The sequence below is a fragment of the Alloalcanivorax xenomutans genome (genome assembly GCF_032810065.1).
GTDB lineage: Bacteria > Pseudomonadota > Gammaproteobacteria > Pseudomonadales > Alcanivoracaceae > Alloalcanivorax > Alloalcanivorax xenomutans.
The window spans coordinates 1,771,641-1,829,311 of the sequence record NZ_CP136538.1 but is presented as its reverse complement, the minus strand read 5'-3'; the positions used below and the strand labels follow the sequence as shown (position 1 = coordinate 1,829,311).

At 60.0% G+C, this 57,671-nt stretch carries 48 protein-coding genes, 1 tRNA gene and 1 pseudogene (1 of these 50 only partly in view); 19 read left to right on the top strand and 31 right to left on the bottom strand.

All coding sequences use genetic code 11. The annotated features are described in order from the left end of the window. Positions 1 to 296 precede the first annotated feature (296 nt). Entirely contained in the window at positions 297 to 1,241 is a 945-nt protein-coding gene (locus tag RYH70_RS08600; protein ID WP_055100723.1) for a LysR family transcriptional regulator, read from the bottom strand. 49 nt (positions 1,242 to 1,290) lie between these two features. On the opposite strand from RYH70_RS08600, the gene RYH70_RS08595 reads away from it, so the two are divergent. Then, on the top strand, positions 1,291 to 2,274 hold the full coding sequence (locus tag RYH70_RS08595; protein ID WP_284455440.1) for an SDR family NAD(P)-dependent oxidoreductase: 984 nt from the start codon (positions 1,291 to 1,293) through the stop codon (positions 2,272 to 2,274). A 636-nt stretch (positions 2,275 to 2,910) separates the two neighbouring features. Here RYH70_RS08595 and RYH70_RS08590 read toward each other — a convergent pair. From RYH70_RS08590 to RYH70_RS08580, 3 genes are all read right to left on the bottom strand, one after another. Continuing rightward, entirely contained in the window at positions 2,911 to 3,360 is a 450-nt protein-coding gene (locus RYH70_RS08590) for a phasin family protein (RefSeq protein WP_063139723.1), read from the bottom strand. Between the two features lie 120 nt (positions 3,361 to 3,480). Further along, positions 3,481 to 3,765 carry a hypothetical protein gene (locus RYH70_RS08585; RefSeq protein ID WP_063139724.1) on the bottom strand — a complete coding sequence of 95 codons (285 nt, stop codon included), beginning with the start codon at positions 3,763 to 3,765 and terminating at the stop codon, positions 3,481 to 3,483. A 2-nt stretch (positions 3,766 to 3,767) separates the two neighbouring features. Next, positions 3,768 to 4,988, bottom strand: a complete 1,221-nt coding sequence (locus RYH70_RS08580; protein ID WP_022994407.1) for a hypothetical protein — start codon at positions 4,986 to 4,988, stop codon at positions 3,768 to 3,770. A gap of 275 nt (positions 4,989 to 5,263) precedes the next feature. Here RYH70_RS08580 and RYH70_RS08575 point away from each other — a divergent pair, with 275 nt between their 5' ends. Continuing rightward, on the top strand, positions 5,264 to 6,022 hold the full coding sequence (locus tag RYH70_RS08575; RefSeq protein ID WP_317010078.1) for a hypothetical protein: 759 nt from the start codon (positions 5,264 to 5,266) through the stop codon (positions 6,020 to 6,022). A 213-nt stretch (positions 6,023 to 6,235) separates the two neighbouring features. Here the strand turns inward: RYH70_RS08575 and RYH70_RS08570 are convergent, their stop codons facing one another. The 3 genes from RYH70_RS08570 to cmoA form a co-directional block, all read right to left on the bottom strand. Then, positions 6,236 to 6,547, bottom strand: coding sequence for a hypothetical protein (locus tag RYH70_RS08570; protein WP_014994134.1), 312 nt, complete (start codon positions 6,545 to 6,547; stop codon positions 6,236 to 6,238). 91 nt (positions 6,548 to 6,638) lie between these two features. Beyond that, positions 6,639 to 7,607: a tRNA 5-methoxyuridine(34)/uridine 5-oxyacetic acid(34) synthase CmoB gene (gene cmoB, locus RYH70_RS08565; protein WP_022994405.1), complete on the bottom strand. Its 969-nt coding sequence runs from the start codon at positions 7,605 to 7,607 to the stop codon at positions 6,639 to 6,641. After that, positions 7,607 to 8,338 carry a carboxy-S-adenosyl-L-methionine synthase CmoA gene (cmoA, locus tag RYH70_RS08560; protein WP_317010077.1) on the bottom strand — a complete coding sequence of 244 codons (732 nt, stop codon included), beginning with the start codon at positions 8,336 to 8,338 and terminating at the stop codon, positions 7,607 to 7,609. The genes cmoB and cmoA overlap by 1 nt, the downstream gene beginning before the upstream one ends. A 164-nt stretch (positions 8,339 to 8,502) precedes the next feature. Here cmoA and RYH70_RS08555 point away from each other — a divergent pair, with 164 nt between their 5' ends. Then, the gene (locus RYH70_RS08555; RefSeq protein ID WP_022994403.1) at positions 8,503 to 9,738 is read left to right on the top strand and encodes an NADH:flavin oxidoreductase/NADH oxidase family protein; all 1,236 of its coding nucleotides are present in this window, start codon (positions 8,503 to 8,505) and stop codon (positions 9,736 to 9,738) included. A 28-nt stretch (positions 9,739 to 9,766) separates the two neighbouring features. On the opposite strand, the gene RYH70_RS08550 is transcribed toward RYH70_RS08555, so the two are convergent. Genes RYH70_RS08550 through RYH70_RS08530 form a run of 5 tightly spaced genes read right to left on the bottom strand, consistent with a single transcriptional unit; the run spans position 9,767 to position 17,012 of the window. Continuing rightward, the gene (locus RYH70_RS08550; protein ID WP_022994402.1) at positions 9,767 to 10,906 is read right to left on the bottom strand and encodes an ABC transporter permease; all 1,140 of its coding nucleotides are present in this window, start codon (positions 10,904 to 10,906) and stop codon (positions 9,767 to 9,769) included. After that, positions 10,903 to 12,027: an ABC transporter permease gene (locus RYH70_RS08545; RefSeq protein WP_317010076.1), complete on the bottom strand. Its 1,125-nt coding sequence runs from the start codon at positions 12,025 to 12,027 to the stop codon at positions 10,903 to 10,905. The genes RYH70_RS08550 and RYH70_RS08545 overlap by 4 nt, the downstream gene beginning before the upstream one ends. A gap of 1 nt (position 12,028) precedes the next feature. After that, entirely contained in the window at positions 12,029 to 13,006 is a 978-nt protein-coding gene (locus RYH70_RS08540) for an HlyD family secretion protein (protein ID WP_035451714.1), read from the bottom strand. Beyond that, complete coding sequence (locus RYH70_RS08535; protein ID WP_051414582.1) at positions 13,003 to 14,433, bottom strand: TolC family protein; 1,431 nt, start codon at positions 14,431 to 14,433, stop codon at positions 13,003 to 13,005. Before RYH70_RS08535 ends, RYH70_RS08540 begins: the two co-directional genes overlap by 4 nt. Before the next feature lie 32 nt (positions 14,434 to 14,465). Continuing rightward, positions 14,466 to 17,012: a hybrid sensor histidine kinase/response regulator gene (locus RYH70_RS08530; protein ID WP_284455437.1), complete on the bottom strand. Its 2,547-nt coding sequence runs from the start codon at positions 17,010 to 17,012 to the stop codon at positions 14,466 to 14,468. Between the two features lie 171 nt (positions 17,013 to 17,183). Between RYH70_RS08530 and RYH70_RS08525 the strand changes: the two genes are divergently transcribed. From RYH70_RS08525 to RYH70_RS08495, 7 genes are all read left to right on the top strand, one after another. Continuing rightward, the gene (locus RYH70_RS08525) at positions 17,184 to 17,780 is read left to right on the top strand and encodes a hypothetical protein (RefSeq protein ID WP_317010075.1); all 597 of its coding nucleotides are present in this window, start codon (positions 17,184 to 17,186) and stop codon (positions 17,778 to 17,780) included. Positions 17,781 to 18,068: 288 nt separating this feature from the next. Further along, the gene (locus RYH70_RS08520) at positions 18,069 to 19,277 is read left to right on the top strand and encodes a collagen-like domain-containing protein (RefSeq protein ID WP_051414593.1); all 1,209 of its coding nucleotides are present in this window, start codon (positions 18,069 to 18,071) and stop codon (positions 19,275 to 19,277) included. Further along, entirely contained in the window at positions 19,274 to 20,053 is a 780-nt protein-coding gene (locus RYH70_RS08515; protein WP_317010074.1) for an NHL repeat-containing protein, read from the top strand. The genes RYH70_RS08520 and RYH70_RS08515 overlap by 4 nt, the downstream gene beginning before the upstream one ends. 7 nt (positions 20,054 to 20,060) lie before the next feature. Further along, entirely contained in the window at positions 20,061 to 20,456 is a 396-nt protein-coding gene (locus tag RYH70_RS08510; RefSeq protein ID WP_317010073.1) for a phage tail protein, read from the top strand. Positions 20,457 to 20,465: 9 nt separating this feature from the next. Then, positions 20,466 to 20,855, top strand: a complete 390-nt coding sequence (locus RYH70_RS08505) for a phage tail protein (protein WP_317010072.1) — start codon at positions 20,466 to 20,468, stop codon at positions 20,853 to 20,855. 8 nt (positions 20,856 to 20,863) lie between these two features. Further along, positions 20,864 to 21,265: a phage tail protein gene (locus tag RYH70_RS08500; RefSeq protein WP_317010071.1), complete on the top strand. Its 402-nt coding sequence runs from the start codon at positions 20,864 to 20,866 to the stop codon at positions 21,263 to 21,265. Continuing rightward, the gene (locus RYH70_RS08495) at positions 21,265 to 21,738 is read left to right on the top strand and encodes a GNAT family N-acetyltransferase (RefSeq protein ID WP_317010070.1); all 474 of its coding nucleotides are present in this window, start codon (positions 21,265 to 21,267) and stop codon (positions 21,736 to 21,738) included. The genes RYH70_RS08500 and RYH70_RS08495 overlap by 1 nt, the downstream gene beginning before the upstream one ends. On the opposite strand, the gene RYH70_RS08490 is transcribed toward RYH70_RS08495, so the two are convergent. From RYH70_RS08490 to RYH70_RS08480, 3 genes are all read right to left on the bottom strand, one after another. Then, positions 21,713 to 22,000 carry a DUF6916 family protein gene (locus RYH70_RS08490; protein WP_317010069.1) on the bottom strand — a complete coding sequence of 96 codons (288 nt, stop codon included), beginning with the start codon at positions 21,998 to 22,000 and terminating at the stop codon, positions 21,713 to 21,715. The genes RYH70_RS08495 and RYH70_RS08490 overlap by 26 nt on opposite strands. A 19-nt stretch (positions 22,001 to 22,019) precedes the next feature. Next, positions 22,020 to 22,274 (bottom strand): hypothetical protein, encoded by a 255-nt coding sequence (locus RYH70_RS08485; RefSeq protein ID WP_317010068.1) that lies wholly within the window; start codon positions 22,272 to 22,274, stop codon positions 22,020 to 22,022. A 98-nt stretch (positions 22,275 to 22,372) separates the two neighbouring features. Continuing rightward, the gene (locus RYH70_RS08480) at positions 22,373 to 23,242 is read right to left on the bottom strand and encodes an AEC family transporter (protein WP_080530808.1); all 870 of its coding nucleotides are present in this window, start codon (positions 23,240 to 23,242) and stop codon (positions 22,373 to 22,375) included. 597 nt (positions 23,243 to 23,839) lie between these two features. Here RYH70_RS08480 and mnmC point away from each other — a divergent pair. Then, on the top strand, positions 23,840 to 25,714 hold the full coding sequence (gene mnmC / locus RYH70_RS08475; RefSeq protein WP_317010067.1) for a bifunctional tRNA (5-methylaminomethyl-2-thiouridine)(34)-methyltransferase MnmD/FAD-dependent 5-carboxymethylaminomethyl-2-thiouridine(34) oxidoreductase MnmC: 1,875 nt from the start codon (positions 23,840 to 23,842) through the stop codon (positions 25,712 to 25,714). A gap of 141 nt (positions 25,715 to 25,855) precedes the next feature. Here the strand turns inward: mnmC and RYH70_RS08470 are convergent, their stop codons facing one another. From RYH70_RS08470 to smc, 5 genes are all read right to left on the bottom strand, one after another. Beyond that, positions 25,856 to 26,068, bottom strand: a complete 213-nt coding sequence (locus RYH70_RS08470; RefSeq protein WP_022994386.1) for a YheU family protein — start codon at positions 26,066 to 26,068, stop codon at positions 25,856 to 25,858. 9 nt (positions 26,069 to 26,077) lie between these two features. Then, positions 26,078 to 26,656, bottom strand: coding sequence for a transglycosylase SLT domain-containing protein (locus RYH70_RS08465; RefSeq protein WP_022994385.1), 579 nt, complete (start codon positions 26,654 to 26,656; stop codon positions 26,078 to 26,080). Between the two features lie 197 nt (positions 26,657 to 26,853). Then, positions 26,854 to 29,169 carry an NAD-dependent DNA ligase LigA gene (gene ligA, locus RYH70_RS08460; RefSeq protein WP_317010066.1) on the bottom strand — a complete coding sequence of 772 codons (2,316 nt, stop codon included), beginning with the start codon at positions 29,167 to 29,169 and terminating at the stop codon, positions 26,854 to 26,856. Between the two features lie 187 nt (positions 29,170 to 29,356). Continuing rightward, positions 29,357 to 30,286 carry a cell division protein ZipA gene (gene zipA / locus RYH70_RS08455; protein WP_317010065.1) on the bottom strand — a complete coding sequence of 310 codons (930 nt, stop codon included), beginning with the start codon at positions 30,284 to 30,286 and terminating at the stop codon, positions 29,357 to 29,359. A 234-nt stretch (positions 30,287 to 30,520) separates the two neighbouring features. Further along, positions 30,521 to 34,033 carry a chromosome segregation protein SMC gene (gene smc / locus RYH70_RS08450; protein WP_317010064.1) on the bottom strand — a complete coding sequence of 1,171 codons (3,513 nt, stop codon included), beginning with the start codon at positions 34,031 to 34,033 and terminating at the stop codon, positions 30,521 to 30,523. Between the two features lie 297 nt (positions 34,034 to 34,330). Between smc and RYH70_RS08445 the strand changes: the two genes are divergently transcribed. Then, positions 34,331 to 34,729: a type II toxin-antitoxin system RelE/ParE family toxin gene (locus RYH70_RS08445; RefSeq protein WP_081744331.1), complete on the top strand. Its 399-nt coding sequence runs from the start codon at positions 34,331 to 34,333 to the stop codon at positions 34,727 to 34,729. Between the two features lie 13 nt (positions 34,730 to 34,742). Beyond that, on the top strand, positions 34,743 to 35,048 hold the full coding sequence (locus RYH70_RS08440; RefSeq protein ID WP_022994381.1) for an addiction module antidote protein: 306 nt from the start codon (positions 34,743 to 34,745) through the stop codon (positions 35,046 to 35,048). A gap of 22 nt (positions 35,049 to 35,070) precedes the next feature. Here RYH70_RS08440 and RYH70_RS08435 read toward each other — a convergent pair whose 3' ends face one another. Together RYH70_RS08435 and RYH70_RS08430 are read right to left on the bottom strand one after the other, a co-directional pair. Next, on the bottom strand, positions 35,071 to 35,688 hold the full coding sequence (locus RYH70_RS08435; protein ID WP_317010063.1) for a hypothetical protein: 618 nt from the start codon (positions 35,686 to 35,688) through the stop codon (positions 35,071 to 35,073). A gap of 111 nt (positions 35,689 to 35,799) precedes the next feature. Further along, positions 35,800 to 36,831 (bottom strand): alpha/beta fold hydrolase, encoded by a 1,032-nt coding sequence (locus RYH70_RS08430; RefSeq protein ID WP_317010062.1) that lies wholly within the window; start codon positions 36,829 to 36,831, stop codon positions 35,800 to 35,802. A 210-nt stretch (positions 36,832 to 37,041) separates the two neighbouring features. Here RYH70_RS08430 and RYH70_RS08425 point away from each other — a divergent pair, with 210 nt between their 5' ends. Further along, positions 37,042 to 37,521 carry a GFA family protein gene (locus RYH70_RS08425; RefSeq protein ID WP_317010061.1) on the top strand — a complete coding sequence of 160 codons (480 nt, stop codon included), beginning with the start codon at positions 37,042 to 37,044 and terminating at the stop codon, positions 37,519 to 37,521. A gap of 167 nt (positions 37,522 to 37,688) precedes the next feature. On the opposite strand, the gene RYH70_RS08420 is transcribed toward RYH70_RS08425, so the two are convergent. Then, a complete protein-coding gene (locus RYH70_RS08420) occupies positions 37,689 to 38,159 on the bottom strand; it encodes an HIRAN domain-containing protein (RefSeq protein ID WP_317010060.1) in 471 nt (156 codons plus the stop codon). 186 nt (positions 38,160 to 38,345) lie between these two features. Between RYH70_RS08420 and RYH70_RS08415 the strand changes: the two are divergent. Then, positions 38,346 to 38,519 (top strand): annotated as a pseudogene (locus RYH70_RS08415) (GFA family protein); the annotation flags it as partial. Positions 38,520 to 38,571: 52 nt separating this feature from the next. Here RYH70_RS08415 and RYH70_RS08410 read toward each other — a convergent pair. The 3 genes from RYH70_RS08410 to RYH70_RS08400 all read right to left on the bottom strand — a co-directional run bounded on the left by RYH70_RS08410 (position 38,572) and on the right by RYH70_RS08400 (position 47,679). Beyond that, on the bottom strand, positions 38,572 to 38,949 hold the full coding sequence (locus RYH70_RS08410; RefSeq protein WP_317010059.1) for a hypothetical protein: 378 nt from the start codon (positions 38,947 to 38,949) through the stop codon (positions 38,572 to 38,574). Positions 38,950 to 39,543: 594 nt separating this feature from the next. Beyond that, positions 39,544 to 46,722: an RHS repeat domain-containing protein gene (locus RYH70_RS08405; protein WP_317010058.1), complete on the bottom strand. Its 7,179-nt coding sequence runs from the start codon at positions 46,720 to 46,722 to the stop codon at positions 39,544 to 39,546. Positions 46,723 to 47,325: 603 nt separating this feature from the next. Further along, positions 47,326 to 47,679, bottom strand: a complete 354-nt coding sequence (locus tag RYH70_RS08400; RefSeq protein WP_284456173.1) for a hypothetical protein — start codon at positions 47,677 to 47,679, stop codon at positions 47,326 to 47,328. 324 nt (positions 47,680 to 48,003) lie between these two features. On the opposite strand from RYH70_RS08400, the gene cysZ reads away from it, so the two are divergent. After that, a complete protein-coding gene (cysZ, locus tag RYH70_RS08395) occupies positions 48,004 to 48,780 on the top strand; it encodes a sulfate transporter CysZ (protein WP_097057923.1) in 777 nt (258 codons plus the stop codon). A 93-nt stretch (positions 48,781 to 48,873) separates the two neighbouring features. On the opposite strand, the gene uvrB is transcribed toward cysZ, so the two are convergent. Then, positions 48,874 to 50,889 carry an excinuclease ABC subunit UvrB gene (gene uvrB, locus RYH70_RS08390; RefSeq protein WP_317010057.1) on the bottom strand — a complete coding sequence of 672 codons (2,016 nt, stop codon included), beginning with the start codon at positions 50,887 to 50,889 and terminating at the stop codon, positions 48,874 to 48,876. A gap of 268 nt (positions 50,890 to 51,157) precedes the next feature. Here uvrB and RYH70_RS08385 point away from each other — a divergent pair, with 268 nt between their 5' ends. Continuing rightward, positions 51,158 to 52,348 (top strand): pyridoxal phosphate-dependent aminotransferase, encoded by a 1,191-nt coding sequence (locus tag RYH70_RS08385; RefSeq protein ID WP_022996172.1) that lies wholly within the window; start codon positions 51,158 to 51,160, stop codon positions 52,346 to 52,348. 68 nt (positions 52,349 to 52,416) lie between these two features. Next, positions 52,417 to 52,492: transfer RNA gene (locus RYH70_RS08380), tRNA-Asn, on the top strand. Between the two features lie 58 nt (positions 52,493 to 52,550). Here the strand turns inward: RYH70_RS08380 and RYH70_RS08375 are convergent. After that, on the bottom strand, positions 52,551 to 53,708 hold the full coding sequence (locus RYH70_RS08375) for a glycosyltransferase family 4 protein (RefSeq protein WP_284456176.1): 1,158 nt from the start codon (positions 53,706 to 53,708) through the stop codon (positions 52,551 to 52,553). 279 nt (positions 53,709 to 53,987) lie between these two features. On the opposite strand from RYH70_RS08375, the gene RYH70_RS08370 reads away from it, so the two are divergent. Then, complete coding sequence (locus tag RYH70_RS08370) at positions 53,988 to 55,178, top strand: exopolysaccharide biosynthesis polyprenyl glycosylphosphotransferase (protein ID WP_284456177.1); 1,191 nt, start codon at positions 53,988 to 53,990, stop codon at positions 55,176 to 55,178. 1 nt (position 55,179) lies between these two features. Here RYH70_RS08370 and RYH70_RS08365 read toward each other — a convergent pair whose 3' ends face one another. The 3 genes in view from RYH70_RS08365 to RYH70_RS08355 are tightly spaced (at most 6 nt apart) and all read right to left on the bottom strand, a layout consistent with a single transcriptional unit that may run on beyond the window. Then, positions 55,180 to 56,301 carry a glycosyltransferase gene (locus tag RYH70_RS08365; RefSeq protein ID WP_284456178.1) on the bottom strand — a complete coding sequence of 374 codons (1,122 nt, stop codon included), beginning with the start codon at positions 56,299 to 56,301 and terminating at the stop codon, positions 55,180 to 55,182. A gap of 6 nt (positions 56,302 to 56,307) precedes the next feature. Next, positions 56,308 to 57,531: an oligosaccharide flippase family protein gene (locus tag RYH70_RS08360; protein ID WP_317010056.1), complete on the bottom strand. Its 1,224-nt coding sequence runs from the start codon at positions 57,529 to 57,531 to the stop codon at positions 56,308 to 56,310. Continuing rightward, positions 57,528 to 57,671: the 3' end of a hypothetical protein gene (locus tag RYH70_RS08355; RefSeq protein ID WP_284456180.1), read on the bottom strand. The gene runs 1,122 nt beyond the window's last position; only the last 144 of its 1,266 coding nucleotides appear in the window; the start codon falls outside the window, past its right edge; the stop codon is at positions 57,528 to 57,530. Before RYH70_RS08355 ends, RYH70_RS08360 begins: the two co-directional genes overlap by 4 nt.

Here is a 57,671-nt window from a genome sequence, read left to right as displayed (position 1 = left end):
ATGAAACAGCCCCGGTACCTCAAGGCATTCTTGCCGGAGGCTCATCAATCCTACAGCTCGCGGCTCATGGGCCACTGTCGCTCCCTATACCGCCGCGTAGCCCGGGAGGTGGGTCGAAGCAGGCGGTTTCAGAGCTCGTGGAGAGTCGGCGGGCAGTGTTCCAGGACCGTGTTTGGCCAGGGAAGGCCAAACCCGAGCCCACATGGATGTGCTTGCAGCGTGTCCTGGAACGCTGCCCGTCGACTCTCCCCACCTGGCAACAGGCAGCTTGATTCGTATCCTTGCCGCCCCACAGATCAGGGCGCCGGCTCGAACCCCACCACCTTGCCGCGCAACGCCAGATCCCAGGACGGCGGCCCGGGCAAGGATTCGGCCAGGAAGTCCACCACCGCCCGCACCTTGCGCGACAGTTGCCGCGCCGACGGGTAAACCGCATGCACCGCCGAGGGCTCGAATTCGTACTCCGGCAAGACCCGCACCAGATCACCGGAGAGCAACGCATCGGCGATCGAGAACGTCACCCCCATGGCGATGCCCAAGCCGGCCTTGGCGGCCTCGGTCAGCACCTCGCCGTTATTACAGACCACGGGCCCCGCCACCGGTACCGACACCGTGCCCTCGGGCCCCTGCAGCCGCCAATGGCGCGGCTTCTCCAGCGCGGTGAAGATCAGGCACTGGTGATCGCTCAGTTCCTTCGGCTCACGGGGCACGCCATGGCGGCGAATATAGGCCGGGCTGGCCACCAGCAACCGTCGGTTGGCGCACAGCCGGCGGGCCACCAGACGGGAATCCTCCAGTGCGCCGATGCGAATGGCCAGGTCCACGCCGCCGTCTATGAGATCGATGAAGCGATCACTCAATTCCAATTCAATCGACAGCTCCGGATAGCGATCACGCAGCGGTTTCAGCAACGGCACGATGTGCTGCCGCCCGAACACCACCGGTGCGTTGACACGAATAACGCCCTTTGGATGCCGGCTGGCGGCGGTGACCTCGCTTTCCGTCTGTTGCAGTTCTTGCAGAACACGCTGGCCGCGCCGGAACAACACGGCACCGGATTCGGTCAGCGACAACCGCCGGGTGGACCGCTGCAACAAGCGCACCGCCAACCGCTCCTCCAGGCGGGATACCACACGGCTGACTCCGGAAGGGGTCATGCCGTGCTCCTGCGCGGCACGGGCAAAACTGCCCAGTTTGACGACACTGACAAAGACACTGATTTCCGTGGTTTCCAGGGACATGAGGACCGCCTTGCCAAGCATGCATTAATGACTCGGAGTCAAAAATACCATGCGACCAGTCCCATTTATCCCCAGGTTGTCGGACGGCAAGGTGGAGGTCACCCTATTCCACCGCGAAGGCATTGAACTCATGACCCCGGATCGTCGCCGTTTTCTCAAGCTGGGAGCCACCGGACTGGCGGCCAGCGCCGCGCCCTCCACCCTCCTGTCCACCACCCTCTCCGCCAGCCCCGCCCAGGCGGAATCGTCCCCCGCGCAGCCGCGCCCGCCAGGCCGCTTCCACGGCAAGGTCGTTGCCATCACCGGCGCCACCTCGGGCATCGGTGCCGCCGCCGCCCGCCTGTTCGCCGCCGAAGGCGCCCGGGTCACCTTCTGCGGCCGGCGCACCGCACTGGGCCGGCAGGTGCAAGAAGAGATCACCCGACAAGGCGGCCAGGCTCTGTATATAGAAGCGGACGTCACCCGGCCGGAGCAGGTGCGCGCCTTTATCGATAAAACACTGGATCACCACGGGCGTCTGGACGTGGGCTACAACAACGCTGGCGAGGTGTTGTTCAAACCGCTGCACCAATTGACGCTGGAGGATTGGGAGCATATTCACCACACCAATCTGCGCGGCGTGTTCCTGGCTATGAAATACCAGATCCCGCCGCTGCTGGAGAGCGGTGCGGGACGCATTGTCATCACCTCCTCCCAGCACGCCTACGCCACCCGCCCGGGCGGCGCCGCGTACGCCAGTAGCAAGGCCGCCCTGGAAGCTCTCGCGCAAAGCGCCACACTCGACTACGCCGATCAGGGCCTGCGCGCCTGCGTGGTGGCCCCGGGCATAACCGATACCCCCATGTTCCGGCGAGCCACCGGCAGCAACCCGGAAGCGGTGGCACGGGCCAACCAGCTGGTTCGCGGGGTGCGCCGCGTTGCATCGGCGGAAGAGGTGGCCAAGGTCGCGGTCTGGCTGGCTTCCGATGACGCGTCCTATGTCACTGGCACCTCATTCCTGGTGGACGGGGGATTGCTGAGCGGCTTCGCCTGAGGTTACCCACAGCTTCTGTGGATAAACCAGTGTATAACCGGTGCGAGAAGACTCACATCCCAGACAGTACGCCGGTACCTGTTCATTGGTGTGATTTTGACCGTACTGACGGAAGGAAAATCCGGGACCTGGAACGGTCATGCCGGTTTTCCACAGTTCCTGTGGATAACCCTGTTGAGAAAGTGAGGAAAACAAGCCATGACGGCTTAATAAGGGGAGATTGCGCAATTTGACGTTTTTTTGACCAATTAAAGAAAATCTTTGTTTTTCAATAAGTTATGGAATCAACTTTAAGCGATTTAGACCTTTTGGGAAGTTTTGTTACCGACTTTCACATCCCACCAGGTGCTGTGCACAGTTTCGGACCGATTTGTCGATGTCAATAGTGAACAGACGCCAATGTCCCGATTTTGCCCTCCTGCGCTGTTCCAGGTCATCCGCGTGGATGAATAGCGTTATTTTTCATAGCTTGATGCGCCCCTGTGGAGCACTTTGAGCGCATCTGTGGATAACTATGTGAATAAGCTGGCAATAGGCGGGGGAAAAGTAAGGGCGCGGCTGTCCCAGAGTCGTGGGGCAGCCGGTTTACACGTCGATTCGCTGCCAAGGCAGCATCCCACAGAAACGGACCACGATTTATTCCGGGTCCCGGGGTTTGGAGTCGGACTCCGGCTCCTCGTCCTCCATCCTTTCCAGGGCATCGGTCAACTCCTGGACCCGGCGTTGCAGCGCCTCCACCTCCCGCTTGTTGGGGATACCCAACCGTGACAACGCCTTACTCAGGCGGTCATCGAAAGCTTTTTCCATGCGGTCCATGGTCTCGCCAGTGTGATGACGAACCCGTTCCTTTATGTCCTCCACCCGCGGGGCTTTCTCGCGGGTGTGCTTTTCCACCTGGCGGCCAGCTTCCACCAGCGCGTCGAAGAAACCACTGCCCTCTTCCTCCGCGCGGGCAAAAGCGCCAAGCCCCGCCAGCCAGATCTGGTGGGTGTACTTACGCAGGTCCCGGGAGGCACCGGTGAGGGTGCGCAAAGGGCCACGTTCGTCTTTTTTATCCTGGTTATTGTCCTTGGATTGATCGGACATGATGCTTCTCCCGAAAGCGGGCGCCGTCCTGGTCATCGCCGGCGCGCTGTGAAAAACGCCCTACAGTATAAGGGAAAGCACTTGGAAAGATGGGGGGAATTGTCCTACAGCCGGCTGGCCTCAGGCTTCCGGGTCGGTGTCGTCTTCCCGGCCGCGACGCCCCACCACCAGGCCACCGACGCCCCGGGCCAGGTCCTTGGCCAGCCCGCTGACACGACGACGCAAGCGGTCTTCCAGGCGATCCGCCGCTAGCTCCAGGCGCTGGTCGATATGGCGCTCCAGAGCCGGCCAGAGACGGAACTTCACCGCCAGCCCCACCACGCTCAGAGTGATCAGGGAGGAGATCAGGGCGCAGCCCACCAACAGCATGGCCAGGGTTGCCGGGGTCAGGCTCAGGGATGCCATGGTCAGGCCACTCCAAACACGAAGATCAATTGCGCCAGCCCGGCCATGGCGCCGAGGAAGCCCCCGACCAGGATCAGGATCCACTCATCCTCCTGGAAGGCCGGACGCAGCAGGTCCTGGAACTCCACGGAACTGAGCGCCTGCATGCGATCACACATCAGCCGCTCGATAATGGAGCTGCGCTCGCGGTTGAAGTTGTCGTCCTCGAACGGCTCCACCGCCAGATCCACGGCTTTGTCCTCCACCGCGCGTTTGAGGTCGGCATAGCCCCCCGGCCCCACCGTCAACTGCGCCGCGGTCCGCACCACACCGCCACTGAGCAGCGGCTTGAGATGACGCTTGATCAACGCCTTGGTGCGGTCACCACGTGGTCCGTTGACCACCTGGTACATAATATTGCGCAGCGTCACCAGCTCTTCGGTGGTGAGCCGGGCAAACGATTCCGCCACATCCTTCTGACGTTTCAGGAACAGCCCCTGGACCCGGAATGGCCCCACCCGCACCGGGTTCAGCGGCCGGAAGATCACGTTCAGGGCCAGCCAGTTGGTGGCGATACCGACAATAAAGCCGAACAACGGCAACACCCAGTTGCCAGGCACGAAAATAAACACCGGCACCTGAATCAGGCCGAACAGAAAACCAAAGTAGAAGCCGGAATTGGTGACGAAACGGAACTCGGGCTCACCCACTTCCTTGAACATCTGCACCATCAGCGCCTTGTCCTCGCGCATGCGGCTGACGATCATGTGCTTCATGTCCACCAGGCTTTCCAGGTTGCGGCTGATGTCCTCGACCACATTATCCATCACCGCCGGAATCGCCCGCCGGGCGCGGCTGTAAACACGGCGGCGCACCACCAGTGGCAGGTTCTCCCAGAGCACGGAATTGCGCTCGGTCATCACCTCATCGACGTATTCCTCCATCCGCGCCTGGATGCTTTTGGTCAGGTGGGCGGCGATTTTCTCCGGTTCCATCTCGCGGAAGAATTCGTCCAGACTGCCGAGCTTCTGCAGGGTTTTCTCCACCACGATGCCGGCCATCTTTTCCACCTTGGATGGAATGATGCCCTGCCAGCCGAAGATCGGACGGATACCGATGAACTCAAGGGGATAGAAGGTCATCTGCACGGCCGCCCAGTTGGTGACCCAACCGACCGCCCCGGCAATAAACGGAATACTGAATAACTTCCAGAAGTCCGGGTGGGAAAAAAAAGAATCCAACATCTGGGTAAAGACTCCCCTGGCATCGGTCACCAACGGCACGGCAGGCGCCAGTCTGGAGTACTCTAACGATCAAGCATCGCGCCGAACAGTTTGTGTAACCGCCGCACCGAGTCAAAACAGCCAATGTGATGTGCTGATTAAAGTGCCTAGTATAGGCACGAGGGTGGCCCCGGATAACCACCATCGCGTAATTTTTGGCAACTCCGCCGGCAAAAGGCCATACTTCGGGATGGTTTTTCCATTCACGCGACCAGGTACACACCACAAGGACAGGCATGCCCGCTTCACCCACCACCACCGGCCTTTCCGGGCTGCTGCTCTACGGCACCCTGGAAACCCTGCTCAATCAGGTGCTCACCGCCCACAGCCGCGGCCGGGATCAGTTGGCGGCGCTGGACGGCACCGTGGTGCGTTTGCGCGGTGACCAGCCGCACTGGGTGTTGTATGTGTTGATTTACGCCGACGGCATCGAGTTGCTCACTGATTACGAAGGCCAGGTGGACATTCGCATCCGCGCCCCTCTTGGCGCCCTGCTCCACTGGCTGCTGGCCCCCAACAGCAGCAGCGAGGAACTGCGCATCACCGGGCCCGAGGATCTGCTGCTGCGGCTGGAGCAGATGATCAGCGAATTCAGCCTGTGGCCGCTGGTCCGGAACTGGCTCGATGATCACGTGCGCCTGCACGATCTGCTCGCCTTGCTGCGCCGGGAGGACCCGGCCTGGCTGGAACGCCTGGCCACCCTGCCCACCCAGGTTGGCGAACTGGCCACTCAATTGGCGGAGCAGCGGCTGCTGCAGGAAGACCTGTTGGATGAGCTCCGGCAGATGCGCCTGGAATTGCGCCGCTCACGCCGGCTGGACCTGGCTTTTCTGCTGGTCGGCCTGGGCCTGATCAGCGCCGCCTTCATGCGCGTCCAAGGCGACTGGCACAGCCTCTGGCAAACCCTTTCACACGACTATCTGTCCCTGACCCTGCTCAGCCTGGGTCTGGCGTTGCTGCTGGGAAGACTGTGGGGAAACAAGAAAAGCAGTTAATAGTGAACAGTGCACAGTGAATAGTTGCGCGAAAGAGGAAGGCGTGACCGGGAAGTAACCAGGCCGCGCCCAAACCCAGGGCAGCTCCGTTGTCTTGAAAGGAAAAGGTAACCAATAGCACCGGATTGCTGATACGCAATCAGCCCTTGCAGAATCGCAATGCCCTTTGCTTTTCGCTGTTAACTATTCCCTGTTAACTGTTCCCTGCTTTTTTCATCGTTCTTTCTTGCCGAAGAACTTCCCCAGCCGTTCGCCGACGATCTCGCTGCCGGAGCGGGCCAGGCTGCGGCTGGTTTCTTCCAGGATTTCCCGGGTGGGCAGGTTGCGCAAGCCATCGGCGAGGCCACGCTTGACCGCCGCTTCCACGCTTTCGCCTATTACTTCGGCGGCCTGACGCGCCTGTTTTTCCATATCCTTTTCCAGGGTCCGGCGCAGCTTCGGCTGAAAATAGAAATGCCCCCACAGAGACACCACGATCAGCGTCAGGGCGGAACTGGACAACGCAACGACAACAACAGACAGCATGGCAACCTCGCACCCCGTGTGAATAGCGCCATGATACTCCTGTGTTCCGCCGCTGGCATGGCTGCCGGGACGGCTCGGCCGAGAGCGGCGGTCAGGGGGCTCGCCGCGCGATCATCACTGCCCGGCGTGGCGCTGGCAGCCCTTCCCGGGTGCGGGACGGGTCCGCCGGATCGAGGAAGTCCGGCAGTGACTGAAAGCGCATCCATTTGGTGGCGCGCTGCTCATTGGTGGTGGTGACGCACTCATCCACACAACGCACCTGATCGAAGCCGCTGCGCCGCAGCCAGGTCGACAACTGGGCGGTGCTGGGCAGGAAGAACACATTGCGCATGGCGGCATAGCGGCCTTCAGGGATCAGTACGGTACGCTCATCGCCTTCCACCACCAGGGTTTCCAGCACCAGTTCACCACCGGGGCGCAGCGCATCGCGCAACTCCAGCAGATGATCCAACGGTGAGCGGCGGTGATACAGCACGCCCATGGAGAACACCGTGTCGAAGGCTTCCAGAGCGGCCGGCAATTCCTCCATCCGCAATGGCGCGAAAGAGAATGGCGCCGCCGGCGCGTAGCGGCGCACCGCCAGATACTGCACCAGGAACAAAATGGTGGGATCGATGCCGAGTACCCAGTCGGCGCCTGCGCCGATCATGCGCCATCCGTGGTAGCCGCTGCCGCAGCCCACGTCCAGCACGCGCCGGCCGCGCAGGTCGCTGAGATGCGGCGCCACTCGCTGCCATTTCCAGTCCGACCGCCATTCGGTGTCGATGTGCTCGCCAAAGAAACAAAAGGGCCCCTTGCGCCAGGGGATCAGCCCGGTAAGTCCCTGGTGCAGGGCCTCCGTATCCCCGGCCGCGCCGGGTTCGCCGATGGTCACCGTATCCCGGGCAAAGTCACAGGGCGCCGGTCCCGGCGGCAACCGCTCCAGAGCCGACAGCCAACGCGGCAGATCCCCGTGGGGGCGTTCGACCAGACGCTCCCGGCTGAGCGCCCGCATCGGCGCCGCCGCTTCGCCAAGGTGCTGCTCCAGGGCCGCGCCCAACGCCGTCAGGTAAGTCTCCATCAACGTACCGCCACCAGCGACATGAAATTGAAGCAGCGGAACCAGACCCGCACCTCGCGGTAACCGGCCCGGCGCAGCCGCTCCTCATGGACAGCCAGGGTTTCCGGTAACAACACTTCCTCGATGGCGCTGCGCTTCTGGCTGATTTCCAGATCCGAATAGCCGTTGTTGCGTTTGAACGCATGATGCCACTCGCTTTGCAGGGCGTTCTCGGCGGCGTCCTCGAAGCGGATTTTCTCCGACAGCACCAGAATACCGCCTTCGCGGGTGGCGTCGGCAAGACGCTGAATCAGCGCGTCGCGTTGTTCCAGGGGAATGAATTGCAGAGTGAAATTGAGCACCGCCACCGAGGTGGGTTCGAAGGCCATCTCCGCCACGTCCGCCTGGCGTAAAAGGACCCGGTCCTGCAAACCCTGGTCCCGCAACAGGTCCCGCGCCTTCTCGATCATCGCCGGGGAATTGTCCACCGCCACCAGGGAGCCTTTGTCCAGCGGCGTCAGGGCCGCCATGGCCAGGGTCGCGGCTCCCAGGGAACAGCCCAGATCATAAAGGCAGGTATCCGGCTGGGCGTAGCGCGCCGCCAGCACCCCGATCATGTCGATGGTGGTGGCGTACCCGGGCACCGAGCGCTTGATCATGTCGGGGAAGACACGCACCACCCGCTCATCGAAGGAAAACCGTTCGATGCGTTCGCGCTGCTGGGCGTAGATGTCGTCTCGTTGCTCGGTCATGGGGCGCTCCCGGTTGTGCTCGGCCCGGCCATTCGGGGAGCGCATTATGACGGATCAATGGGGCCGCTCCAATGGCGGATCGGCCCCGCTTTTGGCCCGAGAGGACGCGGCAAAGCCGGCCTCAATGGGCATCATGGGCCCATCGAATCCACCGGAGTCCCGAGATGACCGTGACCCTTGACCAGCCGCTGTCCCTGCCCTGTGGCGCGACCCTGAAGAACCGCCTGGGCAAGTCGGCGATGAGCGAAACCCTGGGCACCCCGGGCAACCGGGTGACGCCGCGCCTGGTACGGCTGTACCGCGAATGGGCCCGGGGTGGCACCGGCCTGCTGGTCACCGGCAATGTCATGGTGGACCGCCGCGCCATCGGCGAGCCCTGCAACGTGGTGCTGGAAAACAACCGTGACAAACGGCTGCTGGAACGCTGGGCCCTGGCCGGGCGCGAGCAGAATACGCACATCTGGATGCAGCTCAATCATCCCGGCAAACAAGCCCCGAAGGCGCTCAATCGCGGCGCGGTGGCCCCCTCGGCGGTGCCGTTCAGCGATCCCAAACTGGGGCGCTTCTTCCATCTGCCGCGGGCTTTGACGCAGGCCGAAATCGCCGACATCGTGCGCCGCTTCGGTGAATCCGCCGCTCTCGCCCGCGACGCCGGTTTCACTGGCGTGCAGATTCACGGCGCCCACGGTTACCTGGTCAGTCAGTTTCTGTCACCGCTGTCCAATCAGCGTGAAGACGAATACGGCGGCAACGCCGAGAATCGCCGCCGCTTTGTCCTTGAGGTGTACGATGCCATTCGCGCCAGGGTCGGCGACGACTTCCCGGTATCCATCAAACTCAACTCCGCCGATTTCCAGAAAGGCGGCTTTGAAGAAGGCGAATCGCTGCAAGTGGTGGAAGCGCTGGCACAGCGGGGCATGGATCTGATCGAGATTTCCGGCGGCACTTATGAATCGCCGCGCATGGCCGGTCAGGGCGTGAAGGAATCCACCCGCCGGCGCGAGGCCTATTTCCTCGATTACGCCGAACAGGTACGGCAACGGGTGACGGTGCCGCTGATGGTCACCGGCGGTTTCCGCACGCTGGAGGGAATGAACAGCGCCCTGGCCGACGGCGCCACCGACATGGTCGGCCTGGCTCGCCCTCTGGTGGTGGAACCAGACTTGAGCCAGCGCCTGCTGGATGGCCGCGCCCGCGACTGCAGGGTGAAGCCGATCCGCACCGGTGTACGCATGGTGGACGAAGCGGCCATGATGGAGGTGTCCTGGTACACCCTGCAATTGGGGCGTATCGCCCGTGGCAAGGCGCCGCTGCCGGACGCCGGCGGCCTCAGTTCGCTGCTGAAAGTGGCCGGCGTGGTGGGCTGGCGCCGACTGCGAATGGGGCGGCTTAGAGCTTAGGGGTCCATCCCGGCCAACGACAGGCGCCTCAAGCCCGGGCGGCCTGTCGTCGCGCCATCAATACCACCGCGCCGCCATATCCCAATGCCTGCACCACCAATCCGGTCAGTTCCGGGCGTATCGCATCCAGCCCCGCGCCCATTTGATTCAATTTCAGCAGCGCCATGATGCCCGGCTTGGCCGGGGCCAGCCAGGAAAGCCCGCGCACCCAGCCGGGCATGTCCGCCTCCGGCCAGACGAAACCAGCGGTGAACACGATTGGCAATGACGACACCAGCACCACCACCGTGGGCCATTCCGGCCGTTGCAGCAGTTGCCCCATGAACAAGGCACACAGCCCCGTGGTGACAAACAGCAAAGTGGTCACCAACAGCAATGCCCCCTTGCCCGCCAACCGGGGCACCTCATAGAAGTGGAAGAAGAAGCCGAAATAGAGCGCCGCCAGCAGCAGGTAAATCAGCACGAATACCGATAAGCGCAGCGGCAACGCCAGCCCCGGCGCGGTCAATCCAAGCCCGCCGCGCAAACGGTCGCGCACGGTGACGCAGCCAGCGGTGATCAACAGGGTCTGATGCAGAATCAGGACAAACACGGCGGGCACGATGTAGCCGATGTAACCGCTGTCATCATTGAATACCGCCTTGGTCACCAGCCGCATCGGCATCACCTCACCGGGAATCGCCATTGGTGACTCTCCTTGCATCAAGGCGCGCATGGCCTGCGCCTCCACCCCCAGAGTGGTGCCGGCGGTGAGCAGGCCCTGCACCACATTGCCATAGATCAGGAAGTAACTGGCGTCACCGGCATAGGACAACGAAGTGGGCCGCCCCAGATAAAGGTCCCGCTGAAAATGCTCGGGAATCACCAGCAGTCCGTGGGCTTCCCCGCGGGCCAGCAGCATCCGCGCCTGCTCATCACTCCACGGCCGCGCCACGATCCTCACCTGCGGCGTGGCGTCGGCCATGCGGATCAGTTGCCGGGACAGCGCCGAGCGGTCCTGGTCGATCACCGCCACCGCCTGCTCACCGGGCACGTTGCGGTGATACGGCAGCGGGTACAGCAGCGCGTAAAACAATACACCGCCGGCAATCACCAGCAGCACCGAGGTGTCGCCGTACACCAGCCGCCACTCGCGCAGCCAGGCCCGCCACCAAACGGGCCGGTTCATGAAGACACCTCCAGACGCTCCGGCAAGGCCCGGGCGGATAACGGCAATGGCAACAAAAACAGCAGCAGGATCAGCAGCGGTGGCCACAGTACGGACCAGGGGGCGCCGTGATCCGCCACCGCCACCTGCAACTGCAGATAGTGCGTGGAGGGCATCAAATCCCCCCATACCCTGGCCAGCGTCACCATGTCGCCGCGCGGAAAGGTTACCCCCATGAAAGCGAATGCCGGTGCCAGATAGGCGGCGCACAGACTGAGCGCCCGCAGCGGCTCCGCCGACAGCGCCAGAATCATCAGCGCCATGGCCTGTACCGCCAGCAGCATCAACCCCAGACCCAATACCAACCAAAACACATTGCCGGCCGGCCGCCAATCCAGCCCGCCCTGGAACATCACCAGCATCAGCAATCCCTGCAACCAGAGCAGTGCCGTTACCGGCCACAGCAGCGACCATAATGTCCGGCAGCGCTCACCGAAGGCCGTGGGCAACGGCGCCCGCCGCAGGCGCCACACCAGCAGCAGCACCGTGGCCACCACAATCAGGATCTGCCACATGGCCGGCGCGATGGCGGTGACCAGAAAACGGGCATAACTCATGTCCGGGTTGTACAGCGCCTTGATGTGGGGGCGCACTGGCAAGGCGGTCGCCGCCACTTGGGGCGCCGGCTGTCCCCGCCCCAAACGCAGCGCCACGCCGGCACGGACGGCGAAATCCTGACCAGCGGCGGTGAGGGATGAGGACAAAAATTTGCCGGACAATAAAAACTGGCTGTTGTGGAAAGCAGCGACCTTGGGACTGAGGCCGGCGCGCAAATCCGCACCGAATGCCTCGGGGATCACCACCATGGCGAGGATATCACCCCGTTGCAGCGCCGCCTTGGCCGCTCCTGGCGACGAGTAGGCATGGCCCGGGTCCAGGCCGGGACTGGCGGCCAGATGGCGCACCAGGGCACGGGCTTCGGCGCCATGGTCCAGATCGACCACGCCCACCGGTAACCGCCGAGGCTCACCGCCGCCGAAAATAGCCAGGAACAATAATGTCAGCAGCGGCGGCAGCCACAGCACCAGCAGCCGCAACCCCCGCTCCTCGCGCAGCGCGACCACGCCGTCCGGGGCGATCATTTCAGGGCTCCAGGTCCAGCAGAACACTCATGCCCGGTCGCAGGCCGGGTATGGGCTGATCCGGGCGCATCTCCACTTCGAAGGTACGCAGATCGAAATCCTGCCCTTTTCCGGTGGCGCTCCAGGTGGCGTAATCCCCCTGCACCGCCAGATGGCTGACGGTAAAGCCGGCGTCCCGGTCCAGAGCGGGAATCCGCACGGTGAACCGGTTTCCCGGCTGGAACTGTTCGAGCAGATCCTCGCGCACGTTGAACAACGCCCAGGCGTCGCTGGCGTCGGTCAGCATCACCACTGGAAAACCTTGCGGCACCAACTCTCCGGAATGCAGCAGCACGTCGGTCACCTCACCGGCATGAGGCGCGCGCGCCTGGGTATCGTCCAGCAAATCCGCCACTTCCGAACGCAGACTGGCGGTCACATCACCAGTAGCTTCACTGGCGTCACGCGCTTCATCGCGCGGGCCATGTTCGGCCAGCTTCAGCACTTCGCCGGTGGTCACCCGGGTCTTCACCGCCACCTGCCAGGCGGTGTAGGCCTCATCCAGACGTTGGCGCGCCACCAGGCCCTCGTCGGCCAGAGCGCGCACCCGGCGGTAAGTGGTTTCCGCCAGTTGCTCGGCCACCCTGGCTTTTTCATGCTCGCTGCGGGCTGCGGCGATTTTCTCTTCACGGGTGCCGCCCTCAACCGCACTGATCAATGCCCGGGAAATGCGATCGATGGCCTCCACCTGGGCCAATTTGGCACGCAGCTCCGGGCTGTCGATGGTGAATACCGGCTGGTCTTTATCCACCCGGTCACCGCGGCGCACCCTCACCTCGGCGAGACGGCCCGGCACCTTCGAGGACACCATGTATTGACGCGCTTCCACTTGCCCCTGCAACCGTAACGGCGGCACCCGATAGGCTTGCCAGAACAGCACCGCGATAATCACCACCACCGCCGCCAGCACCAACAGGATCAATCCTTTACGTGCGCTCATGATGCGTCCTCTTGTTGCTGATGCTCTTGTTTCCGCTCTTTTTTCTGATAAAGGAAAAACTGCTCCTGCCGGCCGCTCAGCGCCAGTATCTGGGCCAGCGCCACCACATAACGGAATGCCGCCGCGTCCCGGCGGGTGCGGGCGGCGGTAAGCGCGGTCTGGGCATCCACCACATCCAGCGCCCGGCCAAGCCCCTCTTCAAATGCACGCTGACGCAAGTGCAGGGTTTTCTCCGCCAACAGCACATTACTGACCAGATCCTGATAAGTGCGGCGGGCGTTATCCGCCTCCCGGTACTGGGTCTCCAGCAATACCGAAAGTTTACGCTGAGCCCCCTGGTACAACTGCCGGGCCTGCTCCTCGGCGCTGTCAGCGGCGCGAATTTTGCCAGCACGGCCGGAACGATCCAGTAACGGCAGACGCACTCCCAATCCCACCAGCCAGTCCGGCGTCAGATCGCTGGCCAGGGAGTCATCCTCATAAACGCTGTACCCACCGAACAGAAAGACCTCCGGGTGGTAGGCGCCACGGGCGGCCTCACCCAGGGTGCCGGCCTGCTCTTTCTTCAGTGCCAGCACACGCAGGCTGGGATGGTCGGCGAGACCATCAAGCAGTTCTTGTCGTGGTGGCAAAGCAGCATTGGTGAACAATCGGGAGCGAGTCGTCACCGGGCTATCGGCGTGTACCAGGCTGGTCAGCACCATGCGCGCGGTGTCCCTCTTCGCGCGGGCGTCGCGGGCCGCGATGCGGGCCTGATCATAGGCGGACCGCGCCGCCAGCCGTTCCACCTCGGCGATCTGCGCGTGCCGCTGGAGCGCCTCCGCCGCCCGCAGATGATGCGCCAAGGTGCTTTCCGCCTGCTCCTGGGTCAGCACCAGTTTCTCCGCGGTGACCAGCCCGTAGTAGGTCGATACCAGCTCGAGGAAACGGGCCCGGCGCACCTCTTCATAGAGCGCCGCGGCTTCCCGCCGGCCCAGCTGCAACGTGCGGCGGGTAGCACTGATTTTTCCTCCGGTGTACAGCGGCCAGAACGCCACCAGGGAACTGCTGGTGATATCCCGCCGCGTAACCGGAGTCATGAAAGCATCCTGACCACCCAGTAATTGAATCAACAGCTGCCCCGGCAGCGAATCGCCCAGGCTGTCCAAAGGCTTCATTGCCAAGGCATCCAGCTCCACCGGCTTGTCCAGCCGGGTATAGGACCCCACCAGCTCCACCCGCGGCAACAGCAAGGAGCGAGCGGATTCCATCAACGCCTGGGCCTGATCCTGACCGGCCAGCCCCGCCGCCAAAGCATGATCCTCGGCCAGTACCCGTTCCCAGGCCTGGCTGAAAGTCAGTGCCGTGTCGGCAAACCCTGGCCGGCACAACAGCAAGGCGGTCAGCAGCAGGGCCACGGCCCCCGGTCTCCGTGCTTTCTCCGCCATCCTTTGCTCCCTTCTTCGTTATCTTGGCTATGTTATCGGGCGGACGCCCCGCCCAGGTATTGTTGTAATGCCGATTGTAACGCGCTCAGCGTCAGCGGCTTGATCAGTTGGCCGTCCATGCCGGCGTCCCGCAGCCGGTCCGCGTATTCGGGTAGAATATGGGCGCTCAGCGCCAGGATCACCGTTGGCGGCCAGCCTTGTTCCCGTTCCATCTCCCGCATCCGGCGGGCGCTGGTGAAGCCATCCATCACCGGCATGTCCAGGTCCATCAATACCAGCCGGAAGCCGCCGGCGGCGGTGGTGAAGGCCTGCAAGGCCTGGGCGCCGTCGTCGGCCAGATGTGGCGCCGGCACGCCCAAGCGCTGCAGATAGCCCCGTGTCACCATCTGATTGACCGGATTGTCCTCCGCCACCAGTACCCGCAGCCCACGCCCTTCCTCTCCGGACGCACGGGACGACAAGGGCGCCGCCGCGCCATCCCGGTCACACAGCAGCTCCTGCAGCTCACTGACACTGAGCACCGAACGGCGCACCAGGGTAACGTCGTCCCGCATGCTGAGATCATCGCTTTGCCGCATGCCGCACAACACCACCACCTGGAGACCGGCGCCACTGCGCCGGATCGCCTGCAGAGCGCTGTCCAGTTGCGCGCTGTCACGCACGCCGTTGACCAACAACGGTGTGTCCCTATCCACCGGCAATGCCGATAACGAAGCCAGCGAATCCAATATCCGTACCGACTGGAAGCGCGGGTCCCCTTTCAACAGCGCCGCCAGATTTCCGCTGCGATCCCACATCAGCGCCGGCCGCATGGGGATTTCCGCCATTGGCACCGGCGGCGCCGAGACCGGCAAGCGGATGCGAAAGCGGAATCGGGAGCCCTTGCCCATGGCACTGCGGACATGAATCTCGCCCCCCATCAGCCGTACCAGTTCCTGGCTGATGGAAAGCCCCAGGCCGGTGCCGCCGAATTGTCGCGTCACCGAAGCGCTGGCCTGGGAAAAGTGCTGGAATAACCGTTTCTGCTCCTCGCGGCTCATGCCCATGCCACTGTCGCTGACGGCGAATTCCAGCAACACGTGGTCATCACTGTGCTCCAGACAGCGAGCGGTGACCCGGATCCAGCCCTGGCGGGTGAATTTGACCGCGTTGGACAACAGATTGGTGAATACCTGACGCAACCGGGGCGCATCCCCTATCACCTGCGCGGGCATGGCCGGATCCACGTCCACCAGAATCAGATTGCCGTTGTCACTGGCCGGCAGACTGAACATACGCGCGCAATCGCTCAGTTCCGCCGCCGGGTCGAACGGTCCCGGTTCCAGCTCCAGCTTGCCGGCCTCCAGTTTGGCGTAGTCGAGCACATCGTTGATCAGCGTGGTCAAGGTGCGGCCGGCGTTCTCGATCAGGCCGATGTACTCCCGTTGGCGTGGCGACGGATTGGTCTCCCGCAACAGTTCCGCCAATCCGAGCACACCATTGAGCGGCGTGCGGATTTCGTGACTCATGCGCGCCAGAAAACGGCTTTTGGCGCGCAGCTCCGCCCGCCCGCGGATGGCCCTGGTGGTGAAATGCAGAAAGACCCCGCTCAACAGCAGCACCACCAGATACAGCACGGCGATACCGCCCATGGTCCAGAGCGTGTCGTAGCGGGCGTTTTGGTGAGCCTGCAGCACCAGCCGGCGGGCCAGGTCCACGGTGAGCCCGGCGAACTCGTGCACCCGCCGCTGCCGTTCGCCGCCCTGCTCCAGAGCGTCGCGCCAAGGCACGGTGACGCGGGGCGTGGCCACCAATTGCTGATCCACCCACTGCAAATAGGCCATCAATGAATCGCGCAACGGCCGCCACTGCTGCCGTAAGGCGGCATCCTCGGCGCGGGCTGCCAGCGCCTGCACCTGCCCGTCCAGAAGCAGAATCTGTTCTTCCAGTTTGAGGCGGGCGGCCTCAAGGCGAAGCGCATCGGAACCGCTCAGATAGCCACCGCGCAAACTGGTGTACATGGCGATGGAGCGGATCAGGCCAACGTGCAGCGTCAATTCGCGCAAGCCATTGAGCGGCAGCGACAGCGCTTCGCTGGGTTGCGGCCGGGTGCCGGTGGACAGATCGGACATATACAGCACCGCCGCCAGGGTGGCGTACAAGCGCTCATTGATCTGCTCGACGTTATCGAAAGGCCCGGCCACATCCTCCACCGACATGCCGGTGCGCACCGCCGAATCGCGCCATTCCCGGCGCAACACCCCGCCCTGATCCAGCAGTCCCGGCGACGGCAGCGCCACCAGCGTATCCAGGAAAGCGGTGATACGCTGATCGGTTCGCTCGCGGGCGCCGCGATAACGAATGTTCAACTCGGCGGATTCCAGGTGGACCATGCCCACCGCCAGATCCCGGACTTCCTCCAATACCGGCGCCACCGCCAAACCGGCCTCGAAAGCACGAATATCACCGAGCATGCGTTGGTAGTTGTCGTGTACCGCCAGGCGGTGTTGCAGAATCAACAGCGCCAACAACACGAACGGCACCGTGATCAACGCCGCCATCAAAGCAATGGCGGGAAAGGCTGTTCTTTTACTGGCCAACCGCTTCTCCCATCCAGGGCCAACCGGTGCTCTTCCCGAGCCGTTCCATTGTGCCATCCATCATCGACGATGACGACGCATCGCCGCACACTGTGCGCCCGCGGGCAGCCGCGGCGGGAACGACTATGTCATCATAGGCGCTTCATCCATAACGACGGAACCACCGTGCCCGTGAGGATTCTTTTTTTTACTTTCCTGCTGTTCGCCTTGGGATTGAGCGGTTGCCAGAACATTACCCAGACCTCGTCACCTCCTCGTTTGCTGGCTGAGGATCCCGACTGGGACGTGCACCGCTTCCGCACGCCGAAGACCCTGGCCGGCCTGGAAGCCGATGGCGAGATTACCGCGCCACGGCGGCGCCAGTGGCGTTACCGCCTGCCGGCCCCGGCCGGCGAACGCGTCACCGTGACGGTGGTGCCGATGCCGGGAGGCTGGGAACGGATGTCACCGCGACGGGCAGTGTCCGGCCGCTACGGTCAACTGCGGCAACGGCGCCTGGATCACCTTATGCAACGCCCGGATCTGTCGCTCACCGTGGACGAGGAGCGGCTGTTCGATCTGGAAGGCCATGCCACCGCCAGCAGCCGCTGGCACTGGTTGGACAACAACGGTAGCCGTCGTGACCAGGCGCTGCTGCTGATGCACATGGGCGACCATTTTTTGCTGTTCGAGGGCTATTCGCGGGACCAGAACAGCCGCTGGCTGTTGCTATTGCTCAAGCGGGCCCAGGCGGAGTTTCGCGCCGCGCAGACCAAACCCCATGAGTAGCCGGGTTTCTCGCCGCCACGCCAATACCCGTCCCAAATGACCCTCCCTGTTTAGGGTATGCCCTTCCCGCTCCCGCCCTGGCAAAGTGGTAAAGACAAAGAAGTAAAGACAGACACGGCCAAACATTAAATGCACAGGGCGCCTTGGGGGGCGTTTTATGGATGGACGGACCCCGTCTCTATCACTCAGTCCGCTGACGCACGATTTATGTTGTTGGCGCTCGGTGACGAAGTGTAAAATTCGATCAATCATAAAAAAGGCACGGATCGCGCCCTGGGGGAAAATCTGATGTTCCAAGCACTTCGCTTTGGCCTTGCGGCCGTTGTGATATCCTTGTGTCTGCTCGCTCGGAGCGCCACCGCCGATGTCCCTTCCCGGCTGGTGATTCAAGGATACCTCACCGACAACAGCTACCAACTTCCTTTACACGGAACCCACACTTTCACCGCGACTCTGTACGACCTCTCCGGACGCACCACCGATTACCAAAGCAACGGCGGCACCGCCACCGACCCGCTGGGCCTGGGCGCCGTACTGTGGACCGAGACGATGACGGTCACGGTGGATAATGGCCGCTACAGCCTGTTACTTGGTGCCGAGGCCGCCAATCCCCTGCCCTCCGATCTACTCGCCTCGGACCAGGTCGAACTGGGATTGGCCGTCGATCAGGACAGTGAAATGACCCCGCGCCTGAAACTCACCGAAGGCAGCGTTCCCTTCGCCCTGCGGGCCCGGGAGGCGGAACGGGTAAACGGTGATATCAGCCCCCGCTCACTGACCGTCGGCGGCCAGTTGGTGATCAACGAGGCTGGTGAATGGGTCGGACCGGACAGCGGTCTGGTGGGCCCGGAGGGTCCCGAGGGTCCGGAAGGCCCGGCCGGCGCACAAGGTGAAGCGGGCCCTCCGGGGCCCGCCGGTGAAACCGGACCGGCCGGTCCGCCTGGCGAGGCCGGTCCTCAAGGTCCGAAGGGGGATACCGGCCCCGCTGGTCCACAAGGACCGGCCGGCGATACTGGAGCAACCGGCCCGCAAGGCCCTCAAGGCGAGGCAGGCCCGACAGGTCCCCAGGGCCCCAAAGGCGATATCGGTCCGGTCGGCCCACAAGGGATTCAAGGCGTGCCCGGTGCCACGGGACCACAGGGCCCGGCCGGGAATACCGGGCCGCGGGGTCCCCAGGGCAATACCGGGCCACAGGGGCCGGAAGGCCCCGCGGGCCCGATGGGGCCCAGTGGCCCGGCGGGCCCCATCGGGCCTCCCGGCCCCGCCGGATCGCTGAGCACGGATAACGTCCTGCAGGGCAGCTGTGACAATGCCGGCGTCTGCCAGTGCGACTCCGGCGTGGTGATCTCCGGCGGTGTGGTGTGTAGCACCAACAGCTACATCACCGCCAGTTACCCCAGCAGCACTTCCGCCTGGAGCGGAAGCTGTGAAGTGTGGCAGACCGGCGCCGCCGCCACGCCAGCCCGTATTCATATCACCTGCGCGGTGACGGAATGATGGAACTGACGCGCCGACAGCTCCTGGTGGCCGGAGGTGGTGTCGCCGGCGCCCTGATGGCGTCACCGCTGAGCGCCGCCACCGCCGCTACCGGAGTCGAAATGATTCCCGGCGCCCGTGCCCTGGCGCTACCCGACGGCGAACGAGTTCTGGTCCAGGCCTTCGGTCGCGAGGTTCATTGGCAACGCGCCGATGGTCTCCATCACCTGGACCTGGGCAGCCCGTTCGACACCCGCGTGGTCGCGGCCGCCCGGGACCAGCGGATGCTATGGTTGCTGGATCGCCACAAACGCCTGCTGCACGGTGTGAACAAACGCGGAACCGTCCAACGTCAGCTGTCACTGGCGGCGCTGCGGGACCCCGCGGATATGGTGATTCACCAAGGGCAGGCCTTCATCAGTGACGTTTCCGGACACCGTATCGTGCGTCTGGACCTGCATGAAGGTTCGATGAGCGAGCTGCACAGTGATCGCCCGTTGAACGGACCTTCATCCCTGGCTATCGGCCGGTCCGGGCTGAGCGCACTGACGCTGGGGGATCACCGCCTTCATCATTTCACCGCCAATGGTGAAAGCCTGGGAAGTCAGGCCTCTCCAGTGGCCACGCCGGCGGCGCTGAGTAATGTGAATGGAGAGTTGCTGCTGCTGGATCGCTGTCGCAACCAGCTGTGCTGGGCCGGCCATGCCCGCCCCGCCCTGGCTTTACCCAGCGCAGGGCCGGTAAGGCTTGGACACATCAGTTGGCAACCCGGCGGCGATCTGCTCGTCAGCCTGTGAGGACATTATGAGCGAGCCTTATATTGGAGAGATCCGTATGTTCGCCGGGCATTTCGCCCCAACGAACTGGGCGTTTTGCGACGGGCAACTTATGTCGATTGCAGATAATGACGCACTGTTTTCCATTCTCGGCACCACCTACGGCGGAGACGGCCGAACCACCTTCGCCCTGCCTGATCTGAGAGGCCACTCCCCCGCTCATCCAGGCCAAGGTCCGGGCCTCACACCACGGACCTTGGGAGAAAGGACCGACTTCTCCACCGTAACCGTGCTGACAAGCGTGCAGGCGGAGCGGGGGCTGGGGCTTAACCCCCAAGCGCTGTTTCAAGCTCAATCCCGATCGCCCTACCTTGCAGTGAATTTCATCATTGCACTGGTCGGTTTGTTTCCAGCGCGAGACTAGGAGCCCATCATGAGCGAACCTTTTATCGGCGAGATCCGCATGGTGGGTTTCAAGTTCGCGCCCAGAGGCTGGGCCTTCTGCGATGGCCAACTATTGCCCATTAATCAAAATACGGCGTTGTTCTCCATCCTGGGCACGACCTACGGAGGCGATGGCAAAACCAATTTCGCCCTGCCCGATTTGCGTGGACGCCTGCCGGTGCATGCCAGCGATGAGATCCCGCTTGGACAGGCTGGAGGGGCATCATCCGCTTCAGGCAACAGGATGTTGACATCACTGTCCCCTGAGCGCGGCTTGCCCTACACATCATCGATCGTCAACGCAGCCACCGACTCCTCTCCCACGCTGGGGCTGTACTTTACCATTGCTTTGCAAGGCATCTTCCCACCCCGCCCATAGGAGAACTCATGGATCCTTTTATCGGCGAAATTCGCATGTTTGCCGGAAACTTCGCGCCTCGCGGTTACGCTTTCTGTGACGGCCAATTGCTGGCCATCAGTCAGAACACCGCCTTATTCAGTTTGCTCGGCACCACCTTTGGTGGCGACGGACAAACCACGTTCGGCCTGCCGGACTTGCGCGGCCGCTCCCCTGTTCATCCTGGAGACGGCCCCGGCCTGCCTTATGTCGTGCAGGGCCAAAGGAGCGGCAACGACACTGGCTGGCCGGTCCTTGGCGATGTCACCCTGGCACGGGACCTGCCCACAACCAAGTCCTTCGATGATGCCGCTGGCTCGCAGGGTACCGCGCCGCAAACCTTCGTTCATTTCATTATTGCGATACAAGGCCTCTTCCCAAGCCGTAACTGATGATCGACACCCAGCTAAGAACAGTCACGGATGCCGACACTGAAATCCTGTTGGCGATTTACATCAGTACCCGCCGGGAGGAAGTGGTGCAAACCGGCTGGCCGGAGTCCCGGCAACAGGCGTTTCTCGCCATGCAGGCCCGCGCTCAGCACGAGCACTACGCACGTCATTATCCGGAAGCCGAACGCAGCCTGATTCTGGTTAAAGGTGAGGTTGCCGGCCGTCTCTACGTAGGCCACTGGCAACGGGAAATTCGTATCGTCGATATCGCCCTGCTGCCGCCTTTCCGCGGAGCGGGCATCGGCTCACGGTTGTTGCAAGCCTTGCAGGAACGGGCGCGGACAGACGGCAAGCCCCTGAGCATTCATGTGGAAAAAACCAATCCCGCGCTACGGCTGTATCAGCGCCTGGGCTTCAAACAACGGGAAGACAAGGGCGTGTATCTGCTTATGGATTGGCGACCCGGCGATTGAACACCGCCTCGAAGCGCTGCGCACCGTCGGTGGCGCCGAAAGGGCCCAACGGAACCAGAAATACGGCCTCCTCACCCAACGTTGGGTGGCGCAGTGTCCGCATGCCTTGCTCCAGTTCGCAGGGCGCCGCGAACAGCAGCGAAAAGCACTCCCAGCCGTCCGGCGCCACCGGCATGGACACCGACTCCAGAACCAGAGTGTTACCGTCAGGCAAAGTGAATGGCTGCCCCTCACAATCCCGCCACTGTTGCAACGTTATCATCGCGTTCCCCCTGGCAACGTCAGCGAATCACCGAAACTTCCGTGGTGGCCGAGAAATTCTCGCTGCTGGCCTGAACCGACGCGGCGCCATTGGGGGCCTGGACTTCATTACGGTGACGGCCGCTACTCATGACCTGATCCGCCGGCACGATACGCGCGCCAGGCTGGGTATTGGCAACCGGTTGAGTGTTCTGATGGCTGTCGCCTCCGTCCCCGCTGAAACAGCCACTCAACAAAATCGCCCCGCTCAACATGGTCAGCACTTTGATATTCATTATTCTTCCCCCATGAAAATGAAAGCCGGAAACCGGCCTTCCGGCGCCAGTTATACACCGCTGCCCCCCGGCCTGTACACCGGCCCGCGCGGACCGCTCTATCCCATCGCCACCATCAGTAACAGCGGCAGAGTCACGAACGACAAGGCGGTGGAACACATGACCATGGCCGCCACCTGCTCCGGGCCCTGGCGGTACGTCTGCGCCAACAGGTAATTGAACACCGCCACCGGCATGGTGGATTGGATCAACACAACGCCGCGCACCATGCCTTCGGTGCCGGTCACTGCACAGATCAGCCAGGCCAACACGAATCCCGCGCCCAGTCGCAATACGGCAAACGCGGCACCGGGGCCAAGGTCATTGACGCGCAGTTGCGACAGGGACACGCCCAGGGTGATCAACATCATCGGAATCACCAGATCGCCAATCAGGCTGACACTGTTGAACAGCCACTCCGGTAAGCGGATACGAAAAATCACCATGATCAAAGCGATCACCACCGATATCAGAATCGGGTGCATGAACAGCTTGCGCGATATCCCCTGGCCACTGACCACCGCCAGGCCGAAGGAGAATTGCAATACGGACGACAGCATCATCCAGGCCAGCGCCAACGCCAGACCGTGGTCACCAAACGCGAGCAGACACAATGGCAGCCCCATGTTGCCGGTGTTAGGAAACAACATGGCCGGCAGAAACACCCGTGGCGAGCGGCCACTGATACGAATCACCGCCAGCGCGACCAACGCGGTACCGATGAACACCGCCGCGTAAAGCCCGGCCATTTCCATCAGGGCCGTCAGCGACAGTCCGGTTTTACCCAACGTAGCAACGATCAGGCACGGTGTGGCCACGGTGGTCACCAGCGTGCTGACCATGGCAATGTCATAGGGACGTCCGCTACGCCCCCAGAAATAACCGACGCCGGCACAGGCCACCACCGGCGCCATTACTGACCAGATCAAAGCTATCTCCCGAGTTCAGAAATCACGAACAACTAGCTACGAAGCCACTGTGGGAGCTTGCCTGCAAGCGAATGTGCCAACACCGGAGGACCGGCATTCGCCAGCAGGCTGGCTCCCACAGATCCTGCTACGAAGCCGCTGTGGGAAGCTTGCCTGCAAGCGAATATCGCCAAGCATCGAATGAACCCCATTCGCCAGCAGGCTGGCCCCCACAGATCCTGCTACGAAGCCGCTGTGGGAAGCTTGCCTGCAAGCGAATATCGCCAAGCATCGAATGAACCCCATTCGCCAGCAGGCTGGCCCCCACAGATCCTGCTACGAAGCCGCTGTGGGAAGCTTGCCTGCAAGCGAATATCGCCAAGCATCGAATGAACCCCATTCGCCAGCAGGCTGGCCCCCATAGATCCTGCTACGAAGCCGCTGTGGGAGCTTGCCTGCAAGCGAATATCGCCATGCATCGAATGAACCCCATTCGCTTGCAGGCAAGCTCCCACAGCGGCTTCGTGGTTACTCCTGGTTCCGTGCAAACGCCAGCCTCGCATCGTGATAAACTCGCCGGCGCGATCGACAGCCCAATTCTGAGGAGAGCCTCCGCCCATGTCCAACGGCGAATCCAACGGTGACTTCGAACCCCTGCAACCGGCCCGGCTGGATTGGCAGGCGGACACGCCGGTGGCGACGGATTTCGACGATCCGTACTTCTCCCGTCAGGACGGCATGGCGGAAAGCGATTACGTATTCCTGCAAGGCAACCGCTTGCGGGAGCGCTTCCGGACGCTGCGCCCCGGGCAGCATTTCGTTATCGGCGAAACCGGTTTCGGCACCGGCCTGAACATGCTGTTGGTGGCGCGCCTGTTCCTGCGACTGGCGCCGGAAGATACCCTGCTGGATCTGCTGTCGGTGGAAAAGCATCCCCTGCACGCCGAGGATCTGGCCCGCGCCCTGGCCCACTGGCCGGATCTGGCCGATCTGGCGGCGCCCTTGCAGCGGCAGTACCCGCCGCCCTGCCCCGGCTACCATCGCCTGCAACTGCACCCACGGGTGCGCCTCACTCTAATGTACGGCGAGGCCACCGCCCAGTGGCGGCATTGCCACAGTACCGTGGACGCCTGGTTCCTGGACGGCTTCGCGCCGTCCCGCAATCCGCACATGTGGCAGCCGGAGCTGTTCCGGCAATTGGCCCGGCTGAGCCGCCCCGGCGCCACTTTCGCCACCTTCACCGCCGCCGGTGAGGTGCGTCGCGGCTTGCAGGAAGCGGGCTTTCAGGTGCGCCGCATCGACGGCTTCGGCCATAAACGCCACATGGCGGTGGGCGAATTCGGCGACGACAACTGGACCGCCCGGCACTGGCAGCGTGGCCACGCGGTGATCGCCGGGGCCGGTCTGGCCGGCGCCAGCAGCGCCCGGGCACTGGCCGAACGGGGCTGGCGGGTAACGGTGCTGGACCCGGCCGGCATTGCCCAAGGCGCCTCCGGCAATCTGGCCGGCGTGGTCTACTCAACACCCAGTGCTCATCTGACACCGCAGAACCGCTTCTATCAGATGAGTTACGTGCACGCACTGCGCTGGCTGAACCGGTTTGAATTTCCCAATCCGGAACAGGGCCGTCTGAACGGCGTGGTGCAGTATCCGGTGGATCAACGTCAGCAGGACAAACTGAACGGGGCCCTGCAAAGCGGGGTCTGGCCCGATACCCTGCTGCTGCCCCGGGAAGATGGCGGCATGCTGCTCGCCGGCGGCGGCTATCTGCGCCCGGGCGCCTGGTGCGAAACGCTGCTGGATCATCCGGCCATCGAAGTGCGCCGGGACAAAATCACCGGTTATGTGGCCGGCGACCCGGTGCGTGTGTCCGTGCAGGGAGGCGGTGAGTTGGAGGGCGACACGCTGATCCTGGCCACCGCCGCCCAGGCCCGCCGTTTCGACGATCTGCATTGGCTGCCGCTCAAGATCATTCGCGGGCAGGTCAGCTACTGCCGGGCCACCGAAGCCAGCGCCAAGTGGCAACAGGCCCGCTGCCATGGCGGCTACCTGACCCCGGCGGTGGACGGCCTGCATTGTGTCGGCGCCACCTTCGATCTGCACGATGACAACCCCCGGCCCAGTGACCATCACGATCAGGTGAATCTGCTGCAGCTAAAGCAGTACTTACCGGAAGCGTGGCGGGAACTGGGCGGCGAGCACATCGAAGTGGTGGATCGGCGGGTGGCGTTCCGCTGCCAAAGCAACGACTTCCTGCCACTGTGCGGCCCGCAGCCCCGGGTGCTGGGTCCGATTCTGGATGAAGCGCCCGGCGTTTGGCTGAATCTGGCTCACGGCAGCCGGGGTATCACCGGCACGCCCTTGTGCGCGGATCTGCTGGCGGACCGGCTTAGCGGCTTGCCGCTGCCGGTGGATGACACTCTGGCGGAAGCCCTGGCGCCGGTGCGTTTCCTGCACCGCCAGCGGCGCAAGAAGCGGCCCCGGCGGGCGTAGGAACGATTTGCTGGCACGTCTACACGCCAATTCGCGAGCAAGCTCGCTTCCCACAGATAGGGACTACGAAGCCGCTGTGGGAAGCGAGCTTGCTCGCGAATGGCTGTCTCCATATGCCATCGATGTGGCACCAATCTGAATTCAGGACACCATAACCAGGTCCACGGACTCGGTGGCTTCATCGAACATCAGCCGGCACTCGCCCCGCTCCAGCATACGGCGCACCTGCTCCACCTTGGTGGCCAGCGGCACTTCCTGCTCACCGTAATCGGTGCCGTCACGGGTCACGTATTCCTCGATCAGATTGGTGAGGGTCTCGGCACTCACTTCCCGCCAGGGCACTTCAATCGGCATTTCCCCTCCTCAACGCCCGCAACGGGCCATCTGCGCCCGGTACTGATCGGCCATGGCGGCGGCCCGGCGGGCGGATCGTTGCATGTAGGGTTTGTTTTTCCATACGCCGCGAGAATAGCCGCCGTGGCCGGCGTAATAAGCCAAGTACAGGTGGTAGGCGTCGTTCAACGGGATGCCATTACGCACATGGCTCTGGTAGTGGTACCAGCCGACGAAGTGCACCGCGTCGGCGAAGTCGGAGCGCTTGGCCCCCCGGCGACCGGTTTCCTTCTGATACCAGGCCCAGGTGCCGTCCAGCGCCTGCGGATAGCCATAGGCGCTGGAAGGGCGTTTCCAGGGGATGATCCACAACAATTTGGTGCGCGGCGGTTTGATCCGGGCCTGGAAGCCGGATTCCTTGTAGATCGTCGCCATCAGGATCGGTACCGGCACACCGAATTCCTTCTCGGTACGCTTGGCGGCCTTGTACCAGTTATTGAACCACCCCCCTTTCTGATCGAACACGGCGCAAACGTTTTCGGTCTGGGTCGGGGTGGACGCGCAGCCCGCCAGTCCGACCAGCAACAGCGCCAACAACAGGGCTCGCATGGGTAACCTCGGAATTCCGGTTTGCGACATGGTAGCGGTTGGCCTCCGGAAAGGGAAAACGGGAATCGCGTGCGGCCCGCGGACCGGACTACGAAGCCACTGTGGGAGCCTGTCCGGGCGGCGGGCCGCTGCAAGCGAACACCTCACACCAGAGACCGCATTCGCCAACAGGCAGGCTCCCACCGCGGCATCCCGCCTTATACAACGATGCCGTGGCCGGCGAGAAAGTCGGCGAAGGTGTCCTCGTCCATCACGTCCACTCCCAGCTCTTCCGCCTTGGTGAGCTTGGAGCCGGCGGCCTCGCCAGCCACCACGCAATGGGTTTTCTTCGATACGCTGCCGGCCACCTTGGCGCCCAGGCTTTGCAGATGGGCCTTGGCCTGGTCGCGGGTCAGCCGGGACAAGGTACCGGTCAGCACCCAGGTCTGCCCTTCCAGGGCCTGCTCCGCCGCTTCCCGAGGCGCCTTTTCGGACAACTCAGCGGCCAGCGCCTCGGCCTGTTCCAGCCGCTGCCGCCAATCGCCCTGTTCCAGCGCCTTGTGGACCTGCTCCAGCATGGCCGGGCGAACCGGAGCCTCATCGGCATCCGCCTCGGCGAGAGCCGCCACGGTCTTATAATGGCTGCCCAGGGTTTCCAGGGACTTTTCTCCGACGCCATCCAGCGCCATGCCAAGACGCTTGGCCGCCTTGAGGAAGTACCCGAGCGTCAGTTCCCGCACGAAGGCCGCGGAGGGATGGCCATTGGCGCGCGGCTGGACGCCTTCGGCCAGCAGACCGTCGATGACGTCCTCGTTATGTTGCTCGCGGAAGAAGGCGTGAATCGCCTTGGCCACTTCCAGCCCCACATCCGGCACCGCCAGGAACAACAGCAACGGTGCCCGCCGGATCGTCTCCAGGTCACCGAAACAATCGGCCAGCGCCTTGGCGGTTTCCTCGCCGATCTGCAGGATACCGAGAGCGAACAGGAAGCGCTCCAGGCTCACCGTCTTGGAGTGCTCCAGCGCCTCGATCAGGTTGGCGGCGGACTTGTCGCCCATGCGCTCCAACGCCGCCACCGGCTCCGCTTGCAGCCGGTACAGATCGGCCACGGTGGCGATCAAGTTCCGGTCCACCAGCGCGTCCACCAGCTTTTCGCCCAGCCCCTCGATGTCCATGGCCCGGCGCGAAGCGAAGTGCTTGATGGCTTCCCGCTGCTGGGCGCCACAGATCAGGCCGCCGGTGCAGCGCGCCACCACGCCGCCCTCGGCGCGGAAAATATCGCTGCCGCACACCGGGCATTCGGCCGGCAAATGAATTTCCTCGGCGTTGCCGGGGCGCCGCTCGGGCACCGCCCGCACCACCTTGGGAATCACGTCACCGGCCCGATACACCACCACGGTGTCGCCGACACGAATGTCCAGGCGATGGATTTCATCGATATTGTGCAGGGTGGCGTTGCTGACAGTGACCCCGCCCACCTGTACCGGCTCCAGTTTCGCCACCGGCGTCAGCGCCCCGGTGCGGCCCACCTGCCAGTCCACTCCGTTGAGAACAGTGATCTCTTCCTGCGCCGGGAACTTGTGCGCGACAGCCCAGCGCGGCGCGCGGCTGACAAAGCCCAGGTCACGCTGCCAGTCGAGCCGGTCGACTTTGTAGACCACGCCGTCGATGTCGTAATCCAACTGATCCCGGCGTTCCAGAATGTCGTGGTAAAACGCCAGCAAGGCGTCCACGCCATCGCAAAGTTTCACTTCCGGATTCACCCGCAGCCCCCATTGGCGCAACCGCTCGAGGATGGCGGAATGACGATCCGGCCAGTTCTCCCCTTCCAGTTGCGCCAGGGAGTAAGCGTAGAACTCCAGCGGCCGCTGGGCGGTAATGCGGGAATCCAATTGCCGCAGGCTGCCAGCGGCGGCGTTGCGGGGGTTGGCGAAGGTTTTCTGCTCCGCCTCCGCTTGACGCCGGTTCAGCTCGGCGAAGCCACGGTGGGTCATCACCACCTCGCCGCGCACTTCCATCAAGGCCGGCGGCTTGTCACCACGCAGGCGCAACGGGATCGACTTGATGGTGCGCACGTTGGCGGTAATGTCCTCGCCAGTCTCACCGTCGCCACGGGTGGCGCCGCGCACCAGCTCGCCATTCTCATAGACCAGCGACACCGCCAGGCCATCGAGTTTGGGCTCGGCGACATAGTCGATGCTGCCACTCACATCCAGACGCTCGCGGACGCGCTGGTCGAAGTCCCGCAGTTCCTCGTCATTGAAGGCATTGCCCAGGCTCAGCATGGGTACCGCATGGCGCACTTCGTTGAAGCCTTCCAGTGGCACGTCCCCGACCCGCTGGGTCGGCGAGTCCGGGCTGATCAGGTCGGGATGCTCCCCTTCCAGCGCTTGCAACTGACGGAACAGGCGGTCGTATTCGGCATCGGGAACGGCGGGGTCATCCAGCACATAGTAACGGTAGGACCAGTCGTTGAGCTGGTCCCGCAGCTGTTTGATCTGTTCGGCGGGAGACGGGGTTTTCGGCGATGTCACGGTGGGATGAGTCCTTGCTTTCTACTGGCGCTGGGGGGCGGTTTTAACCCGAATTCGCCAGCAAGGCTGGCTCCTACAGATTTTGCTACGAAGCCGCTGTAGGAGCTTGCCTTGCAAGCGAATTGGCCTCTGCGCAACAGATTCGCTTGCAAGGCAAGCTCCCACAGTGGCCTTGAGGCCTCCGACCTCAGCTATGAGATACGCGCTGACGCCGCTCGAACTCCTGCACGCGCTGGCGCAGGTGTTCCATGGTCTGCGGCGTCAAGACGCTGTGCTGCTCGTCACGCAGGTCGCCGTACAGCCCTTCAGCCATGCGCCGGCCGGTGGTGAGCATGCGATCCAGCGCCGCCAACGGATCTTGCGGCCCCGGCAACTGCATGAAGAAAGTAATGCCGGCGAATTCCTGCTCTTCCATGGTCTGGATATCGAAGGTACCCGGCTCCACCGCGTTGGCCACGGAGAATTCCGGATATTCGTCGCCCTGTCGATGACGATGGAAGATGTTCATCTCGCCGAAGCGCAGGCCGCATTCCAACAGATAGCGGAGCATCGCCTCGCCGTCGAAACGGTCCGGGCGGCGCGCGATCAGATGGAACACGATCACTTCCTGCACCTGCCGTTCCGGCGGTGGCGCGTCACGATGGGGCTGGCGGGCTTCGGCACGGGCCCGCGGGGCCTCACGAGCCGGTTGCGGTTCCGGTTCCAGCTCATCCTCCGGCAGATCCCGGCTCGCGCGCATGGACGGCAGCGACTCTTCCGCCTCCGGCTCCGGCTCGGCCTCATCTTCGAACAGATTCTGCTGCTCCGCCCGCCGTCCGGCCATGTCGTCCGGTGCCTCATCTTCTTCCATCATGATCGGCGGATCATCGCGATCTTCCGGCAACGGCGCGCCATCGGCGCCGCGACGGATCACCCGGGGACGTCCGATCACTTCCGGGTTGCTGTCGAGAAAATCGTCTTCTTCATCATCGTCACCGGCGGGGCGACGGAAACGGCGATCGATGCGCATACGCAAGCGCCCGTGCCGTTCGCGGATCATTCTTCGCACACCGTCGGCCAGAATCAGCAGAATCAGAATAACCAGAATGCCGATCAGTGTTTCCAAATTCAGGCCCATTTGCCCCTTCCTTAGCGTGTGCCCCCAAGCGGACACCACATTAGGGTTAAACGTCAGTTCAGATAATCATTCGCTACACGCCCGCCGCTGTCAAAGCGCTATCGGCATGGAAGCCGGGCGATTCACGCCGATAAGGTAAAACTTCTTAAGAGCGTGTCCTGGTTACATAAAAATATAAGCAGTTTAACGGCCCGGCGGCCCCGGGCCTGTTTGTCTCTTGTTACCTGGCCGCGGCTACATGGCCGCCATTTCAGCGGCCTCTTCCACGTCCACGGAGACCAGACGCGAGGCGCCGGGCTCGTGCATGGTCACGCCCATCAGAGCGTGGGCCATTTCCATGGCGATCTTGTTGTGAGTGATATAAATGAACTGCACCCGGGACGACATCTCCTGCACCAGATTACAGAAACGGCCCACGTTGGCATCGTCCAAAGGCGCGTCCACCTCATCCAACAGACAGAACGGTGCCGGGTTGAGTTCAAAAATACTGAACACCAGCGACAAGGCGGTAAGCGCCTTTTCGCCCCCGGAGAGCAGGTGAATGGTGCTGTTGCGCTTGCCCGGCGGCCGCGCCATGATCGCCACGCCGGTATCCAGCAGGTCCTCGCCGGTCAGCTCCAGGTAAGCGTGCCCGCCGCCGAATACCTTCGGAAACAGCGCCTGCAGCCCTTTGTTGATGCGGTCGAAGTACTCCTTGAAGCGGGTCCGGGTCTCGCGGTCGATCTTGCGAATGGCATTGTCCAGGGTACGCAGCGCGTCTTCCAGATCCTCGTTCTGCTGATCCAGATACTGCTTGCGCTCGGACTGTTGCTGATATTCGTCGATGGCGGCCAGGTTGATCTGACCGAGCCGGGCGATGCGCTGGGCGATCTGCTCCAGGTCCTGGTTCCAGGCCTGTTCGTTGGCGTCCTCCGGCAGATTGGCGAGTACCGTTTCCAGATCGAAATGCTGCTCGCCAAGCTGCTCGGCCACGGTCTGTCGGCGGGTGCTCAACTCCTGCCAGAGCATGCGCTTCTGGCTGATGGCGTCACGCACTTCCTGGGCCTGGCGCTCGAACTGGCCACGGCGGCCTTCCAGATCGCGCATCTGGTGTTCCACCTCTTCCAGCTTCCGGCGGGCGTCGGCCAGCTTTTGCTCCGCCTCCAGGCGCAGCTCCAGTTTTTCTTCCAGCTGCTGTTGCAGCTCCAGGCCGAGGTCGTCGCCGCCCTCGCTGAGCTGGCTTTCCAGCAGCGCCTTGCGCTCGGCCAGGCTGGCCACCTGCCCTTCCAGACGGGCCAGGTTCTGACGCAGGGCATCCGCCTGGGTACGGGCCCCCTGGGCCTCCATGGCCAGTTGATGAGCCTGGTCGCGATGCTGCCGCGCCTGTTGCCGCGCGTCATCCAGACGCAGACGGTAATCGTCGCGCCGCGACAGCAGCGCCTCGCGCTCGCCGGAGTCCTGCTCCATGGCGTCCAGGGCTTCCGCCAGCACCGTCCGCGCTTCCTTGATCTGTTCCTGTTCCTGTTCGAGCTGACCGCGGGTTTCCTCCAGCTCGCGGCCAAGCCGTTCCTGGCGCATGGTGATCTGCTCCAGGCGCACCTGGCGGGCACTGACCTGGGCGTTGACCTCGCCCAGTTCCCGGCTCAGCCGGCTGCCCTGGCGCTGGGCTTCCTCGCGCTCTTCCTCCAGCGCCGCCACCTGCTCGCGGTTCTCTTCCAGCCGCGCCTTGAGGTCTTCCACCGTGGTGGTCAGGGTTTCGATCTGCTCTTCCAGCGCTTCCAGCTGCCGGCGGCGTTCCAGAATGCCCGCTTCCTGGTCCTCTTCCCGCACTACACGCAGCCAATCCGGCCCCAGCCAGATGCCGTCACGGGTGACTACCGACTCACCGGGACTCAATTGCCCTCGCAGGGACAGCGCTCCGGGCAGATCTTCCACCGCGTAAACCCCGGCCAGCAGCCCTTCCGGAGCATTGCCGGAGACCTTGTCCCGCAACGGCGTGCCTGTTTTTCCGGTATAGCCGCCGGCGGCGGCGTCCGAACCCGGCTGGACCATGGCGACACGGCCATGGGTGAGGTCCGCCAGCCAGTCGCCGACCTGGTCCAGGCCTTCCACGGCCACCGCCTGCAGGGCATCGCCGAGCACCGCTTCCACCGCTTTTTCCCAGCCCTCGGCCACGTTGATACGGTCCGCCAGGCGCGGATGGTCGTCCAGTTCGTGGCGGGTGAGCCATTCACTCACCGCGCCGTCATCGCCCATGGCCGCCTTCTGCAGCGCCTCCAGGGAGGTATGGCGGCCACGCAGGGTTTGCAGCCGCTCGCGGGCTTCATCCAGTTCCCGGCCGCGATCCCCGTTCTGGCGGCGCAGTTGGTTGATCTCTTCCTGCAGCCGCTCACTGCTCATCTCGCTCTCTTCGCGTTGCATCTGCAGTTCGGCCACCTGCTCCTGAAGCTCACGCATCTCAGTGGCCAGCGGGCCGGAGTCCAGGGATTCCTGCTCCTTTTCGAGCCGTCCCATGCGGTCGCGCAGGCGCTCGATGGATTTCTCCAGATGCTGGATGCGGGACTGTTCCACCTCCGCCTGGCGGCGTGACTCGCCGGCCCGGTTATTGAAGGTCTCCCACTCCTGCTGCCACTCCTGCATGGCCTCCTCGGCCAGGGTCAGCGTCTCGGTGGCGCTGTCCTGCAGCTCGCCGCTCTCTTCCAGCCGCGGTTCCAGCTCCGCCAGCTGTTCCTCCAGCATGGCCAGCTTTTCGCCGTCCAGCCGCTGGTGCTCATCGGCCTCTTTCCAGCTGGCCCGAACCTGCTCGAACTCTTCATGCAATTGCTGATGGCGCTCGCGCTGATGCTGGATGCTCTGCTCCAGCCGCGCCACCTCGGCGCCGAGCGCATAAAAGTGCTGCTGAACCTGATTAAAGTGCTCCTGCGCCTCGTTATGCCCTTCGCGCAGCCGCTCGATCTCGGCGTCCACGTGGCGCTGCTCGGCCACCTTGGCCTCCATGCTCACGTCCAACTCGCCGATCACGTGGTCCAACTGCTTGACCTGGTGATCCAGGCCCTGCCAGCGCAAGGCTTTGAGCTGAGCGCTCTTGTGGCGCTCCTCTTCCTTGTACTGTTTGTATTTCTCCGCCGCGGCGGCCTGACGGCTGAGGCGCTCCAGTTGCCGTTCCAGTTCCTCACGAATGTCGGTCAGGCGCTCCAGGTTCTCCCGGGTGCGGCGCATGCGGTTCTCGGTCTCACGGCGGCGGGCCTTGTACTTGGAAATGCCCGCGGCCTCCTCGATGTACACCCGCAGCTCTTCCGGCTTCGCCTCGATCAACCGGGAGATCATGCCCTGCTCGATAATGGCGTAACTGCGGGGGCCGAGACCGGTGCCCATGAAGATATCGGAGATGTCCTTGCGGCGGCACTTGGCGCCGTTGAGGAAGTAATTGGACTGACCGTCCCGGGTCACCAGGCGCCGCACCGAGATTTCGCTGAACTTGCCGTATTCGCCCTGGACCTTGCCCTCGGCGTTGTCGAACACCAGCTCGATGGAGGCCTGCGCCACCGGTTTGCGGGAATTGGAGCCATTGAAGATCACATCCGCCATGGACTCGCCACGCAAATGCTTGGCGGAGGACTCCCCCATCACCCAGCGCACGGCGTCGATGATATTGGACTTGCCACAGCCATTGGGCCCCACCACGGCGGTGAGGTTATCCGGGAACAGGGCCGTCGTGGGATCCACGAACGACTTGAACCCCGCCAGCTTGATGCTTTTCAGTCTCATAGAGTGCGCTACTCGCTTCCCGCGAACCGTCCCTGCCCGGCCACGCCATCGCCAGCCACGGACAAACTGTTTAAACCGGTTAGTCTAGCGACATGCCGCCCTGAATTCATCACACAAAGGGCGTAGGGGGGAGGATGAGCTCTCAAACTCTTAAATATGCACAAAGACACATATTCATAAAGGCATGGCTTACGCCCTCTTGCGTGCCGGGCCTACAGACCTTTCCGATTTGGCCGACAGACCCGCCGGCCCTCTGCCTCGATACTAAAAGCTGGATCACACCAGCGAGCATTTGCCATGAACGGCCCCGATGCCTCCGGTTCCCCTGGTCGGAAACCCTCTTCCGATTCCGAACCTTACAGCCTTGACATTCGTATCCAAAAGGATACAATTCGGACTTATACCGTACTGGACACTCAGGCGTTTCGCCTCTGGTTGTCCAAAGTGAGGGACCCGGTTGGCAAGGCCGCGTTGCTCCGCCGGCTGGACCGCTTGCGCAACGGGCAGATCGGCGATCACAAATGCCTGGGGAAGCAGCTCCACGAAATACGCCTGCACCAGGGGCCAGGCTATCGCGTCTACTACGTGTATCTTGACCCGGTCACCTGCCTGCTGCTGACCGGCGGCACCAAGGCATCACAGGAGCGGGACATCCGGCGCGCGCAAGCTCTGACCCAGCGGATCACAACACCATAGCGGGGTGACCACCATGAACCACTCTGACAACACACTGAAAGACCTCGGCGTCCAACCCTTTGACCTCGCTCGCCATCTGGACAGCGAGGCCACCATTGCCGAATACCTGTCCCAGGTTCTGGCCAGCGGCGACCACAATGAACTGATCGATGCCATTGGCCACGTGGCCCGCGCCAAGGGGATGAGTGAAATCGCCCGCGCCTCGGGGCTGGGCCGGGAGAGCCTGTACAAGGCCCTCAGCCCCGGCGCCAAGCCGCGGTTCGACACCGTGGTGCGGGTATTAAAAGCGCTGGGAGTGGAGTTGAAGATTTCCGTGTGAGAGAGTCTTACAAGGCCCCTGGCTATTGGTAACCACAAGCCTCCAGCACCGGAGCAAAGGCCTCTTCCGCGCCGGCCAGGGCGAAATTCAGTTCCAGTGGTGAGCCGTCGGAGCTGTGCATCCGCAGGACCACGTCATCCGCCTTTTCCAGGGCTTTCATGAACCGATACGCCTGATCCTGGCGCAACCCCGTGGATCTCCCCTCGAACAGGTCCGGCCAGGCGGCTTTATGGGCCTCACCACCATCGAAGCTGTAGACCACCTCGATATCGCCACCGTCGGTCACCGCGAAGGCACTCGGCCCTTTTCCCATACCTGATGCGTGGGTCACCACGAAAGCCAGTTTCCCGTCCGTGCACTCGGCCTCGAACCGGGTGTGATCATGCTCGCGCATGAGCAGGGATTTATTAGCGGCGCTCTTCAGGGAGTCGATGTTGCTGTAGGCCGCCCCGCTATCGCCGTAGGCCCACCAGCCCATCATTTCCATGAACCCGTTTTCACTGGCCAGCATGCCATAGGTGCCGCCGTAATCGATCTCCGGGTAATCCGGATCCGCCCATTCGGGAGCGGCCTTGGCACCAAGGGAGACAAGCGAGATCAGGCAGGCAAGAGGAAGCAGGAAGGTCCGTTTCGATAACATCAGCTCTCCATCGATACAATCGGCAAGGCGCGCATCCTAACATCGCACCACCGGATTGGGGACCACCGGCACCGTATCGCCGGCCGACGTCCCCGTCCCGAGCAGACTCCGCTACAGCTCGCTCAGCCCTTCCAACAGTGCCTTGTGAAACTTCTCCGGTGCCTGAATCTGCGGAGAATGGCCCAGCTCCGGGAACTCCACCAAAGTGGCATCGGGAATCCGCTCAGCGGCCTGCTCACCCAGCACCTCATAGCGGCCCAGTTCCTTTTTAGCCTCCTCGCTGGCCAGTCCTTTGCCGATCGCCGTGTTGTCCTGCTCGCCGATCAACAACAGAGTCGGCACCCGCAACTGATTGAACTCATAAACCACCGGTTGCGTGAACACCATGTCGGAGGTCAGCGCCTGATTCCATGCCACCCGTTTCCGGTCCTTGCCGCGATACATCCCGGCCTGCATCTCCACCCAGCGGTCATAACGCGGCTCCCAGTGGCCGGCGTAATAAGTAGATTGTTGATACGCCCGGATGCCCTCCGCGCTCTTCTTCAATTCCGACTGGTAGGCCTGGTCGATGCCCTGATACGGCACGCCTTTCGCTTTCCAATCCTCCAATCCGATAGGATTGGCCAGCACCAACTGCTCCACCCCATCCGGGTACATCAGCGCATAACGGACGGCCAGCATGCCGCCCATGGAATGCCCCATCACCGTCGCCTTGTGGATATCGAGATTCGCGAGCAAAGAGTGAGTGTTAGCGGCCAACTGATGAAAGCTGAAATGATAATTCTCGGGCTTGGTGGATTTGCAAAAGCCGATCTGATCCGGCGCCACCACCCGGTACCCGGCCTCGGAGAGAGCTTCAATGGTGCCCTCCCAAGTGCCCGCGCAGAAATTCTTGCCGTGCATCAGCACCACCGTGCGCCCGTTTGGTGTCTCCGGCTTAACATCCAGATAAGCCATCCGCATCGACACACCTTGGGAAGTAAATTCGAACCGGCTCACCGGATAAGCGTAGTCGAAACCGGACAGCTCACCGTCATAAACGGCGTTTCCTGCCTCCCCTTCCGACGCCCAGGCGCCGGCGCTGGACAAAATCGAAGCGAACAGAGCGAATCCCGTTGCTACGAATCGGGCCCCCATGGACATGACACTCTCCTCCCAGATGAAAAATGTATAGAAGGTAAACACGGCATTTCCTTCCTCATCACGTTGGAGGCTCCTTCACGCGAGGAGTTCCGTGCTCTCCCATTGCCTGTCCAGATTGATCGACTTACCCTCGTGCCATAGCCATCGGCATTACCCCCTGCCACGCTGACACCATTGTCAGTGACGGCCCGAACCTCGGGAGGGAAAGTCATGTTGCTTCACGGTTCCTGCCACTGCGGCGCGGTGCATTTCAGCGTCGAGTCCCCACACCCCTATCCCTATCAACGTTGCTATTGCTCCATCTGCCGCAAAACCGCCGGCGGTGGCGGCTACGCCATCAACCTCAGCGGCCGCGCCGAAACGCTTTCCGTGGAAGGCGCCGAGCATAAGAGCATCTACCATGCCGTCATTGATGGTGAACCCAGTCCTGGCGAACGGCACTTCTGCCACCACTGCGCCAGCGCCCTGTGGGTATTCGATCCGCGCTGGCCGGAACTGGTCCACCCGTTCTCCTCGGCCATCGACACCGACCTGCCGATCCCGCCCGAACGGGTGCATCTGCTGCTGGACAGCAAAGCCAACTGGGTGGAGGTGGAAGCCGGAAAGGACGACAAATGCTTTGACGGCTATCCGGAGGAGAGTATTGCCGAGTGGCATCGGAGGTTGGGGTTGGAGGATAAGGAGGGCTAGCCCCGCTTGAAGTACTTTATGCAAAGACAAAAACAAGAAAGAAAAATACAAAGGCGACACCGCTGATCACAAACTTGAAACGGCTGAAAATCTTAAAAATCAGCTCCTTCTCTTTATCGTCCAGATTCGTGCCATCCAGATTCCTTAGGCCCTGCCCCCCAGAGCCTCTAACCCAAACTATCCAGCGCAGGCATATCCAGAATGACACCAAAGCTGGGCTTGTTATTGGTCCCCCCGACAAGCCTGGCTTTGACGCCGATTTTGGAGTATTTGTCCAGGTCTAGCAGTTTGATCAGTTCCTTGAATTCCTTTGCGTTCTGGCGTCGCAGGTACCCTACCTTGAGGTCATCTATGTAGATCGCGCAGGCATTTTTGTCATGTGGGTTGTCAGGCTCGGGCACGACCCAGGCTTGCAGGTCATCATCCCATCCACGACCGCTCTCAGAGGCCACTATTTCCAGATTGTCTTGGTAGTGAGACTCCCCTACTACATCAATGTCAAACTCTCCGCCCGCTCTGATCTGGGCTTCATGGTAAATTTTCTTAACCTTTTTGCGGAGCAGAATGATTATCCAGTTGGTGAAAAAGACGAGAGCTAAAATCAAGGCCATTGCTAAAATCAAGGCGATCCATTCCATAAGCACCTTCCATCCTGAAAACTGGTGGTGAAAAAATAATACTACACCACCAATTCTACAATACGATCATATGGGTCATGCGTTCAGGGGGCACGCCCCGGTGGCAGGTCCTGCCCGATGCTTAGCAGTCACTCTTTCCAGCTGAGAAAGGCAAAGGGCAAGAACTGCATCCCTGAGCGCGTATGCGCCTCAGCCATCGACACCGACCTGCCGATCCCGCCCGAACGGGTGCATCTGCTACTGGACAGCAAAGCCAACTGGGTGGAAGTGGAAGCCGGAAAGAACGACAAATGCTTCGACCGCTATCCGGCGGAGAGTATCGCCGAGTGGCATCGGAGGCTGGGGTTGGAGGACCGGTAACACCGAAAAACGCGAAACCGACCCGCCTGAGGAATTTGGCGAGCCTTCCCAGTCACTCCACCCATATACGGTCAATTTTCAAATATCCCCCAACCGTTCCCCTCATTTGAATCTTAACGTCTTTACCTGTGGTTTGAGCCGCCAGAGCCGTGCTGTAGAAGTAGGAAGCAAACTCCGGCTTATCCAGATAGGAAACCGCTCCCGCCACGAATTTCGACACGCCGCCAATACCAACGCTCGCCGGTGCACCAGAAGCCATCGGGGTATCGAAGTAAAGCATCATTACGCCTCTGTCATTGATATACAGCTGTTTCACTTTTCCCAAATAGTAACAATAGGGAGCCCCAGCACTGGTATGACAAGTTGGCTCACCAGCGTAGATCAGTCCTGGCAAAAGAAAGGAAAACAGCAACGCAACGACCTTTTTCATATCCCACCTCTCAAATTCCATATAATTCGTCCATGAATGCCAAGCGCATGAGCCTAGCTCTTCTTGGCTCCTTCACTCAATCCTTCGTCTTTACAAAAATTCGACACCCCTACTCGAAAGGCAGATGGCAAGACCTGCCCCCCCGAGGCGTAAAGGCGCAAGGCGTACGAAAAGCACAATTTAAGACCAGCCCCTCAAATCTTCACTCAAGGCCTAAAAACCCAAAGCAGCCCCCCCTATGGTCACGCTTATTTAAAGTTACTAAAAAGTATATATCGAGCCTTATATGTTATATACGCAAGATGAAAAAAAGGCCCGACTGAGACAATAACCAGTGCAACGGCAGGAAAAAATAGAACCGGAGCCAAGACCAATAGCTTTAAGCCGTAGACCTTTACACAGTCCCCCCAAAGAGTCAGGTACATCATTCCTACGGGAATCATAACTACTAGAAGAACGGTCTTCAGGAAAATGCTACCATTTACTACATCTGAGTAAAGATAAAAAAATGGAGATGAGACGGCAAGAAGCCCCAGCGCACCCCATAGAAATATAAAGTACAGCCTTATCTTCTTAACATCAGAGCCACTCATCTCAATCACCACCAAAGACATGGATTGAATCTTCATACACAACCCCCAACCCAATGGAAACATCGAGAGTTAGACCTTTTCCTCTAAGGACGTCCATTACGGCACTTGACCGATATTTTGGCGTTCCATAGCTCCATGTAGCCCCATTATCTCTCGTAATATTCTCAGCTGACACACCTCCGAGAAAGGGCAAATCGAATTCCGTCAAAGTTCTTCCTTCAGAAAAGGTCTTAATATAGCCACTCTCTGTCCAATACCCTCCAGTTTCGTCGCTCAACTTAGCTGATCCCAAATCAATAGTTATACCAGCCCCTCTTTTTAAAGTGAATGAAGCTAGCCAACCAACTCGCACATGCTCTTTTATATATTGTTTGAACCTTTCCCAACTCGGACTATTCCGCTCTTCTTTGGTACTCATCTGGTTAAACAAATACCCCATAGCCCCGGTAGCAGCTCCAACCATGAACTTACCACCAGTGGCCTCGGAGACAGAGCCACTAATCAAACCGGCCACAGCAGCCCCCAGGGCGGGTTTGCCATCAGTCCAATCCTCAATGTGGTCACCCAACATACCTTCCGTCATTCCCCCAATCAGCCCGGATCTCACGTCCGCACCTCGCATCCGGGCAAACGCTGCGCCACGGGCGCCGTGGGCTATGCCGCTGTTATACCAACGGAGGTCCTGGCGACCAATGAATTTGTTAACCCTTGCATCTGCGTAAGCCAATGCTGCTGATTTCGCGCCCGCAAGCAAAGCCTTTTCAATGGGGGCCCCACTACCGTACGTAACAGCACCAGCAACCCAGGATTGGTAGGCGGAGAAACAGGCACCGGCCCCGCCTCCTGTACCGATGGAACAACCTACCATGCCAACAATCCCAAACACTTCCCCGGCATACTTGTTGCGGGCCGCGAACCGAGCCATTTCCTTGCCTGCGTAGCGGGATGTCACTTCCGCGATGGCCATTTGCGGATTGAACACCGCCAGAACAATCCCCATCCGCTTCTTGATCGAGTTCCGTAGCTTCTTCCAGGTCTTGCTCAGCCAGGAATAGCCGCTGGGGTCGGTGATGCTCATGGGGTTGTTGAGGGCATAACTGTAGCGGTTGTAGCTTTCCACCTGGTCCAGGCCCTTGATCACCGGGTCGGCGCTGAGGAAGCGGCCGATGGTGGGGTCGTAGATGCGGCCGCCCATGTGAATGATGCCGACGTCGTCGAGCATTTCGTGGCCGGTGTAACCTTTGCTGGTGGCCTTTTCCGCCCGTTCCATGCCGAACCAGGCGGCGTCGCTGATCGCCGTCCAGTCCACGTCTTTTCGTGGCCGGCCCCAGGGGTCGTAGCGGTAGCGTTCGGTGACACCGCCGAGGCCGTGGGCCACGGCCACCACGGAGCCCATGCCGTCCATGAACAGGTGCTCTTCGTTGGGTGAGGTGGCGTCACCGTTTTCGAAGGACACCACCACGTCGCCGGTGATCCGGAAGCGTTCCTTGATGGTGGTCTGCCCGTTCTTCTGGATATCCAGATATTCGTAGCCCCCCAGAGAAATTTTGTTGGTGGTTTTCTCGGAGGTGGTGGTGACCTGCTTCAGGATAGAGCGGTCCGGTCCGTAGACCAGGTCCACCGTCGCGCTGGTGCCCTGAATCTGGTCCGGCTTATTGAAAGCGGTGTAGGAGATGGTCTTGCCACCGCCGGCAAGCATGTTGCCGCCACTGTCGTAGCAGTAGCTGGCGTTGCGGGTTCCCGTAACACTGGTGACGGCATGGGGTCCCGGCGTGTATTGGGTGCCGCCTACTTCGCAGCTTTCGCCATACTGGTACTGGCCGACGTCGTTTCGCTGCAGGATGTTGCCGCTGACGTCGTAGTCGATGGACTGCTCGAAGGAGTTCCCCGGGGTGGTCATGTTGGCCACCGTGGCTTGCACCAGGCGGTCCACCACATCGTATGCGAAGGTTTCCTCCACTTGTTCCAGGTTACCCACCGCCTGCTGGGTGCGCTTGCGCATCAGCCCCTTGGCGTCGAAGTCGTAGAACTCGTTCTGGATGCCCCAGGCGGTATCGAAAGTCATCTTGGAGCGGATCTGGGTCAGGAAACCGGACACCGGATCATGGTCGTACAGTTTGCGGATGATGCCGTTACCCTGATAGACATCCTTGATCTGACCACGCACGGTCTTGGCATTGGCCCGCCAGTAATAATCTTCCTCACCGGGCTTGCCGATCTCATGGAGTTCGCCCTGAGCGTTGTAGCGGTATTCCACGCTCAGGCTCGGGCCGTTGATCCGGTGCGGCAACGTCTCTTGTACAAGGCGGCCGGTATTGCTGTCGAACTGGCTTGAACGGGTGAACTGACGGCCATCGAAACGGGTGTCCACCTGCACCACCCGGCCAATCCCATCGTAGAAGGGCTCTTCCCGATAGCCATTGTTGGCGGTCACCAGAGCCAGGCGCCCCACCCCTTTGGCCGGGGCGTCATAGCTCCAGCTATGGGTCGCGGTCTGCCCCGCGCAGCCGTTCAAGGCGGCCTGTGATGCCTGGGCCCAGCTCAGAGAAGGCCGATAATCATCGGTGCGGGAAATCAGCCGCCCGAGCTCGTCATAGGCCGAACAGGTCCGGGCGCCACTGCCGTTCTGTTGCAGAACGATCTGGTCGAAATCGTCATAGGCGTACTGCCATTGACCAATATTCGGATCCTGGGAGCCGACCTTACGGCCCAGGGCGTCATAAGTGTTAACCAGCTCCACCTGGTCCGGCAGTACCACCTTGAGCAGCTTGCCTGAAGCATCGTATTGGTAGGTAAGCTGCCGATTGGCCGCGTCCACCACCCGGCGCAAGCGGTCCTGAACATCGTTGGTGTGAACGGTCACCTGGGTGGTCTGACCACCTCCCACGGGATCGCTCCAGGACACCGTTTGTTGCGTGGTGAGTCCGCTGTACTGATGGTTGGACGTCAAACCGGAAGCGGACCGCTCCACCAGAGGACGCCCCAGCACATCACGGGACATCACCTGATTCCAGTACACCGCTCCGCCCAGCTCATGCGGCTCGGAGGTGCGGGTCACGTCGCCGTTGGCGTCATATTCCGTCTTCGCCACGATGGTTTCGCCGGCGAAGCCAGTAGCCCGGGTTTCGATGGTACGGCCAAGCAAGTCCGTGTATTCCCGGGTCGGGCCGCTGATCGGCGTGCCGTTACGGCCCGCCAGCCAGCTTTCGGTGTAGTACACCGCGTTGGCCGGGCAATTGCTTATGCAAGCCTTGATGCGGGTCTCCCGGCGCTGCCCATCCGCGCTGAATTCGGTCAGCGGGCGTCCGAGGGAGTCGTAATTCCAACGGGTGGTGACGTTATTCGGGTCACTTTCCGTCAGCTTGACACCCAGCACCGGGTCGTAGGTCGCTTTCGAGGTGTGCCCCAGCGTATTGCGGGTCTCCACCACGAAGCGGCCGGTGGGATCATAGGTGAATTGCGTGCTTCGTTCCGCGCCGCCAGCGCCCTTCTCCACCCGTGTTTCCGTAAGCCCATAGGCGTTGTAGGTATAGCGCGTTTCCTTGCGTAGCACCGGCTGATCCGGCTCCACGATCTCGGATTGCAGCATGCCGCCGATACCGGGCTGCGACGCTGAATAGTAGGTCCAGGCCGAGGTCCTGGTAATGGTGGGCGTCGCCTGCCCCTGATAAGAGCCGGAGTAAGTGGCCTCGGAACGGGACTGACGGCCCAGTATCCAGTAGGTCAGGTTATTGGTCAGATATTGGTTGACCAGTCGTTTGGTGAACGTCTGCCCGGTTCCGGAGGTAGCGACTTCCTGCGTCAGCAAGTCGCCGGTGTTTTTGTAGGTATTGCTGGATTCCACCGTCTTGATCAGGCTGCCGTCAAGCTCATACTCCTTGCTGACGCTGCCTTTGAGCAAAGATCGGTAACGCAGGGAGATGCCGGAACGGTTCCATATATTGGACGCGGACTGCAGCGGAAAGCCCTGGCCCCGATAAATCTGAGTCTGCCACTCATTTTCTTCGCTGGAGACCAGTTGGAACCCGCCGCCGACCTTGTAATAGGTCTCGGAGCGATCCACCTGACCGACGGTATGATTGCGGACGTCCTGATTGAACCAGATGTCATGGCGTTTTCGGCCGTTCTCCGAGGTCACTCTGAGCAGCTCAAAGCCGACGCCACCGAACTCATTGGGGTAGTAGCCGTAATTCCGGTAGAAATATTGCTGGGTGTTGTAACCGCCGATGCCGTCGGAGGCCTCCAGCTCCGAAACCACGTTCATGCCTTTGGTCAGGAATACTTGGCCGTGACTGCCAGTGGGGCCGCCATAGGCGTACACCGACGGATCGGCAATATCCTTGTAGGTAACGCCGTATTCCAGCCCAAAACCGTTGGTGACACCGGTGAGCAAGTCACCTTGTTCCGGCACCTGAGGACCGAAGCAGGCCATGCCGCGATTACGGGGTACCAAGGATTTCCAGTACAAGGCACAGTAGGAATCATGGCCATCACCGTTGATGTCCGCCCATCCCCGGTTGATGTCCCGCATACCGCGGATGTTCGATCCCAGATAGGGCAAGCGATACTTCGCCGAAGACGCACCAAAGCCATCCGGCGTGGAGATAAAACAGGTTAAATGAGTGTCCGACACGCCAGGCACTGTATTTTCCACACACCAATCCATGCGGCCATCCTGGTTGACGTCCATGAACTGAGTGGCTTCCGGCATCCGCTCATAGTCTTGCGCGGTTGTTGGAGTAACCTGCAGGAACGGTGAGGTGATTTCATTGCCCCAGCCATCGCCCAGGGATTCGAGGCACGAAGCGCGATAACCTCCCTTGCCGTTACTAGTGGTCCAATAGATGCGGCAGAAATCGGAGAATCCATTGCCGGTGAAGTCAGTGAACAGCGCGCTGAAATACTTGGTGGAGCTGCCTTTGTAGACCCAGCGATCTGGCTCATTGGCCTGAAAGTGAGTACCGGTTTTAGCCCAGGTTCCGCCATTCAGACCCTGGCCTTGATTATTGATATGACAAGTGATCTTGGTTTTGGTGGTAATGCAATAGTCCGGAAGCCCATCACCGTTGACATCTGCCCAGTAGCCGGCCATGTCGGTGATTTCCTTGGTGAAGGCTTCCGAGAACGTGAACCCGTTGACCGATTGAACCAGACAGCGGATGTACTTTTTCTCGTCTTTCAAATAGGTATAGCAATAGTCGATCTTTCCGTTACCGTTAAAGTCCATCCAGGATCTGGGGCCGACAAAAAACTTGTCGACGGGACGGGATACATCAAAAGTGACGAGCTCTTTGAACGCATTCTGCAGATTGGGTTTATTCAATCGACAGGTCAGCCGGTCATTACCGCCCTGGATAGTCGAGTAGCAAAGATCTACCAGGCCATCGTCGTTGATATCGATCCAAGCGGGGTCCACGTTCCAATTATGGCGACTCCAATCTGGCGACGGCGCGTCATCATGCTGTTGTAAACGAGTGCCCACCAACCCGGCATCGATCTTGATCTGGGAACCGAACCCACCATTGCCATTGCTCAAATAGCAGATAATTTCAGCCGGAGAAGAATAACCCGCCCCGGTACCGGAAATCCGACAGTAGTCATCGTACTTGTCCCTATTGATATCCACCCAGCGGGCAAACCCTGGATAGTGCAACCCTTCCTCGAACACGTATTCCGTCGAGGGGGTTCCTGGGAAACGGGAATACGTGGTCTTGGAAAAGTCCGGCTGACGCTCTTTTTTCCAGTTCAAAGTAATAGGCTTGAAACAGCGCGCCGATGCATCGCATTCAAAGAAGCGGGTCAGCAAGGAGCGCTTGGTGGCCTGGCTGGTTTCATAACGGAAGTGATATTGCCGCGCCACGGAGCCATGACTTCGGGAGGTGACGCGAGCCAAACGGAGCCCCACTCTATACACTTTACCGAGCACCGCGGTACGCCAGCCATAAGGGTCCGGCTCATAAGTGAATTCCACCTCGGCATCCCCACTGCCGGCCTGGCCGTCCTTGACCGTGTATTCGATCTTCTGGGGGAAGTAACCGGCGGAGCCGGGCTGGTACGTCACCCGATATCCATACCCCAAACGGTCTTCCACGCCATCCAGAACCCAACGGCCAACCGCGTTGCCCGACAAGCGGCCAGTGATACGGGTATCCGCCCGGCTGCCGTAATACATGACATCGCCGTTCTTCTCATGGACGGTAAAGCCACCCTGGCTGTAGACGATCTTACGATCCGATTCCGCCTCGGTCTGATAGACTGAGCCGTTACCCCAGTACTGGCCGGAGACAAGGATCAACCGGTTGCCGTCAAGACAAAGCAAGTCGCCATTATTTCCTTTTACTCCCGATACCGCACCATCCCGTTCGAAGCTATAACCACAGCGCTCGATGGCGGAAACGCCGGAAATACTGAACCCCATGCCCGCCTGGCCATATCCGGAACCGCTGGAGTAATGGATCGAGAACGAGGGGTCGACACCGGCACCGCCTTTGGGGACCTGAATGGGAAGGCTAAACTCAGCCTGGCCAAGATCAACGGAGAAGGAGGATGCGGAGGAACCGACCAGGGAAGTATTAAGATTGATGCTTCTGGGTTCGGAGAAACTGTTGCCGCTCCATTGGGAATAACGGAAATCATCGAAAATGAGCACATCTCCGTTACCACCAGGCGCTTTCCCCACGGAGATGCCGCTTCCACCAGATACCCAGTAACCACCTATTTTCTGGAACTGATCCTTCAGGACCAGTCGGCCCTGATTGTCATTTCTGAGATAAAGGCTATTGATGTTCTGGTTCTTGGATTGCAGCAGGAGATCTTTAACACCATCGCCATCAAAATCTCCAACAAGAAAATCGAACTGATTGGATGGCGTGGCAGGTATCGATGCGCCTTGCGTCATCGTGCAGGGGGTAAAGGCACCTGATCCCCTGCCACAGAACAGCAGATCCTGGTAGCCCGATTCGATGGGGATGGGAAAGGCAATGCCAAGGGTAATCATTGCATATTGCTGTCGGGCACGAAGCAGTATATCGGCCCGACCATCCAAGCCGTACTCGACACTATCAATGTCTCCGTAATAGACATCATAGCGGCCCTGATTCAAAGGAAGAGCCGCATTCGCGACACTCGCCCCCCAGATAGACAGAATAGCAATAGCTAAAACAATCCCTTTTTTAAACATATCTTCCCCATCCCAATCGGAATACTATCCAAATATCAATACACTCAGATCGTCAATTACGGTGCAAGTAAACTGTTTTCAAGGAAGGGATTGTTGCTGAGGCGTCCCAATGCACCGGGATACATTCAGAGATATGAGCGGATACCGGTTGTCCAGACGTCAGAGATGCAAGGACTATGGACAGCATTTCCTGTCGCATTTGCCCCGACTCAAGATTTATAGCGAGAACCCCGCGGCTAGTGCAATTGTCCGCGTGTTGGATCTGCTGCGCAGTCTGTGGAGACACTCTCAAAAGAACGTATTGATCTAGAACTTCGACACTCTCCGGCAAGAACTTCCCTGAGTTCCCCGGGGTGCTCTCGGCATGTGAAAAGCCAGACACAAAAATGCCAGAGAGCACCAGACCCCATAAAGCTTTCTTATTCATAACCCCTCCAGGTTTTATATATTAAAATTACCGCCTCAAAATAATCCGATTCACTCTGCAGGCGCCATTCACAGACACAATTGGATCAAACCGGACTCCGATATCGATATCCATACTAAAGGCGGTTATCAAGGTGCTATATGCATACCCATTTAGGCCAACTTCATCTGCGGGCTTTATTGCCCAACACTAATCCATTCCGGTTGTTCTCGATCTCCCCAAGAATTACAATGCCCTGTACCAGTAACATAGATTCTTTTTCCTTGCGCGTGTGCTGATAGAACCAAAGCATACATCGCTCGCCCTGCCTCACTTTCAAGAGACATGGCCCAATCTTTCCCGCCGTTTTCAGTGCTACAACTAGGGGCATTATTTCGATCGCCGTCCAGCGTGAACATGAACACACCAGGGCCGCTATCCTCACCACCAGAATGCGCCATGAGTCCGGTGATATATCCAGCTGCGGTACCGGCCACAGCTTGAACTGGCAGAATAACCACGGCCAATGCGGCGACAAATATTTTCATCATCAAAACCGTCCCCGTGAAAACCTGTTCTTGGTAATACCGACTTATTGCATCGCGATCACTTTTGACGACTATGCACCATCGCAGGTCAGCACCCCGACACATAAACAATTTACCCCCTCCTTATATCCGCTTTCATCGATTCGTTGTGTAAGCCATTTCATACAGCTGATGTAGGATATTCACCCTTTTTCATGTAAGCCTCAGCCTACAACCATTCACAAACCACCTCTCCTGCCCTCCCCGTCCATCCAGATCCACCATTGGCACCCCTCCCCCACCCCGTTAGACTCCGCGGTGTTTCCGTAGCCGAAGACAGGGTGGACCGTGCAGCAGATCAGTCGTGCGTTTTCCTATTTGAGTCAGGCCTTCGGCCTGGCGCGCAGCCCGGGCCTGCGTTGGTATGTACTGGTGCCGATGGCCTTTAACGTGCTGGTGTTCGGGGTGCTGTACTGGCTCTCCGCGACTTGGATCGGGGGCTGGATTTCGGCGGTGACGGCGGGCTGGGCGTTGGATGGCGGGTTGAGCTTTCTCAACGGGCTGATCCAGTTTCTGGCCAACGCGGCGGTGGTGCTGGTGTGGATTCTGTTGTTGGGGGTGTTCGCCAGCGTCTTCACCCTGGGCGTACAGTTGATCGCGGCGCCGTTCATGGGTTTTCTGGCGGAGAAAGTGGATATCCAGGTCACCAGCCGGCCGATGCCGGATGAGTCCATCGGCGCGATGGTCTGGCGGACTTTCAAACGGGAGATCCGCAAGACGTTGTATTGGTTGTGGCGGGCACTGCTGGTGCTGTTCGTGGTGGTGGTGCTTTATTTCATTCCGGTGGTGAACGTCTTCGCGTCGGCGGTGTGGTTCCTGTGGTCCGGCTGGTTGCTGGGCATGCAGTACATCGACTATGGCGCGGATAACCGTCAGGTGTCGTTCGAGGAGATGCTGGTGCGGCTCAAGCGCAAGCGCTGGCTGGTGCTGACGTTCGGCTCGCTGGTGATGGGGCTGACCATGCTGCCGCTGGTGAATCTGTTCATCATGCCGGTGGCGGTGATTGCCGGGACGCTGATCTGGGTGAAGGAGTTGAGCCCGGAGGTGATGCCGGAGGTGGTGTAGCAGGAGTGCGTTGGCGATTATTCGCCAGCGAGCTGGCTTCCCACAGCGGCGCTGTAGACGGGCTGTGGGAAGCCTGCTTGCAGGCGAAGGAACTCACCGCATGAAGCCCTCTTCCCGCAGGCGATGGATGCGGTCGCGCAGGGCCGCGGCCTGCTCGAACTCCAGATTCTTGGCGTGCTCCATCATCTTCGCTTCCAGCTGATCGATTTCCTTGGCCACCTCCGCCGGTGAGCGGGCCACGTATTTCTCGCGGTCGTCCGCTACCTTCCGGGTGCGCTTGCGCTCCGGCTGGCCGGCGCCAGTGGTATAGGCGTCATCCATGATGTCCCGCACCTGCTTGACCAGCCCTTGCGGGGTAATGCCCATCGCCTTGTTATGTTCGATCTGCTTGGTCCGGCGGCGCTCGGTTTCGTCGATGGCGCGGCGCATGGAGCCGGTGACCTGGTCGGCGTAGAGAATGGCCCGCCCCTGGATGTTACGCGCCGCCCGGCCGATGGTCTGGATCAGGGAACGGTCGGAGCGCAGGAAGCCTTCCTTGTCAGCGTCAAGAATGGCCACCAGCGCCACTTCCGGCATGTCCAGCCCCTCACGCAACAGGTTGATCCCCACCAGCACATCGAACTTGCCCAGACGCAGGTCGCGGATGATCTCCACCCGTTCCACGGTGTCGATGTCGGAGTGCAGGTAGCGCACCTTGATGCCGTTTTCGTTCAGGTATTCGGTGAGATCTTCCGCCATGCGCTTGGTCAGCGTGGTCACCAGCACCCGCTCGCCTTTGGCGATGCATTCCCGGGCCTCGCCCAGCAGGTCGTCCACCTGGCTGCCGGCGGGGCGGATTTCGATGGCCGGGTCCACCAGCCCAGTGGGCCGCACCACCTGCTCCACCACCTGGCCGGCGTGTTTTTCCTCGTAGGGGCCCGGCGTGGCGGAGACGAACACCATCTGCGGGGCCAGCCGCTCCCATTCCTCGAACTTGAGGGGGCGATTATCCAGCGCCGAGGGCAGCCGGAAGCCGTATTCCACCAGGGTTTCCTTGCGGGAGCGGTCGCCTTTGTACATGGCGCCCAACTGCGGCACGGTGACGTGGGACTCATCCATGATCAGCAACGAGTCCTGCGGCAGATAATCAAACAGCGTCGGCGGCGCCTCACCAGGCTGGCGGCCAGAGAACAGCCGCGAGTAGTTCTCCACGCCGTTGCAGTAGCCCAGTTCCTGCAGCATCTCGATGTCGAAACGGGTGCGCTGCTCCAGCCGCTGCGCCTCCACCAGCTTGTTGTTGTCCCGCAGCAGCTTGAGGCGATCGGCCAGCTCCTCCTTGATCATCTCGATGGCCTTGAGCACGGTTTCCCGGGGCGTCACATAGTGGCTCTTGGGGTAAATGGTGACGCGCCCCACCCGCTTGATCACCTCGCCGGTGAGCGGATCGAAGATACTGATGTCCTCGATCTCATCATCGAACAGCTCCAGACGTACCGCCTTGCTCTCCTCTTCCGCCGGGAAGATGTCGATCACGTCACCGCGCACCCGGTAGGTGGCGCGGCGGAAGTCCATCTCGTTGCGGGTGTACTGCAGCTCCGCCAGGCGCCGCAGCAGGTCGCGCTGATCAATATGATCGCCACGCACCAGATGCAGCACCATGGCGTGATAGCTGGCCGGATCACCCAGACCGTAAATGGCCGACACCGTGGCGACGATGATGGTGTCCGGGCGCTCGATAATGGCCTTGGTGGCGGACAGGCGCATCTGCTCGATGTGCTCGTTCACCGAGGCGTCCTTGTCGATAAAGGTGTCCGAGCTGGGCACGTAGGCTTCCGGCTGGTAGTAATCGTAGTAGGAAACGAAATACTCCACCGCGTTTTCCGGGAAGAATGCCTTGAACTCGCCGTACAGCTGGGCGGCCAAGGTTTTATTGTGCGCCATCACCAGGGTCGGGCGCTGCACCTGCTGGATCACATTGGCCATGGTGAACGTCTTCCCCGACCCGGTCACCCCGAGCAGAGTCTGGTGGCCAAGCCCATCCTCGAGCCCTTCCACCAATTGCGCGATGGCGGTGGGCTGATCCCCGGCGGGCTGGTAATCCGAGTGCAATTTAAACGCGGTGTCTGCCATGGTGTGTCGCTGTCCTGTGGGACTGTCCTGCTGTAGGGAAAGGGCGGCGCGAGACAGTATCCACCTGCCTCCCGACAGCCTCTGTCAGTAGTGATTGGCCGCCCGGCCACTGCCCGTGGGAACGGCCCAGGGGCCGCGATATCGCGGTCGATCGACCGCTCCCACGAAACCCGACACCCTATCAGGGGCAAGCCAGATGCGGTAATATTGCGTGCCCCGGTCCGTGTCAAAACCGGGTTCCAATCATCATCCGATAGATGAGGAGTGCATGTCCGATATCAACCTTTCCGACCGCGTCCAACGTATCAAGCCTTCCCCGACCCTGGCGGTGACCTCCAAGGCCGCCGAGCTGCGTGCTCAGGGCAAGGACATTATTGGACTGGGCGCCGGTGAGCCGGATTTCGATACCCCGGATCATATCAAACAGGCCGCCATCGAGGCGATCAATGCCGGCAAGACCAAATACACCGCGGTGGACGGCACTCCCGGCCTGAAACAGGCCATCGTCGACAAGTTCAAGCGTGAGAACGACCTGAGCTACGAACCGGCCCAGGTGTTGGTCTCCAGCGGCGGCAAGCAGAGCTTCTTCAACATGGCCCTGGCCCTGTTCAACGACGGTGACGAAGCGATCATCCCGGCCCCCTACTGGGTCAGCTACCCGGATATGGTGAAAGTAGCCGGCGGCGTACCGGTGATCCTGGAAACCACCCTGGAAAACCGCTTCAAGATCACCCCGGAACAGCTGGCCGCGGCGATCACGCCGAAAACCCGCCTGTTCGTGATCAACAGCCCGTCCAACCCGTCCGGCATGGCCTACACCAAGGAAGAGCTGGCGGCGCTGGGTGAAGTGCTCAAGCAGCACCCGGACATCGTGGTCGCCACCGACGACATGTACGAGCACATCCTGTGGACCGGCCAGCCGTTCGTGAACATCGTCAACGCCTGCCCGGACCTGTACGACCGCACCGTGGTCATGAACGGCGTCTCCAAGGCCTATTCCATGACCGGCTGGCGGATCGGCTATGCCGCCGGCCCGCAGAAGCTGATTGGCGCCATGAAGAAGGTGCAGAGCCAGAGCACCTCCAACCCGGCCTCCATCAGCCAGGCCGCCGCCGAAGCGGCCCTGGCCGGCGATCAACAATGCGTGGCGGACATGGTCAAGGCATTCAAGGAACGCCACGACTATGTGGTGGAAGCGCTGAACGCCCTCCCCGGCGTCAGCTGCGCCCCCGGTGACGGCACTTTCTACGCCTTCGCCGACTTCTCCGGCGCCATCGCCGAAATGGACGGCGTGTCCAGCTGCACCGAACTCGCCACCAGGCTGCTGGAAGAGGCCGGCGTCGCTCTGGTACCGGGTTCCGCCTTTGGCGCCCCCGGCTGTCTGCGCCTGTCCTTCGCGGTGGGCCTGGACACCTTGAAGGACGCGGTGAGCCGAATCGAGAAGGTATTGAACAAATAAGCAACAAACGGACTCGGGGGTGTTGACGCCCCCGAAAGCCGCCACTAATATACGCGGCCTCAAGACATTCCGCCTTAGCTCAGTTGGTAGAGCAGCTGACTGTTAATCAGCGGGTCGCTGGTTCGAGCCCAGCAGGCGGAGCCAAACAGAAAAGGGTCTATCCATCGGATAGGCCCTTTTTCTTTGCCCGCTGATTGAGCGGCTAGGACCGCTTGTTAATCAGCTCGCGAATCCAGCCCCCTATCCCCCCTCCTGCCTTCCGATTCTGGCTCACTTCGATGTACAGCGCCCTGGTACGCTCGATCATCACCTCAAACGAGAAGGCTTCCTCGTATATGCGCCTGCCCGCCTCACCGAATTTCCGACGTTTAGCAGCATCCTCTATCAACAGCACAAGCATACGTTGAAGCTGTTCGGCGTCTCCAGCAGGTACCAGAAAACCGGTGTCACCATCCACTATGGCTTCACCTACCCCGCCTACATCGGAGGCAATTACCGGCAGCCCGGCCCTCATCGCTTCCAATATGCTTAACGGCAGCCCCTCCCACCGTGACAGAAGAACAAAGATCTGTGCATCGGAGAGCATATTCGGCACATCACTCAAGTGGCCAGGCAACGAAACGCGATCCATCAAACCCAGAGATTCGACTTGTGACTGCACACTCATCAGGTCAGGACCGTCGCCAACAATTACCGCACTCCACGAAAGATAATCAAGCGAAGATAAGGCATCCACAAGCCAACCAGGCTGCTTAGGCTCTTGAAAGCGAGAGACCATCACAATGAGCGGGGGTTGCTTTTCCGGATCAGCTCGCAATCGATCGTCAACTTCAGGCACTCCGTTATGGATGCATTGGAGCTTCGAGTCGCGACAGACTCGATGGGAGAGCGCCAATCGCCGATCGTAATCCGATACAGCAATGGTCTTGGCCGTCACCGGAGCCACCAGCTTCTCTAGCATCAATGCCAAATGGCGCCGCCGACGGGAGACACCGTCCGTAAATGCCCAGCCGTGGGCAGTGAAAACGACAGGAATACCCGCCATGAACGATGCTACTCGAGCAACAATGCCCGCCTTGGAAGAATGCGCATGCACTAAATCAGGCGCCAATCGCGTCAAGTGGCGCCGCAACTCGAAAATCGCTTTCAGATCGTTGATTGGCGATATCTCACGCTCCAGCCAGCACAAATGAACAGCATTCAATCCTCTGGAGCGTACTGCGGCCAGCTCGTAATCAGCCCCCCCAGAGAGTATGTAGACATCATGCCCCTCCTCTTCCATCGTCGCAGCCAGATCCAACAAGTGGATCTGAGCCCCTCCAATGGAGTCGAAATGGGTAATAACGTAAACAATCTTCATTGAGTGAACTATACCCCTATTTTCCTGTGTACTGTTGCGCTATCACGCAATCCTGCGGCTGACTGGCCAACGAATTTGTATTGCAAATGAGGTAGTATAGGCAACGTCTATTTGAGTATGCAGAGAAGGCACATCCGCGTTCCGGGACAATCTGCTGGAATGGCTATGAACCATACACGGAAGATCAGGAAAATGGGACAGCACGCAGTCCAACTAACCATATCCCGCCACAATCGTTGGTACGAAAAACTACTACTGAATCCGCTTCTTGGACACACAGTGGCAATCAGCACTCTAGTCTTAGGATCCCAGTTTCTTGCGTACCAATCTTTACCAGAAGACAGGAATCAACTGGCAACGTTAATGATTCTATTTTTCATCTACGTTGCAAACACCTTTCTGGGAAGTCAGATTGCGAAATTTCCCGGCGGAAAGGCGCCCGGCTATTCCCTCACAGTAACAATGACGATTATCGGCACGATCCTCACTCTTGTTTTGGTGGCAAGGACCGGATATGCCAGGACGTCCCTGGTTATTGGCGTGGCGCTCATATTCTTCATTAAGTATTTCGCCTACCTAATAAGCAAACGATTCAGACATTTAAAGTTAGCTGTAGTTCCTTATGGAATAACCCAGAAAGATACAACAAGCTCCAACATTCACTGGAGAACCTTGGTTAGCCCCTCTTTTCAGGGATGCCGATTTGACGGAGTGATCGTCGATATGGATACAGACCTACCACCAGAGTGGGTTCGTTTCATCAGCCACGCGAGCATCTCCGGAATACCCGTAATCAATGCTAGAAAGGTTCAGGAAGAACTCGGCGGAAAAGTCGACCTCGATACGTTACGCACCAGCGACCTGGAAAGTTTGCAACCCTCTCCAGCATACCTATCAATGAAACGGGTGATAGATACAGTAGTGGTGATTGCACTTTCCCCCCTCATCATCCCGGTGTGCTTGATGGTGGCGTTACTAGTAAAGCTTGATTCAAAGGGACCGATCTTATTTGTTCAGAAACGGGTTGGCCAAGGCAACCGGGTATTTTCCATGTACAAATTCCGCTCAATGCGGGAAGAAAGCTTATCGGCCGAACCACGTTTCGCCGATACTGACTCCCATCGCATCACGAAGTTCGGTAGTATAATCAGAAAATACCGGCTTGATGAATTACCTCAACTCTTCAACGTCCTTAAAGGCGATATGAGTCTGATAGGGCCGCGCCCTGAGCAGTCCGGTTTCGTCGAGCAGTTTGAAAAAGATGTACCGTTTTATAGCTACCGGCATATTGTTCACCCTGGCATAACTGGCTGGGCTCAGGTAAGCCATGGCTATGCAGTGTGCACCGAGTCGACAAAAGAGAAGGTTGAACATGATTTTTATTACATTAAGAATCTTTCAATAGGACTTGATGTTCTAATAATCTTCAAAACCATAAAAACCATTCTTACCGGATTCGGAGCAAAATAATCTAACATGCCTTCTTGGGTAAAACCGACTGATATATGTCCAGCCATTGTGATACAATTTCATCCAGAGAAAATTCAGCGAGCACCTTTTTTCGCCCCTTCTGTCCCATTACCATGCGCTCGTCCTTGGGGATGGCCATCAGTTCTGTTAAAGCGGAACTGAGAGCCTGGGCGTCCTGAACCGGCACGAGAATACCAACGGATCCATCCCTTCCCAGGATTTCTGAAGGGCCACCGCTCTCAGTAGCAACGACAGGAAGTTGACATGCAAGCGCTTCTGCCACAACCAGTCCATAGCCCTCTTCCACTGACGAAGAAACAAATGCATCGGCCTTCGCATACCATGGCCGAACATCTTGTTGTTTTCCAACCAAATGTATGGATTCCACCAATCCTTTCTGCTCAATGAGATTACGAATAACGGTCTCTTCCTCCCCATAGCCAACAATAAGCAGTCGCCAGTCCGATCTAACAGAGTTCAAGAGAGCAAACGCATTTATCAGATTAGAATAGTCTTTCTGCCAGTGAAACCTGCCAATAGCCAGCCATGTGAACTCTGTCCTTTTTGTTGACTCTCGAGAAGCCGAGTCTATGGAAAAGTGACTTAGATTGATACCGTTATATACAACCCTACATTCGTCCGACACTGCTTTCACCGACAAAAATCTATCTTTAACCGCCTTACTCACGCCAGTATCCAGACTAGATAGTGGTCTGGTCACCCTATATAGAAAGTCTCTGAAAAAACCACCTTCATTCGTACTATGTATCGTACATATCAAGGGGAAGGATGGCTTCAAGATACGAGCGATACGACTAAAAATATTAGCATGCACCATGTGGGCATGAACTATATCATATCCATCATCCTCTATCGCTCTGAGCATTTTGTGCAGGGCCAACGGCAGCATGATCACTTTATCAAGCCCCAATGAGCGCACCTTTACCCCAAAGCTCTCCAGCTCATATACCAGGGAGGCCACAGGACTTTTTAGAGAGATAACGGTAACAACATGACCTTTTTCCCTCATCCGCTTAGCCAATTGAACCACCTGCAGCTCCGCCCCCGCGTAGTCTAAAGTGGTAGACACTAAAGCTATATGCATGACTCTGTCAGTAATCATCAGGACTCATATTCTTCGGGCTTTATAAAAAAACAAGGATAGCAATATAAATTCACCAATCAACGTTGCCCATACCATTCCAACCGCTCCTGAATGAGCTATAAGAACCACACCAATCAACAGGGTAATCAAACAACTTATGATCATTGAAGTGCCTGCGAACTTTTCCTGCGACACGGGAACCAGCAAGCTCATCGCGATAGCCTGAGCGACTAAGCGCATCGGAACCAGCCAAGCAAATAGCAGGACGAGCTCTTGGCTTTGCTTATAACCATCACCAGTAATTATGGCCAGTACCTGCGGACCGGCAAATACGATCATAAGTGCGGCAAGCACTCCTATAAAAGCGAATCCGCCAATGAGAAACCAACTTACCTTTAACGCCCTCGCACGGTCATCATGGAACTTTTTAGACATCCAGGGAAGCACTACAGCCAGAATGGGGATGCCGACACCTACGGCAGCGCGAACCACCTTCTCCGCTGGAGCATACAAGCCGGCCGCATAAGAGCCAGCCACGCTGCCGACCAGTGCAGGCGAGGCTATTTGAAGTATATTGCTACTGCTGCGATATAAAAAGGAATGAAACCCAAAACGTACTTCCCTAATCCCCTCCTTGAAATTCACGGCGCAAATGCCGACTGCTTTTATGGCAGCAATATTCGTAATTATAACATTGAGAGCCGCAAAGAGAATCATTACGTAAAAAGCCATCGCGACATCGCCGCCCTTGGATACCAGCATCCATAGTACTAGCAGTCCTAAAAGTCGACAAAAAATATCCACAACCATTGGAAAGATAACGCGTTCGACACCTTGAAAATACCAAAGGGGGCTAAACCCAAAAGAGGCAGAGTATAAAAAAACACCTATCCACATAAGCCTTGATAGATGACCATCAGAAGAAAACAAAAAATAAAAAATAAAAACAAAGACAGCAACGCAAGAAGAAAGCATCAACTTCGCTGTCATTACACCACTATAGATTGACTTTATCTTTTTGGAATCATCGCGCGCTATGGAAACCCGCTTGGCTGCGTTGATGTTAAAGCCGAACTCAAGAAATGTAGCGAAGATCAATCCGAAAGATTGTGCTAAGACAATCTGGCCATACCCCGACACACCCAGACTACGAGTGAGTATAGGCAGCTCCAAAAGAGGAATAATATAACCAAAAACATGCCCCAAAGTCAGCCAAGAAGCATTTTTTATTGCCCTCTTTCCGCTCACACCCTGACACTCTCTGATTTATTGATCAGCACAGCCATGGCGAGCAACACCACTCCCCATTCAGAAATGGTATTACTGACCGGATGAAACAGGCCATGACCGGCATAAATCATAACAATAGCTATAGCAATAGTATTTGC

Bases quoted from the DNA above. Each gene is read 5' to 3' on its own strand.
- RYH70_RS08600 (WP_055100723.1), bottom strand. From the start codon at position 1,241: ATGTCCCTGGAAACCACGGAAATCAGTGTCTTTGTCAGTGTCGTCAAA.
- RYH70_RS08555 (WP_022994403.1), top strand. From the start codon at position 8,503: ATGACCGTGACCCTTGACCAGCCGCTGTCCCTGCCCTGTGGCGCGACC.
- RYH70_RS08400 (WP_284456173.1), bottom strand. From the start codon at position 47,679: ATGATGAAAATATTTGTCGCCGCATTGGCCGTGGTTATTCTGCCAGTT.
- RYH70_RS08410 (WP_317010059.1), bottom strand. From the start codon at position 38,949: ATGAAAAAGGTCGTTGCGTTGCTGTTTTCCTTTCTTTTGCCAGGACTG.
- cmoA (WP_317010077.1), bottom strand. From the start codon at position 8,338: ATGACCGAGCAACGAGACGACATCTACGCCCAGCAGCGCGAACGCATC.
- RYH70_RS08420 (WP_317010060.1), bottom strand. From the start codon at position 38,159: ATGGAATGGATCGCCTTGATTTTAGCAATGGCCTTGATTTTAGCTCTC.
- RYH70_RS08425 (WP_317010061.1), top strand. From the start codon at position 37,042: ATGTTGCTTCACGGTTCCTGCCACTGCGGCGCGGTGCATTTCAGCGTC.
- RYH70_RS08440 (WP_022994381.1), top strand. From the start codon at position 34,743: ATGAACCACTCTGACAACACACTGAAAGACCTCGGCGTCCAACCCTTT.
- smc (WP_317010064.1), bottom strand. From the start codon at position 34,033: ATGAGACTGAAAAGCATCAAGCTGGCGGGGTTCAAGTCGTTCGTGGAT.
- RYH70_RS08540 (WP_035451714.1), bottom strand. From the start codon at position 13,006: ATGAGCGCACGTAAAGGATTGATCCTGTTGGTGCTGGCGGCGGTGGTG.
- RYH70_RS08595 (WP_284455440.1), top strand. From the start codon at position 1,291: ATGCGACCAGTCCCATTTATCCCCAGGTTGTCGGACGGCAAGGTGGAG.
- RYH70_RS08510 (WP_317010073.1), top strand. From the start codon at position 20,061: ATGAGCGAGCCTTATATTGGAGAGATCCGTATGTTCGCCGGGCATTTC.
- RYH70_RS08550 (WP_022994402.1), bottom strand. From the start codon at position 10,906: ATGAACCGGCCCGTTTGGTGGCGGGCCTGGCTGCGCGAGTGGCGGCTG.
- RYH70_RS08470 (WP_022994386.1), bottom strand. From the start codon at position 26,068: ATGCCGATTGAAGTGCCCTGGCGGGAAGTGAGTGCCGAGACCCTCACC.
- RYH70_RS08465 (WP_022994385.1), bottom strand. From the start codon at position 26,656: ATGCGAGCCCTGTTGTTGGCGCTGTTGCTGGTCGGACTGGCGGGCTGC.
- zipA (WP_317010065.1), bottom strand. From the start codon at position 30,286: ATGGGCCTGAATTTGGAAACACTGATCGGCATTCTGGTTATTCTGATT.
- RYH70_RS08495 (WP_317010070.1), top strand. From the start codon at position 21,265: ATGATCGACACCCAGCTAAGAACAGTCACGGATGCCGACACTGAAATC.
- uvrB (WP_317010057.1), bottom strand. From the start codon at position 50,889: ATGGCAGACACCGCGTTTAAATTGCACTCGGATTACCAGCCCGCCGGG.
- RYH70_RS08575 (WP_317010078.1), top strand. From the start codon at position 5,264: ATGCCCGCTTCACCCACCACCACCGGCCTTTCCGGGCTGCTGCTCTAC.
- RYH70_RS08515 (WP_317010074.1), top strand. From the start codon at position 19,274: ATGATGGAACTGACGCGCCGACAGCTCCTGGTGGCCGGAGGTGGTGTC.
- RYH70_RS08365 (WP_284456178.1), bottom strand. From the start codon at position 56,301: ATGATTACTGACAGAGTCATGCATATAGCTTTAGTGTCTACCACTTTA.
- RYH70_RS08405 (WP_317010058.1), bottom strand. From the start codon at position 46,722: ATGTTTAAAAAAGGGATTGTTTTAGCTATTGCTATTCTGTCTATCTGG.
- RYH70_RS08430 (WP_317010062.1), bottom strand. From the start codon at position 36,831: ATGTCCATGGGGGCCCGATTCGTAGCAACGGGATTCGCTCTGTTCGCT.
- RYH70_RS08545 (WP_317010076.1), bottom strand. From the start codon at position 12,027: ATGATCGCCCCGGACGGCGTGGTCGCGCTGCGCGAGGAGCGGGGGTTG.
- RYH70_RS08505 (WP_317010072.1), top strand. From the start codon at position 20,466: ATGAGCGAACCTTTTATCGGCGAGATCCGCATGGTGGGTTTCAAGTTC.
- RYH70_RS08445 (WP_081744331.1), top strand. From the start codon at position 34,331: ATGAACGGCCCCGATGCCTCCGGTTCCCCTGGTCGGAAACCCTCTTCC.
- RYH70_RS08580 (WP_022994407.1), bottom strand. From the start codon at position 4,988: ATGTTGGATTCTTTTTTTTCCCACCCGGACTTCTGGAAGTTATTCAGT.
- RYH70_RS08535 (WP_051414582.1), bottom strand. From the start codon at position 14,433: ATGGCGGAGAAAGCACGGAGACCGGGGGCCGTGGCCCTGCTGCTGACC.
- RYH70_RS08500 (WP_317010071.1), top strand. From the start codon at position 20,864: ATGGATCCTTTTATCGGCGAAATTCGCATGTTTGCCGGAAACTTCGCG.
- RYH70_RS08490 (WP_317010069.1), bottom strand. From the start codon at position 22,000: ATGATAACGTTGCAACAGTGGCGGGATTGTGAGGGGCAGCCATTCACT.
- RYH70_RS08485 (WP_317010068.1), bottom strand. From the start codon at position 22,274: ATGAATATCAAAGTGCTGACCATGTTGAGCGGGGCGATTTTGTTGAGT.
- RYH70_RS08590 (WP_063139723.1), bottom strand. From the start codon at position 3,360: ATGTCCGATCAATCCAAGGACAATAACCAGGATAAAAAAGACGAACGT.
- RYH70_RS08585 (WP_063139724.1), bottom strand. From the start codon at position 3,765: ATGGCATCCCTGAGCCTGACCCCGGCAACCCTGGCCATGCTGTTGGTG.
- mnmC (WP_317010067.1), top strand. From the start codon at position 23,840: ATGTCCAACGGCGAATCCAACGGTGACTTCGAACCCCTGCAACCGGCC.
- RYH70_RS08570 (WP_014994134.1), bottom strand. From the start codon at position 6,547: ATGCTGTCTGTTGTTGTCGTTGCGTTGTCCAGTTCCGCCCTGACGCTG.
- RYH70_RS08520 (WP_051414593.1), top strand. From the start codon at position 18,069: ATGTTCCAAGCACTTCGCTTTGGCCTTGCGGCCGTTGTGATATCCTTG.
- RYH70_RS08385 (WP_022996172.1), top strand. From the start codon at position 51,158: ATGTCCGATATCAACCTTTCCGACCGCGTCCAACGTATCAAGCCTTCC.
- RYH70_RS08375 (WP_284456176.1), bottom strand. From the start codon at position 53,708: ATGAAGATTGTTTACGTTATTACCCATTTCGACTCCATTGGAGGGGCT.
- RYH70_RS08435 (WP_317010063.1), bottom strand. From the start codon at position 35,688: ATGTTATCGAAACGGACCTTCCTGCTTCCTCTTGCCTGCCTGATCTCG.
- cmoB (WP_022994405.1), bottom strand. From the start codon at position 7,607: ATGGAGACTTACCTGACGGCGTTGGGCGCGGCCCTGGAGCAGCACCTT.